Source organism: Kitasatospora sp. NPDC101108 (assembly GCF_055584725.1).
In genome coordinates this window covers 894,327-949,430 of record NZ_JBVJLM010000001.1, presented here as the reverse complement: position 1 = coordinate 949,430, position 55,104 = coordinate 894,327, and the positions used below count along the sequence as shown (strand labels likewise).

The following is a 55,104-nucleotide window of genomic DNA, read 5'->3' as shown; positions in this document are numbered from 1 at the left end:
ATGTGCCGCAACATCAAGACGCTGCGACCGCCCGTGACGCCCGACGCCGACGAGGAGGACTTCCGCGCCGCCGCGTTGCAGTACGTCCGCAAGGTGTCCGGCTTCCGCGCCCCGGCCGCGCACAACCGCGAGGCCTTCGACCGGGCCGTGGACGCGGTCGCCGAGGCCACCGCCCGACTGCTGGACGAGCTGGAGGTCCGCGGCTCGCACGCCCGGGCCGCGGAGGCCACCGTCTGAGCGCCCGGCGCGTACGGGCCGCCCACAGCGAGCAGGAGCCGGTGATGAACCCCGCCAACCGTTACGCCCTCACCTTCCCCGGTACGCCCGGCACCCAGGCCCCGCAGGACGTGGTCGTGGTCACCCGGACCGATGCCAAGGGGCCGGGCGGGCACCCCGTGTACGAGGACGACAGCGGGATCGTCCGGGCCGAGATCAGCGACGCGGGGGAGGTCCGGATGCTCGCCAGCGGCGGACACCAGAACCCGCACGTGCCGGTGCACGCCCATCCGCTGCCGTAGCGGCCGCCCGCTGCCGTAGCGGCCGTCCGCCGTGAAGACCGTCCCGCTGCCGGGCCTGTTCGCCCCGGGCCCGTTCGCCCGGTCCGCCCCGGGCCCGTCCGCCGTAGGGCCGTTCCCGAACTCCCGCCCGCGAGGCGGTCCGTGGGGCGGTCCGTGGGGCACAATCGCCTCATGACCACAGCGATCTGGCAGGGGACCGTCGTCGCCGAGAGCGAGGACACCGTCGTCGTCGAGGGCAACCACTACTTCCCGGTCGACTCCGTCCGGGCCGAGTTCCTGCGGCCCTCCGACACGACCACGGTGTGCGGATGGAAGGGCACCGCCAACTACTACACGCTGGAGGTGGACGGGCGGAGCAACCCGGACGCCGCCTGGTACTACGCCGACCCGAAGCCCGACGCCGAGCACGTCCGGGGCCGGGTGGCCTTCTGGCGCGGGGTGGAGATCACCGAGTAGCGCGCACGGCACCCCTCCCGTACCGTCCCCTGCCCGCCCCCGGCGGTCGGGGGACGGGCATCGGGGGCGGGAGTTCGGGTCGGCCGGGCGTCGCGAGTAGGGTCAGGCGGCCGGGGGCGGGGCGACCGCGCCGCGCCCTTCCTTCACGCCGTTCACCATCGCCTGGTGGACGGCCCGCGCGGTGGTCTCGTCCGGTGCGGCCACCGGACTGCCGGAGACCGTGTACCAGTCGAGCGCGCCGGTGTACTGGACGGTCAGCCGGGCCTCGCCGTCCACCCACGTGGTGTGCACGGTGAGGTCGCCGGAGATCGGCCCGACCTCGGCGGTGGTGACCCCGCCGGGGCCGCTGATGATCGACTGGGTGGTCCAGGTCGCCCACGAGCTGCGCGGGTCCGCGGGCGGCCGGGCCTGTCGGCCGGTTTGATCGTGTTCGGTCATGCGCCTATCCTCCCCCGCCGGTGAGCCGCCGTCCGGGCAGCGACACCTGCGGTCGCAGGGACCGCCCGGTTCCGCCGGGCGGTCGAGTGGGTGTGGCGGACGGTCAGCTGTTGGGGCCGGATTCGTCCAGCATGGAGTCGCCCTCCGCCTGGGAGGTGTCCTGTGCGTGCAGGTTCTGCATCGAGGTGATGCCCTCCTCGGGGTCCACGGCGCGGACGTCCTCCTCGCGGTTCGTGCTCACCTCGGAGCGTTCGCTCATGTCGGTCATCGCGGGCTCCGTCTCCTCGGCCGGTCCCGGCAACGCCCGGGCCGGAGGCGTGGCTGGGCCGGATCGGTCTGTCGCTCCTCCAGCCTGCCCCCGGGCCGGCAGAGAGGCCAGTCGGGTGACCCGCGCTCCCGCCGCCGACACCCGCCGACGCCACCGGAACCCGCCGACGCCGCCCGCCGACGCCGCCGTCCCGACGTGCCAGCGCCGCGGCCGCTCGGGCTCACCAGCTCACGGGCAGTGACCGCATCCCGTAGATGAACGATTCGGTACGGAACTCCCGCTCACCCGGAGTGACGGCCAGCCGCAGTCCGGGCAGTCGCCGGAACAGGGTCTCCAAGGCGATCTGGAGCTCGGCCCGAGCGAGTGGCTGGCCCAGGCACTGGTGCACGCCGAAGCCGAACGCCATGTGCCGGCGGGCGTCGCGCTCCAGGTCCAGCTCGTCCGTGGGCCGCCGGTCGGCACCGCCGAACACCTCCTCGTCCCGGTTGGCGGTGGAGACCATCGCTATCACGCCCTCCCCGGCCCGGACGGTGACGCCGCCCAGTTCCACGTCCTCCAGCGCCACCCGGGGCAGCCCGGTGTGCACGATGGTCAGCAGGCGCAGCAGCTCCTCGACCGCGCCGGGCAGTGCGGCCGGGTCGGCGAGCCTGGGGACCTGCTCGGGCTGCTCCAGCAGCACGGCGGTCGACAGGGAGATCATGTTCGCGGTCGTCTCGTGCCCGGCGATCAGCAACAGCACCCCGGTGCTGGCGACCTCGTCCAGGGACAGGTCGTCCCGTACGGCGAGCCGGCTCAGGATGTCGTCCTCCGGCTGCTCGCGCTTGCGGGCCGCCAGGGCGCGCAGGTACGCCAGGACCTCGTCCTGGGCCGCCTTGAGCTGCTCCGTGGTGCTCTGCCGGCTGAGCAGGGTGCGGCTCAGGCCCTGGAAGCGGTCGCGGTCCTCGTAGGGCACGCCGAGGAGCAGGCAGATCACCAGCGAGGGCACCGGCAGCGCGAACTCGGCGACCAGGTCGGCCTCGGTGCGGCCCTCGGTCATCCGGTCCAGCGCCTCGTCCACGATCCGCTGGATGTCCGGGCGCAGCGCGGCCACCCGCTTGACCAGGAAGTCGCCGGTGACCATGCGGCGCAGCCGGGCGTGCTCGGGGTCGTCGAGCCGCAGAAAGCTCGGGTTGTCGCTGATCAGCGTCTCGCGGCTGCCGGGGACCAGCAGCGGGAACGCCGGGTGGCGCACGTCCGCGCTGAACCGGCGGTCGGACAGGACGGTGCGGACCTCGGCGTAGCCGGTCGCCAGCCAGCAGGAGCTGCCGTTGGGCAGGTCGGCGCGGGTCATCGGGCCGGTGGCGGCGGCCTCGGTGTACGCGGGCGGCGGGGCGAACGGGCAGCCGCTGGAGTGCGGGGCCGGCAGGGGGACGGCCTGGGCGGCGGGTGTGGTGGTCACGGTGGGGGTCTCCTCGCGTCGCGGTGTGCTGGGGTCGCGGTGTCCTCGTGGGGTAGTCGTGGGCCGTGGGGTAGTCGGGGACGTGCGGTAGTCGTGGGCCGTGAGGTTCTCGTGGGCCGTGGGGTCGCCGCCGCTCCGGTCAGGTGCCGGCCCGGTCCGCCCCGTCCTCGGTGACGGTGATCGCGCCGCCCGGGCAGAGCTCGGCGGCCAGTCGGACGTCATCGAACTGGTCCGGCGGCAGCATTGTTTGACGGAGCTTCACCAGACTGTCCCGCTCGTCCTGGTCGAAGACCTCGGGGGCGTTCATGACGCACATCCCGGAGCTGCAGCAACGGTCCCGGTCGACGCGCACCTGCATGTCGGGCACCTCTCGCCAGTGCGCCGCCGGCTGCCCGGCGGCCGCCTCTTGTTGTCATGGCCAACCTAACCGCCGCTCGTCCGTCCACGGAGTGCGCGGTGGTCGGATCACCGAGATTGGCCGATTCGGCACTCGTGCCAACCCTCGTTCGGGGAAGCAGGTTTGAGTTTCCTTTACGCCATCGCGCGGCGAAGGACGCCGGGCCACAGGGCGAGGTTCACAGCCCCTCGGCGGCCGCCAGCTCCCGTACGGTGGCGACGGTGTCCGCCTCGGCGGCGCTCTTGTCCGGCCGGTAGCGCACCACCCGGGCGAACCGCAGTGCCAGCCCGGCGGGGTAGCGGGGGCTGCGCTGGAGGCCGTCGAAGGCGATCTCGACGACCAGTTCCGGCCGGACCCACACCGTCCGGGCGTCCCGCCCGGTCTCCCGGGCGAGCAACTCGGCGGTCTGCCAGGTGAGGGTCGCGTCCGTCAAGCCCTTGAAGGTCTTGCCGAGCATCACCCACGGGCCGAGGCCCGGCTCGGCCGCGGTCGCCCGGGCCCCCAGGTGCAGATTGCTCAGGAACCCCTGGCGGCGGCCGCTGCCCCACTCGGCGGCCAGCACGACCAGGTCCAGGGTGTGCCGGGGCTTCACCTTGATCCAGCCCGCCCCGCGCCGCCCCGCCGCGTACCCGGCCGCCGGGTCCTTCACCAGCACGCCCTCGTGGCCGAGCGCCAGCGCCTCCCGGAAGAACGCCAGGGCCTGTGCCCGGTCCCCGGTCTCCGTCCGGGCCACCCGCAGCGCCTCCGGCACCGCCTCGTCCAGCGCCGCCCAGCGCTCCCGGCCCGAACGGTCCACCAGGTCCTCGCCGTCCCGGTGCAAGAGGTCGAAGAAGTAGACGCTGAGCGGCACTTCGGCCCGCAGCCGGCCCGGATCCTGCCGGGAGGCGGAGCGCGCCGCGGTCTCCTGGAACGGGCGCGGCCGCCCGTCCCGACCGAGCGCGATCGCCTCGCCGTCCAGTACCGCCGTCCGCACCGGCAACGCGAGCGCGGCCTCCACCACCTCGGGCACCCGCGCGGTGATGTCGTCCAGGCTGCGGGTGAACACCGCGATGTCGTCACCGTCCCGGTGCACCTGCACCCGGATCCCGTCCAGCTTCCACTCCACCCCCGCCGGACCGGTGCGCTCCAGCGCCGACGCCACGTCCGGCGCCGAAGCGGCCAGCATCGGCCGCACCGCCCGGCCCACCTCCAGGCCGAACCCGGCCAGCGCCGCTGCGCCGCCCCGCAACGCCGCCTCCGCCACCGCGCGCGCCGACCCCCGGAACATCAACGCCCGGCGCACCGCCGCCACCGGCACCCCGGCCGCCTGCGCGACCGCCTCCCCGACCAGCGCGTCCAGGGCCCCCTGCCGCAGGTCGCCGACCAGCACCGCCCGCAGGAACCCCTGCTCCACCTCCGTCGCCCGCCCGAACAGCCCGACCAGCAACCGCCGCCGCTCCGACTGCGACCCCGGCCCGCTCACCCCCGCGAGCCGCTCCAGCTCCCGCTCCACCTCCCGCACCCCCAACGAGGCCTCCGCCGCCGGCCCCGGCAGGTCCCGCAGGCCCGCCCACCCCACCCCCGTCCGCAGCCGCTGCGCCTCACCCGACAGCAGCACCACCGCCGCGGCCCCCTCCTCCGCGCCCAACTCCCGCAGGCACCCCGCCAACAACGCCACCTTCGCCCGCCGCCCGGGCTCCGCCGCCACCTCCCGCGACACCACTGCCAACCGCCACAACCCCATCCGCCCACACCTCCACCCCCAGCATCGGCGCCCGGGCCCAGCCGTGCACCCGGACACCGGCTTCGCCGCGCGCCGCGGCAGGCCCCGTTCCGGCGATTCGCAGCCCGCCCCGCGCTCCTCCGGCGCATGCGTGCCTCCCGGTGGCAAGCCGGCGCCCGTGCCCACCCCCGCAGAAGGCACCGGCTCCGGCAGCCCACTGTCTGCGCGCTCCGGTGCTCTCGTGCGTAGGCTGGGCCCTTCTCGGGGCGCCGCGCCGGTGAGGGGGTCGCGGCGGTGAGGGGAGTCGCCGTGTCGATCGAGTTCGTTCGCCGGGTGGACGGCCTGGTCCACCGCTACCGCCTGGACGGCGAGTTCAACGGCAGGCCGTCGTTCAGGCGGGTGGACCTCGACGTCCGGTGCCTGTGGCTGCCCGCGCGGGGCTGGTGCACCGTCGGTGCCGACGGGATCCCCAACGGCTGGCCGCTGCACGGGAGATCGGATCAGGCGACGTTTCCGCCGCTGGGCCCGTGGCGCAGTTGGAAGGCCGGCAGGTCGTACCTCTACGACCTGTGCCGCACCCGTCCGGTCAGAGCCGGGTGAGCTCGCCCAGGCCCAGGGTGCGCAGGGTGTGGTTGGCCAGCTGGAGGTGGCCGACGGCGTTGGGGTGGGCGGGGTCGTCGAGCCACGCGATCGCCTCGCCGTCGGGGAAGGTGGCGAGCCAGTGCGCCTCGTGGTCGACGAGCAGCGCGCCGGTCTCGGCTGCGAGTTCACGGACGGCCCGGCAGTACGCGGGCAGTTCGAGGTGGGGCATGTTCCCGGCGTGGCTGACCACGACGGGCGTGTGCAGCACGATCTGTGCACCGGAGCTCCGGCGGATGATCTCGCGCATGGCGTCGCGGAACTCCGCGACCCCGTCGGGCCCGGCGTGCGCGTCGTTGGTGCCGAGCGACAGCGACAGCACGTCCGGCGCGAACCGGCCGATGACGAAGTCGTACGCCCCGAGCACGTCGGTGGCCCGCCAGGCGGACACGCCCGTGTTGATCACGATGTCCGTCAGCCGGTCCAGCTGCCAGCAGATCCGTTCCCGCACGTGCTCGACCCAGCCGCGCGCGCCGTGGGTGTGTTCGACGGCCTGGGTGATGCTGTCCCCGGCCATCACCCAGGTCATCGGATTGTCGGAGAGCTCGATCACGACGTTTCCCCCTCGGATGTCCTCGCAGCCTCCTGCTGCGACGCTCGGGCCGTCGATCCTAGAGCGCACTCGACCGGCAGCCGCTCACCGGGGCAGGGGCATTCCGTCCCGGGCGAGGAACCCGCCGGCCTGCGAACGCCGTACCGCCCACTCAGCGTTACTGCTTGACATGGTGCGTAATACTGTAACGCGCGCGGTCCGGGGCGCCGTCGGAGCCGGCCGCGCCCGCGTACACGCCCTGCAGCTCGGAGCACCACATGCACCCCTTCCTCGACCACCCCGGGCCGCTGGCCTTCGCGCACCGGGGTGGTGAGCTCGGGCACCCCGAGAACTCGCTGGCCGCCTTCGAGGCCGCCGTCGCGCTGGGGTACCGGTACCTGGAGACGGATGTGCACGCCACCGCGGACGGTGTGCTGGTGGCCTTCCACGACTCCCGGCTGGACCGGGTGACCGACCGCGGCGGAGCGGTGGCCGAGCTGCCGTGGGAGGAGGTCCGCCGGGCCCGGATCGGGGGCACCGAGCCGGTCCCGCTGCTGGAGGACCTGCTCGGCGCGTTCCCCGGGGTCCGTTTCAACGTGGACGTGAAGGCGGCGCCGGCCGTCGGGCCGCTGGTCGAGGCGATCCGCCGGACCGGCGCCTGGGACCGGGTCTGCGTCGGCGGCTTCTCCGACAGCCGCCTCGCCGCCGTCCGCGCCGCCGCCGGTCCCCGGCTGGCGACCTCGCTGGGCCCGCGCGAGGTGGCCCGGTTGCGGCTGCGCTCGCTGGCCGGTCCGCTGCTGCCCGGGCGCGCGGCGCCGTTCGCCGGGGTGTGCGCGCAGGTGCCGGAGCGGCACAGGGGGGTGCGGGTGGTCGACCGGGCCTTCGTCCGGGCCGCCCACCGGCTCGGGCTGCAGGTCCACGTGTGGACTGTGGACGATCCCACACGGATCAGGGCTCTCCTCGACCTGGGTGTGGATGGCATCATGGCGGATCGCATCGACGTCCTGCGGGACGTCCTCGGCGAGCGCGGCTGCTGGACGGACGGCAGCACCGGCTCCAGCACGGTGAAATAGGAGCCCCATGAGCACCACGGACCACTTGCCGGACGACGTCTCGTCGCCCCCGGCGTCCGCCGGCGAAGGCCGGGACCTGCGCCGGATGCAGTTCGGCTGGTACGTCAACGACTGGGCCAACGCCGCCTTCTCGGCCACCGTCCTGACGGTGTTCCTCGGGCCGTACCTGACCGAGGTGGCGAAGAACGCCGCCGACGCGTCCGGCGACGTGCACCCGCTGGGCCTGACGATCCGTGCCGGATCGTTCTTCCCGTACACGGTCTCCTTCTCGGTGCTGATCTCGGTCGCGGTGATGCTGCTGACCGGCACGGTCGCCGACCGCACCGGGCGGCACAAGGAACTGATGTGCGGCTTCGCCTACGTCGGCGCGCTCGCCACCATGGGGATGTTCCTCCTGCACGGAGACCGCTACCTGCTCGGCGGCGCGCTGCTGGTGGTCGCCAACATCGCCTACGCGGTGTCCGTGGCGCTCTCCTACGCCTACCTCCCGGGCCTGGCCGCCCCCGACGAGCGCGACGCGGTCTCCTCCAAGGGCTGGGCGTACGGCTACGCGGGCGGCGGACTGCTGCTGATCGCCAACCTGGCGCTGTTCCAGGGCCACGACGCGCTCGGCCTGTCCTCCGGCACCGCGGTGCGGATCTGCCTGGCCTCGGCCGGCCTGTGGTGGGCGCTGTTCACGATCGTCCCGATGCTGCGGCTGCCCTCCCGGGCCGGCGTCGTGCGCGAGCGCGCCGCGGCCGCGCCCGACCGGCCCGCGGCCGGCAGCCTGCGCGAACTCGGCCGCACCCTCAAGGGCATGCGCAAGCACCCGCTGACGCTGCTCTACCTGGCCGCCTTCCTCTGCTACAACGACGGCATCCAGACCGTCGTCTCGCAGGCCTCGCTGTACGGCAGCGAGGAGCTCGGGATGGAGCAGACCTCGCTGGTCATCGCCGTCCTGATGGTCCAGATCGTGGCGATCGGCGGTGCGCTGCTGCTCGGCCGGATCGCCCGCCGCCACGGCGCCAAGAAGACCATCCTCGGCTCGCTGGTCGGCTGGGTGGTCACGCTGGCCCTCGGCTACTCCATGCCCGCCCACCAGCCGGTCTGGTTCTACGCCCTGGCCTGCATGATCGGCCTGGTGCTCGGCGGCAGCCAGGCGCTCTCCCGCTCGCTGTTCTCCCACCTCATCCCGGCGGGCCGGGAGGCCGAGTACTTCAGCGTCTACAAGGTCAGCGACCGCGGCACCAGCTGGATGGGCCCGCTGGTCTTCGGCCTCGCCTACCAGGTGACCGGCAGCTACCGCTCGGCGATCATCTCGCTGCTGGTCTTCTTCGTGATCGGCTTCGCGGTGCTGGTGAAGGTCCCGGTGCGCCGCGCCATCGAGGCCGTCGGCAACCCGGTGCCCGAGCGGCTCTGACCCGGCCTCGGGCGGCCGGGACCGCAGCCCGGCCGCCCCGGTCCCGGACGGCTCAGAGGCCGGTGACCAGCCGCCCGATGCCGTCGAGGAACTCCTCCAGGGTGGCGGCGGCGAGCTCGAAGTCGCCGTCGGAGGAGGCCGTGGTCGACCTCCAGACCCGCCCGCTGTGCCCGGTCGCGAACAGGTGGCCTCCGCCGTCGCTGCCGAAGACCAGCGCCAGCCGCTCGCCCTCGATGGCCGGGGTGCCGTGCTCGCGGATGTGCGCCTCGACCGCCTGCGGCGGGTGGACGAAGTAGCCGTTGTCGACGTCAGGCAGCGACGCCCGGTCCAGCACCGCGTAGAGCGTCGCCAGGTCCGGCGGGACCGGCAGCAGCTCGCCGAGCGCCGCCGCCGCCCGTCGCCCGGCGTCCGTCGCGGAGGTCAGCGCGTTCTCGCCGGGCGGGAAGCCGTACCTCGCGGCGAAGGAGCGGGTGAACCCGGCGAGGGCGGCGCCGGTCTCCGCGCACCAGCTCCGGAGCCACTCCGGGTCGAGCTGCGGACCGGGCAGCGGGGTGGGGTTCCGGAGGTCGATGGTGACGGACCTGCGCCACCCGGCTCCGGGGCGGGCGGTGCCGGGACGGGTCTCCGCCGCTTCCTCCGCCTCCTCCATCCCCTCCAGCTCCTCCGCCCGCTCGGCCCGCAGCTCCTCCACCGCCCGGGCGCCCAGGGCGCGCAGCCGTGCCCGGCCCTGCTCGTCGAGCTCCTTACCGCCCGGGTGGAGGACGATGTGCTGGACCCCGTCCTCGTCCTGCCAGCTGTAGCTCCGGTACTGCGTCGTCGGCTCGTCCACCGCCGGGAACCTCCGCTCCGTGGCCGTCGGGTCGACCCACCGTAGGCGATGAGCCCGTTCCGGGGGAAAGCGCTTCACCCTCCCGGGTAGCGCCCGCCGGGGTGTGCGGGTAGCCGCCGGAGTGGAGTGCGCGGCGGGCGGGGTTGGACGGGGTGGAGATCGGCCGGCGGCCGACGGGGCGTCATGCTGGGCCGGCCCGTCCGAGCGACCGACCGAGGAGAGCGAATTGAGCACCACTCCCGTGAACCGTTGGACCGTCAGTGCGCCGGAGGCCGGCGACTACCCCGCCTGGCGCGAACTCTTCCGCGGCTACTGCGCGTTCTACCGGGTGCCGATGCCGGAGGAGAAGGCCGAGCTGGTGTGGTCCTGGCTCCACGACCCGGCGCACGAGCTGGAGGGCCTGCTGGCCCGGGACGCCGACGGGACGCCGGTCGGGCTGGCGCACTTCCGGCCGTTCGCCCGTCCGCTGCACGGCGCGGTCGGCGGCTTCCTGGACGACCTGTTCGTCGCCCCCGAGGTGCGCGGCGGCGGGGCGGTGGACGGGCTGCTGGCCCGGCTGCGGGAGATCGCCGCCGAGCGCGGGTGGAGCACGGTGCGCTGGATCACGGCGGACGACAACCACCGGGCGCGCGGCAAGTACGACCAGGTCGCCACCCGGACGATGTTCGTCACCTACGACATGGCCCCCGAGGCCCCCGGGGCCGGGTCCCGCTGAGTCAATCGGGGCACGTGACCGGTTCGCACGACCAAGTCGCCGGACACTCGTTCGGACTTTCTGTTATCGGCACTCCGCCGGGGGGTCTCCCAGGTGTCGGCACCCGACCAGCCGACCTGGACAGAAAGCAGTGGCCACGTGAACAGCGACGACAGGACGACCATCAGCCCGGTGACCGGCGGCGGGGACGGCGGTCACGGCCGCCCGGGCGGCCGGGCCGCGCGGCGGGCCGCCCAACGGCACCAGGGCCGCGGCCGCCGGGGGCGCGGGCGTGGCGGGTTCGTGCCGGTGACGGCGGTCGTCGCCGCCGTGGCCGGGACCGGACTGCTCGCCGCGCTGGCCGGGGCGGGGTACGCGGCGTTCGACGGCAAGCAGTCGGACCGGGACCTCGCCGGCCAGGCGGCCGCGGCCGACTCGCTGGTCGCCGCCGAGCTGGGGACCCACGACGGCATACAGGTGCCGGGCGCCGGGGGGACCGACCCCTCGGGCGCCGCGCTGCCCTCCGGCGGCCCGACGGCGACCGGCCCGGCGGCCACCCCGAGCGCGACCGCCACCGCGAGCGCCTCGGCCTCCCCGACGGCCGCGCCCACCGCCACGGCGACCGCGAGCGCCCGGCCCACCGCCACCGCGAAGGCGAGTCCGACGGCCACCCGTACGGGGGCGAACGGTGGCGGCGGGGTCGCGGCCCAGCGGGCCGCCGCCGCTCCGGCCGCCCCGGCGGGCGGCGGCCCGAACGCCTCGTACACGCAGCAGGTCGTGGACCTGGTCAACGGCGAGCGCGCCAAGGCCGGTTGCGGTCCGGTCAGCGCCGAACCCCGGCTGGCGAGCGCGGCCCAGTCGCACAGCGACGACATGGCCGACCGCAACTACTTCGACCACGCCAGCCCCGAGGGCTACCACGCCGACCACCGGATCGAGGCCGCCGGCTACCGCTGGAGCACCTGGGGCGAGAACATCGCCCGCGGCCAGAAGGACCCGGCGGCGGTGATGGACGCCTGGATGAACAGCCCGGGCCACCGGGCCAACATCCTGAACTGCTCGTTCACCCAGCTCGGGGTGGGCGTGCGGACCGGCGCCAACGGTCCGTGGTGGACCCAGGTGTTCGCCGCCCCGGCCTGATCGGGGCCCGGCGAGGGTTCCGGCCGGCTCCCGGCCCCACTCATCAGAAGTAGTCCGATTTTCCGATTCCGCGCACATTGTTGTTATCTGATCACTCCCCACAGGTCTCCGAGGAGGCAGCGGCGGACGGAAACACGGCAAGACGGAGTGCGGACCATGAACGCTGATGTGCAGAACAGGACCGGGACGACCCTGGTACGCGCGGCGCAGGCAGGTGACCGGCAGGCCCAGGAGGCCCTGGTCGCCGCCTGGCTGCCGCTCGTCTACAACGTGGCCGGCCGCGCCCTCGGCGGCCACGCCGACGTGGACGACGTCGCCCAGGAGACCATGATCCGGGCCCTGGACGGCCTGGACGGGCTCCGCGAACCGGAGTCCTTCCGGTCCTGGCTGGTCGCCATCACCATGAACCAGGTCCGTCGCCGCCATGCCGCCGGACAGCAGCAGCCCACCGTCGGCGGCCTCGACGAGACCTGGGAAGTCGCCGACCCCCGGTCCGACTTCACCGACCTGACCATCCTGCGGCTCGGCCTGTCCGGCCAGCGGCGCGAAGTGGCCGAGGCCACCCGCTGGCTGGACCCGGACGACCGCGAGCTGCTCGCCCTGTGGTGGCTGGAAGCGAGCGGCGAACTCTCCCGCGCCGAGCTGGCCGAGGCGCTGGACCTGAGCCCGCAGCACGCCGCCGTCCGGGTCCAGCGGATGAAGAAGCAGCTGGAGGCCGGACGGGTCGTGGTCCGCGCCCTCGGCGCCTACCCGCGCTGCCCCCAACTCGCCGAGGTCACCGCCGGGTTCGACGGCACCCCGAACTCGGTCTGGCGCAAGCGGATAGCCCGGCACATCCGCGGCTGCGCCGACTGCGACGGCCTCGGCCGCGACCTCTTCCCCGCCGAGGGCCTGCTGGCCGGCCTCGCCATGGTCCCGATCCCCTCGGCCTCGCCCACCCTGCTGCACCTCCAGCACACGGCGGCCACCGCGGCGACGGCCGGGCACTCCGCCACCGCCGCGGGCGCGACGGGGACGGCCCCGGGCGCGGTGGGGACGGGCGCGGCGGGCGGGGCCGGCACAGCGGGCACGCCGGGTGCAGCAGGCGCGGGCTCGGGCGCGGGCTGGGGTGCGGGTTCGGGCGCCGGTTCGGGTACGGCCACCGGCGCGGCCACCGGCTCCGGCGCGCACGGCGGTTGGGCCGGCACCGCCGCCCGCAAGGCCGTCCTGGCGAGCGGCGCGGCCGCCGCGGTCGCGGTCACCACGCTGGCCCTGGTCTGGCCGAACCACAGCGAGCCGCCGAGCGCGGCCGCACCCGAACCCAGCACTCCGGCCGCCGCGATGGACACCCCGGCGGCCCTGATCGCGATCCCGGCCGCCACTGCCACGGCCACCCCGACGCCGACGCCCACCGAGACCCCGACGGCGACGCCCACGCCCACGCCGACCGCGACCCGGTCGGCCACCGCCGCGCCGCCGCCCACCCTGGAGCGGCAGTTGGTGGACCTGGTCAACGCCGAACGCGCCAAGGCGGGTTGCGCCCCGCTGCGGATCGACCCCCGGCTGCACAACTCCGCGCAGAAGCACACCGACGACATGGCCGCCCGCGGCTTCTTCGACCACGTCAACCCGGACGGCGTCCGCCCGGACGCCCGGATCACCGCGGCCGGTTACCGCTGGTCCCAGTGGGGTGAGAACCTCGACCGGGGCCCGACCACGCCGGCGGCCGTCTTCGCCCGCTGGATGGACGGCGGCATCCACCAGTCCAACATGCTCGACTGCGGCTTCAAGGACATCGGCGTCGGCATCGCCGCCGGCCCGGCGGGCACCCTGTGGACCCAGGACCTCGGCGCCCCGATGTCCTGACGGGCCGGGTTCTCCGCCCGCCGTCGGGGCCTGCACCGGCCCCGGCCCCGGCCCCGGCGGCGGGCGGCGGCGTGCCGGATTCCGGCCAATCTCTTGATGCGATCATGCCAGCGCTATTGGATCGTTCCAATTACGGTTAGGGTCGCACCAGCTCCACAACCCGGCGCCGCGCGGCCGCTCGTGCGGCGCCGTCCGGACCTGCCGATTGGACTGGTGTGAAGTGAACAGACTGCGTCACCGAACCCGCGGCCGACTCGCCTCCCTGGTCGGGGCGGTCGCCCTGCTGACGGCCATCCTCACCGGTGTCACCGCCGCAACCGCGAACGCCGCACCCGCCGTTGCAACCGTGCAAGCCGCAAGCGCGAACGCCGCAAGCGCACCCGCCGCAAGCGCACCCGCCGCAGCCTCCGCCCCCGCCCGCGCCGCCGTCTCGGCCCAGGCCGCGGCCGGAATCGGGTGGATCTGCAACGGATCGCCCGTCACCCCGGGCTATGTCCTCACCAGCCACACGAACAACGGCTGCAACGGCGCCGGCATGTGGTGGCAGACGCCCGTGCGGGACGGGATCTGGACCTGCGCCACCTCCCCGATCCCGGCCGGGTACGTGCTCTCCGGCCACAACCCCACCGGCTGCGACGGCTACGACTCCTGGTACATGCGGCTGCCCGTCGACGGCCTGTGGACCTGCGGCACCTCGCCGATCCCGCCCGGCTACGTGACCACCCAGCACGCAGGCAGCGGGATGGGCTGCGCCAACATCGACGCCTGGTACATGCAACTGGCCCGGGACGGCCTCTGGGTCTGCGCGGGCTCGCCGATCCCGCCCGGCTACGTGACCACCGGCCACAACACCAACGGCTGCGGCGGCATCGGCTCCTGGTTCGAGGTGGTCGCCAGGCCCGGCCTGCTGGTCTGCCCCAACGTGCCGATCCCGCCGGGATACCGGCTCGGCAACTACAACGGCGCCGGCTGCAACGGCCTGGGCGGCTGGTACCTGCTCCGCAGCTGACCGCGACTCACCCCGACCGCCCCGGACACGCTCCCGGGGAGGGGAACCGCTCGACGGCCGCACCCATCCCCTCCCCGGGCCCCGACCCGGACCCACCGCGGCGGAGCGCCGGGCCGGCTCAGGGACCGCCCGGTTCCGCCCCGGCGCGTTTTCGGCGCTCGACGCGGGTGCCGGAGACCACCGCGGCGGTCAGGCTGGCCGCGATGATCGCCTCGGCCCAGAAGAACGCGATGTAGTCGAAGAGCGAGCCGATCGGCGGCCCGCCCGGTGCCGCGTTGCGCAGGCCGACCAGCGCGAACAGGGTCGCCGCCATCCAGCCGAGGGCGGGCCACACCATGCCCAGGCGGCCCCGGTACAGCACCTCCGCGCCGACCATGACGGCCAGCGCCAGTGCCCACATCGCGCCGATCATGAACCAGGCCAGGATCAGCGTGCTGCGCGCCCGGGTGGCCCGCGCGTCCAGGACCACCGTCCCGGCCACCGGGCCGTCGGCGCGGGGGTGGACGGCGAAGAACGGGTCCGCGTCGGCGAAGACCAGGCCGACGGGTACGGCGCCGGCGCCGTCCGAGGCCGAGAAGGTGACGGTGAACCGGTAGCGGTCGAAGGGGTAGTCGGTCTCGGTGCCGCCGTAGAGGCCGGCCTGGACGAGCTGTGGCGCCGCCACCTCCCCGGGCGTCGTCCGCAGCACCGTCCTGGTGATCCCCCCGACCGTGATCTCCACCTCGCGGGTGAAGGCGGACGGGCCGGGGCCCTGGGCCAGGCCGCCGTGCGGAACGGGCACGACGAACAGCGCCAGTTGCGCCCCGCCGGGGTCGAAGTCCTGGGAGGCGACGTTGAGTTCGACCCAGTCGGGGGTGCTCGGCGTCGCGAGCGCCCGGCTCTGCTGCCGGGTCTCGCGCTCGTCGAGGTAGAGCGTGACACCCGTCCCGCAGGCGAGGACCAGGAGCAGGACGGCGAGGGCGAAGCGGTGGCCGCGCAGCCTGCCGAACACGCTCACCTCACGGCGCGATCTCGAACGCGGGCGGCTTCAGCCCCGCGAGGCAGCCCTTGTCCGGAGCGGTCGGGGTGTTGAAGAACGACCGCGTGATGGACTGCGCGCACGGCGAGTCGGCGAAGACCACGTGGGCGACGTAGGGGATGGTCAGCTCCGTGGACCGGCTCAGCGTGCGGGCGGCGTACGCCCCGTTGCTCGGTGCGGTCTGGGCGTCGAACCCGCCGGACAGCACCAGGGTCGGAATGTCGCTGCGCGTCACGTCCCGGATCGAGGCGTCCGCCGGCGGTACGTGCCAGGCCCGGCAGTCCCCGTGGAGGAAGGCGAGCAGCGGGGCGTTGGCCACCACCGACCGGGGGAAGGTCGGGAATTCCCGCTGCCCGGCCCGGCTCACGTCGGCCCGGCTCTCGAACGGCGTCCACTCGCGGCAGAAGACCCCGTACGCGAGCCCGTGGGACATCCTCCCGATGGCCTGCGGGCTGAGCTTGCCGCCCGCCCACTGCTCGGCGACCCGCTGCGGCTTGCCGTGGGCCAACTCGTCGATGGAGCGGGGCACTCCGGCCGCCACGTGGGTGGCGGAGACCAGCCAGTTCACCAGGGCCCCGCCGTCCAGCACGACCTCGGCCGGCTCCGGGCGGCCCGGAACGGGGACGGTGGTGGTGACCGGATCGTCCTCCAGCCGGCTGACGAGGCGCTCGAAGGTGCCCTTCAGGTCCGGGTAGCGGGCGTTGCAGGCGGGCTGCTCGGCGCAGGCCTTGAACAGGCCGTCGAAGCCCTCGCGCGCGGCCTTCCAGGTCACGGCCCCGCCCGCCAGGGACGGCGGCAGCACGCCGTCGATGCCGACCGACCGGATGCCCTTCGGGTGCAGGCGCATGTAGATCAGGGCCAGATCGGTGCCGTAGGAGATCCCGAACACGTTCCACTGCTCGACGCCCAGCGCCAGGCGCAGGTCCGCGTAGTCGGCGGCGCTCTCGGTGCTGTCGTACGCGGCGAGGTCGGCCCCCCGGGCCGCCAGCTGGTCGCGGCAGGCCCGGGTCGCCCGGACGTGCTGGTGTCCGGTGGACCGTGCGTCGTAGACGAGGCCGACGGCGCGTGCGGTGAACTCGTCGATGTTGGGGCAGGTGAGCGCCGGGTCGGCGGCGTAGGTGCCCCGCTGGGACATGAAGATCACGTCCCGGTCGCGGTTCAGGCCGCCGTTGAGCGCGAGTTGGATCTCGGAGACCGCGTCGTCGCCGGGGCCGCCGGCGAGCCACACGATGGGGTCGTCCGCGGTCCGGTGCGCGGCCGGCACCACCGCGACCCCGAGGGTGATCTTCCGCCCGTCGGGTCGGTTCCGGTCCTCGGGCACGGTGAGCGTTCCGCAGCGGGCCCCCTTCAGTCCGGGGGCCGGGTCGGCGGTCCGCGGGCAGGGGCCCGGCTGGTAGCGGGCGTGGCCCACGGTCCGGGCGACGCTGCCGAGGGGTTCCCCGGCGCCGGCCCCGGCCCGGGCGGGCGCCGCGGCGAGGCCGGTGACGAGGACGCCGGCCGTGGCCCCGGCCAGGGTGGTCAGGAGCCGTCGCGTGGCGGGCCGGTGACGGACTGGGCGGTGGGGGCTCATGAGGACTCCGGAGCGGGGGTGACGGTGAACGGCTTCGGGGCGAGCGCGGCCGCGCAGGAGGTGTCCGGCGCGGCCGGATCCGCCAGGAAGGAGGCCAGGACGCGCTGCGCGCACGGGGATTGGGGGACGACCCAGTGGCCCACCCCGGGGATCCGCACGGTGGTCGGGCGGGACAGCGTCCGAGCCGCGTACGACGCCCAGGCCGCCCCGGACTTCGCGTCGAAGGTCCCGGAGAGGAGCAGCACCGGCACGTCGCCGACCGTGGCCACCCGCTGGACGTCCGTGCGGTCGGGGACGTCCCAGGCGCGGCAGACGCGGTACTCGAAGGGCAGCTGCGGCGCCTGGGCCAGCACCCGGGCCGGCCAGTCGGGGAAGGCCTCGCGGCCCGCCTCCAGCAGGTCGTGGTGCGAGTTGTCCGGCACCCACTCGGCGCACGCCACCGACTGGGTCAGCCCGTGGGCGGTCTCGCCGACGGGTGTCCCGGCGCCCGCGGCCCGGGCCCGGGCGAAGCGCTCCGGATTCCCGCGGGCGAGTTCGTCGAGTGCCGCGGGGACGTCGGCGGCCTTGACGGCGTTGGCGACCAGCAGGTTCACCAGGGCGCCGCCGTCCAGGACGACCTCCACCGGGGCCCCGCCCGACGGCGGCCGTGCCGTCAGCCGCAGCGGGTGCGCCTCCAGCCGTCGGACCTGCCGGCTCAGCGTGCCCGGCAGGTCCGGGTAGCGGCTGCCGCAGGCCGGCTGGGCGGCACAGGCCGCGAGGACCGCCCCGATCCCCTCCCGGGCGCTGTCCCAGGTCCACGGCAGGCTCACGACGTCCGGGGGCACCACCGAGTCGATCGCCACCGAGCGGATCCCCTCGGGGTGGCGCCGCAGGTAGGTCAGAGCCAACTCGGTGCCGTACGAGTACCCGTAGACGTTCCACCGGGCGATGCCCAGCGCCTTGCGCAGATCGGCGAAGTCCGCCGCGTTCTCGGTCGTGTTGTAGGCGGCCAGGTCGGTCCCGTCGGCCGTCAGACGGTCCCGGCACTGCCTCGCCGCGCCCACCAGGCGCCGACCGGTCGCGGGTGCGTCGTAGCGCAGCCCGACGGCCTCGGCGGTGAACCGGTCGATCTCCGGGCAGAGCAGGGCGGGCTGCGAGTGGAGCGCGCCGCGCTGGGCCATGACGATCAGGTTGCGGTCGCGGTTGACGCCGGAGGCGACCAGGAAGGGGATGCTTCCGAAGGCGTCCCCGCCGGGCCCCCCTTCCATGAACACCACCGGGTCCCCGGCGGGCCCGGCCGAGGTGGCCGGGAGGACCGCGACCGCCAGCCGGATGGTCCGCCCGCCGCGGCCGACGCGGTTCTCGGGCACCTCCAGCATCCCGCAGTGCCCGGGGACCGGCTCGGGAGTCTTCGGGCAGGGGCCGGGCACGAACCGCGGCGGGGCTCCCTGCAGGGGGCCGCCCGCGGACGGCGACACCGCGGCCGCCGACGTCGGCGTCGGACCGACCGCCCCCAGGAGGGCCAGCGCGGCCGCGGCCAGGGCCGTCCCGGTCCGTGCGCCCCGGCGGCGCCGCCGCCCGGACCGGGGCCGCGTCCGTATTCGTCCGGGGCCGCTGTTCCCGTGGAGGGACGGCGGGCCGCCCGGGCTGTCGCCCTGTCCCAGCATGAGGTCTCGTCTCTCTCAGGTCCCCGGAGGGGCGGCGCCGCGTGATTCCGGCAGCCGCCGCACAGTTCGCACGGGGATCGCGTAGCCCAGCCTGGGGCTACGGGGAGACGTCCACCACTCGTGGGCTCCACACGGAGGAGCCCTTCGCACCCGGGAGGCGACGACCTACGCGGGAGTGACCGGGACCAGGCCGTTCGCCGTACCGGTCACGAACCCGGTGGGGTGGCCGACCACGCCGCCCGCGTCGCCGACCTGGCCGGGGACCGCGCCCGGCACACCGGTCAGCGGAGCGGGCAGCCCCTCCTGGCCGCCGACGGCACTGGCGTGCGCACTCGGCGCGGTGAGGGAGGCCACGAAACCGACCGCGATCGAGGCGACGGCGAGCATGCTGCGCTTCTTCATGGCCGGTCCAACGACCGTGCGCCGCAAGGGTTACGGCTGGATCCGTGCGCGGTCCGCAGCAGATCCTCGGCCTGGTGCGGATCGCCGGTCGGCAGCCGGGCCGTACGCAGCAGCGCGGGAGCGCGGGCGGCGACGGACTCCGCGAAGTCCGGTGTCGCGTCGACGGGCGGCGCGGTCGGTTGCCCGTCGGGCCGGGGAATTCTCACCCGGCCCCCGCGACAGGGCCTCGGAGGCCGCCGGAGCGTTGGACGGCCCGCGTGCCGGCCGGGGCCAGGCCGGGCGGCAGGCGGGCCGTGGGGACCACCATGGCCTGCCGGACCGGGCACGGCCAGGGGCGCACGGGGGCGTCCGGGGTCGCAGCGCGGCGCGATCGGGCGGGCGAATCGCGGCAGAGCGTCCGAAAGCCGATCAGTTTCCGCGAAGCGCGTCAGATCGTCCGGATTCCCTCCGTCGCGCCGGTTCCCACCGCCCGTGCGCCGGCGGCCGGGGCGTCCGCCACCGGAGCCACCGGCGCGATCGCCCGGTCCGGGTGGACCGGCATCGGCGGGGTGCGCCGCCCCGGCGAACCGAGCAGGGTGCTGTTGGTCCGTCAGGCCTCGCCGCACGGCTTCGACCCGAGCCGTGACGACACGCGGGCATCCCCCGTACGGACCACGTTGCTGGCGGCGCCCCCGGGGCGGGGGATAACGTTCGTAGTGCTTCGTCCCCTGACGGACGGGGCCACGGCCGTCGGAGAACCTGGCCAGGTCCGGCGGCCGTACTTCTGTGCTCCGACGCTTTTCGAGGCGCCCTGACGACTCCGCAGGCACAGCCCGTAGGCTGGCGCCCGAGACGACGCCCGCGATCCGGATGCCAGGAGCCCCCGTGACCAGCCCCGCTGCACCCGTACTGGTGATCGGCGAGTGCGTCGCCGACATCGTCCGCACCGACGGCGCCCCCGACACGGTGCACCCCGGCGGCAGCCCGGCCAACCTCGCGTACGGCCTGGCCCGGCTGGGCCGTCCGGCCGTGCTGCTCACCGAGCTCGGGCCGGACGCCAACGGGCGGCTGATCCGCGCCCACCTGGAGTCGGCCGGGGTCGAGGTCCGGGCCGCCGAGGTGGCGCGGACGCCCTCCGCGGTGGTGCGGCTGGACGGCCAGGGGCGGGCCCGGTACACCTTCGACATCGGCTGGACCCTCCCGCCGACCGAGCTCTCCGAGGCACCCGCCGCGATCCACCTCGGCTCGATCGGCGCGGTCACCGAACCGGGCGCGGCCGCGGTCCTGGCCCTGGTGCGGCGGTGGCGCGGCCGGGCGCAGGTCAGCTACGACCCGAACGTGCGCCCCGCGCTGATGGGCGGGCGCGCGGAGGCCGTCCGCCGGGTCGAGCGCTGCGTGGCGCTCAGCGACCTGGTCAAGGCGAGCGACGAGGACCTCGCCTGGCTCTACCCGGGCGAGCCCGTCGAGGCCGTGGCCGAGCGCTGGCTCGCCCTGGGCCCCGCCGTGGTCGCCGTGACCCTGGGCGCGGAGGGCGCCGTCGCGCTCACCGCAGGGGGCCGCCGGGAGCGGGTGGCGGCCGTCCCGGTGCCGGTCGCGGACACCGTCGGCGCCGGCGACTCCTTCATGGCCGCCTTCCTGCACGCCCGCGCCTGCGGCGCCGACCTCGCCGACTGCCTCACCCGGGCCGTCACCGCCGCCGCCGTGACCGTCTCCCGCCCCGGCGCCAATCCGCCCTCGGCCGCCGAACTGGCCGACGCCCTGGGGCGCCACGCGGACGCCGACGCGGTGTAGCGAGCCGGTCAGGCGGCCGGGGTGAGGTCCTTGCCGTACCAGACCTCGGAGTAGGGGCCGCTGTTGTACGCCGGTATCTCTCGGTAGCCGTTGCGCAGGTACAGGGCGCGGGCCTCGACCAGGTCGAGGCGGGTGTCGAGGACGATCCGCTCGGCGCCCATGCCGCGGGCGGCCTCGTCGACGGCGGCGAGCAGCCGGGCACCGCCGCCGGTGCCGCGCAGGCCGGGGCGGACGAAGACCCGGGTGAGCTCGACGGTGGTGGCGTCGTAGCGCCGCAGGCCGGCGCAGGACTGGGCGGCGCCGTCGTAGCGGCCGATCAGGAAGAGGCCGCCGGGGGCGGCCAGGTCGTCGCTGGGGGAGTCGGCGAGGCCGGCCTCCAGCTGCTCCGGGGTGCCCTCCCGGCCCAGGTGGAGACGGTAGTAGCGGTTGGCCACGTCGTAGTAGTACTCGCGCAGCAGCGCCTCGGCCTCGGGGGAGGTCACGTCGGCCGTGGTGACGGTCCAGAGTTCGGAGCGGCTGCGCGCGGTGTCGGTCATGCGCGCATGATCCACTCCCGGGGGCCGTGGCCGCAAAGGGTTTTCGTGCCGGTTCCGGAGGAGTTCGGCAAAGGAACGGCAAGGCGACCGGCGTGCCGTTGCCCCGGGTGGGTGACGGGGGGATTGGCGGAGGTGTACGGCGGGGGAGCAGTAGCAGCTATGAACGGACCATCAGTTTGTCGCACCGGCGGGGGTTCGAGGACGAGTCGGAAGCGGACCGGCCTGCTCGCCGCCGTCTGCCTCACCGCCGTGGTCGCGGGTTGCGCCGGCCCCGCCGCCCAGCCGAAGCCCGCCCCGGCCGGCGGAGCCTCCGCGGTGTCGGGGGCCGTGCCGCTGAAGCTCCCCGGGCTGGCCCGCCAGGAGGAGGAGACCAGCGGCGAGGCGGCCGCCCGCCAGGCGGACGCGGCCCGCGCCGCCCTGGAGACCGCACAGCACTGGGGCCTCGACCGCCCGCCGCTGAAGGCCCCGCCCCGCCCGGCGGCCAGGACCGTGCTCACCCCGGTGCAGGGCGTCAAGCTGAAGGACGGCCGCCCGCCCGTGGTGTTCCGGGTGCCGATCCAGGAGAAGGTGGTCTTCCTGACCATCGACGACGGCCACGAGAAGGACCCGGAGTTCTCCCGGATGGCCGAGGAACTGGGCATCCCGTTCAGCGCCTTCCTCTCCGACTACCTCGTCCGCGACAACTACGGCTACTTCCGGGACCTGCACAAGCAAGGCGTGGAGATCAACAACCACACCATCAACCACCGCAACCTCAAGGTCCTCGACTACGAGACCCAGCGCCAGGAGATCTGCAACCAGCAGGACCAGCTGGAGCAGCAGATCGGCGTCCGCCCCCGGCTGTTCCGGCCGCCGTACGGCGAGTACAACGACGACACCCTGCGCGCGGCCGCCTCCTGCGGGGTGCAGGCGGTGCCGCTGTGGAACGAGGAGGCCTTCCCGGACCACATGGAGTGGCGCTACGACGACCGCAAGCTCCACCCGGGCGACATCATCCTCACCCACTTCCGCGGCACCTCCGACTGGAAGGCCACCATGCCCGACCTGCTGCGCAAGGTGGTCAACGAGGTCACCGCGGCCGGCTTCTCGCTCGGCCGCCTGGACGACTACCTGTAGCCGACCACCCGCCGCGGCGGCCTCAGCCGAGCGAGAGGGCGTCGAGGTACACCCAGACGCCCTCGTGCCGGACGAACCGGCTGTGCTCGCTGAGCACACCCTGCTCGGCGCCCTCGGTCCAGTGCGCCCGGAAGGCGACGGTGCCCTCGGCGTGGAAGGCGCCGCCCTCGCTGGTGGAGACCACCTCCAGCCGGGTCCAGCGCAGCGCCGGGTCGAAGTCCACCTCGGCGGGCCGGGTGTCCGGGTGCCAGGTGCGCAGCAGGTAGGCCTCGTCCTGGGCGGCGAAGGCGCTGAACCGCGAGCGCATCAGCGACTCGGCGGTGGTGGCCTTCGCCTGGCCGCGGTGCAGCCGGCCGCAGCAGTCGCCGTAGCTGGCGGGCAGGCCGCACGGGCACGGGGAGGAGGGCAGCAGCCGGGGAGCGGCGGGGCGGGGCGCGGAACGACGTCGGGACATGCCGTCCATTGTCCCCCACGGCCGGTGGCCGCACGCCGGGCCCGCCCCTCCCCGGTCGGGAGGGGCGGGCCCGGTGGTGCTACTTCGCCCGCTGGAAGGAGTAGTTGAACTCGGCGCTGCCGAAGTGGCCCATCATCCGCAGCCAGAACGGCATCATCATCTCGGTCGCCCGGGCGCCCGTGATGTCCCCGAGGTCGACGATCCACCCGGCCGGCCAGCCGAACTCGCCCAGCAGCGCGACCGTCTCGGCCTTGGCCCCGGCGTCGTTCCCGGCGATGAACAGGTTGTGCTCACCGGCCAGCTTGGCCGGCTCGACCATCAGCGCGCAGTTCAGCGTGTTGAGCGCCTTCACCACCCTGGCGTCGGGGAACTCGCGCTGGATCCGCTCGCCGACGCTGTCGGTGTTCACCGGGTCGAGGGTGACGCCCCCGTCGGGGCCGAACACCAGCGGGTTGGAGACGTCGATCAGCAGCTTCCCGGCGAGGTGCCCGGCCCCGGCCGCGCGCAGCGCCGCGACGGAGACCGTCCCGCCGGTGGCGTTCAGCACCACCTCGCCGAAGGCCGCCGCCTCGGCGAAGGTCCCGGTGCTCCCACCGGGGCCGGCCTGCTGCGCCCAGGCCGTCCCCTTCTCGTTGTCCTTGCTCCGGGAGCCCAGCATCACCTGGTGGCCGAGGGCGACCAGCTTGGTCCCCAGGGTCTGTCCGACCATGCCGGTGCCGATGATTCCGATGCGCACGTCTTCCCCGTTTCGTCCGGTGCCGGCCGGTCCTCGTGGAGCAGCCGCGACGACCATAGTTGACGGCCCGTCACCAGGGGCGGAACCCGGGGTCGGCGGGCGCTTCCCGCGGTTCGCCGAACCAGCGGCGCAGCGCCCGGTCCAAGCCCTGCGGGTCGGCGGCCCCGGGGGCGCAGGCCCAGGCGACGTAGCCGTCCGGGCGCAGCAGCAGTGCGGCGGCGGGTGGCTGCGGGCGGTCGGCGGTCACCACGTCGACCCGGTCCTTCCAGCCCGCCGCGAGGTCGGCGAGGCCGAGCCCGCCGCCACTCAGGTCGATCAGCAACGGCCGTGCGCTGCGGGCGAGTTCGGCGAGGCGGACGTCTCCGTCGGCGGTGCCGAGGGCGAGCTCCGGGGCGAAGCCCCCGGCGAGCGGGTGCGGGCAGCCGGTGTCGTAGCGGACGTCGCTGCCCGCCATCAGCGCGGCGATCCGGGCGAGGTTGTCGTCGTGGGCGAGCAGTTCGCCGACCAGGGCCCGCAGGGCGGTGACCCCGGGGCCGGGCGACATCAGTGCGATCTGTGCCTGGGAGTGCATGAACACCCGCTCGCCGACCGGGTGGCGTTCGCGCTGGTAGCTGTCCAGCAGGCCGGGCGGGGCCCAGCCGTGGAGGTCGGCGGCCAGCTTCCAGCCGAGGTTCGCGGCGTCCTGCAGGCCGAGGTTGAGGCCGGGGCCGCCGGTGGCGGCGTGGACGTGGGCGGCGTCGCCGACCAGCAGCACCCGGCCGTCGCGGTAGCGCTCGGCGAGCCGGGTGTTGTGGCCGGCGGTGCGCCGCGGGGTGAACGGGCCGGCGGTGCGGGCCGGGGCGAGTTCCAGCTCGGCGCCGGTGACCCGGCGGATGCTGGCGCGCAGCTCGTCCAGGGTGAGCGGGGCCTGCTCGTCCGCCGGCGGGCCGCCCCACTCCAGGGTGGCGATCATGACGGCGTCCGGGTTGAACGGGGCGATGACGAACACCCCGTGGTCGGTGCGGGTGTGGGTGTACGGGCGGAACGGGGTCGGGCAGCCGGGCAGCAGGACGTCACCGTCGTCGGTGATGCTGATCCCCTCGGGCGGCAGCACATGGGCGACGCGGGAGACCGGGTCGGGCGAGGTGACGCCGGGGAAGCCGATCCCGGCGAGCTTGCGGACGGTGCTGCGGCCGCCGTCGGCGCCGACCAGGTAGCGGGCCCGCAACCGCTCCGCGCCGTCGGGGCCGTGGACGTCGACCGTCACCCCGCTCGGGTCCTGGGCGAGGCCGGTGACCTCGCGGCCGCGGCGCACGGTGACACCGAGTTCGAGGGCGCGCTCCTCCAGCACCTCCTCGATCCGGTGCTGGGGCACGGGCACCGCGTGCAGCGGGTTCGCGTCGAGCCGGTGCAGTTCCAGCGGAAAGGCGCCGAACACGAAGCGCGGTACGGGCCGCGGCGCGCCCGGGGCGCCGCTGAGCGGTTCGTGGAGGCCGCGGTGGTCGAGCAGGCGGAGCACCTGGCCGACCAGTCCGTTGGCCTTCTGCTCGCCGGAGCGCGCGGGCAGCCGGTCCAGCACCACCGGCCGCACTCCGGCGAGCGCCAGCTCGCAGGCCAGGAACAGCCCGACCGGTCCCGCGCCGACGATGACGACGTCGTTGGTCATCTCGAATCCCCCTCTGGAACTTCTCGTTCAGGAACGTGACGGTTCGGGCAGTCCGGCGGCCAGCTGCCGCAGCGCCTCGGCGAGCAGCGACTTGAAGGGCACCGCGGGATCGGCGCTCAGGTAGTGCTCGTGGGAGACCTGCAGCGCGGAGAGCGCTGCGGAGGCGACCAGCTTCGGGTAGAGGTCCCGGGCGGCGTCGGTGCCGGTCCGGGCGGCGATCGCCGCGGTGAGCTCGGCCCGGGTCCCGGCGCCGCCGCGGAGCAGCTCGGCCTGGAGCGAGGGCTCGCGCAGCAGTACCCGTACGGCGGCGACCCAGCCCGGGTCGGGCGCCTCCTCCGCCCCGTCGAAGGGCTCGACGAGCGCCTGGGTCAGCGCCTCCCACAGCGGTTCCGCCGCCGGACGGGCCCGTAGGGCCTCGGCGGCCCGCAGGATCCGGTCGCGGTGCCGGAAGACGATCGCCTCGGCCTTGCTGGAGAAGTAGTTGTTGTAGGTGCGCGGGGACACCCCGGCCGCGGCCGCGATGTCCTCGACCCGGACGTTCTCCAGCCCCCGCTCCACCGCCAGGCGCAGTGCCGCCCAGCTCAGTGCCTCCCGCGTCGCGGCCTTCTTCCGTTCCCGCAGACCGGGCTGCCCGTTCGTCATGGCCGTCACTCTGCCGTGAAACCTGCGCGCCGCGCAATAGTGCGGGCCACGCAAGTTTCTCCGGGGTTCCGGGGCCGTGGCGAGCCGCCTGCCACCTGCGCTTCGTCGCTGGTAGTAGTTGCGTGGTTGCGGAGCGGTGCCCCGTGGGGGGTCGTGCCCGCAGGAATTCCGGCGGAACGACTCGACAGGACGTGAGGAGCGGTCATGGGTGGCAGACAGCGTCCGCCGCGAGCGCGGAGCCCGCGCCAGGGCGGGCCGGCCGGCGGCGGCCGGGCGAAGTCCCGGGTGGGGATCGCCCGGATCGAGGGCTACCTGGCCTGGGAGGCCGAGGTCGCGGCGGCCGAACGGGACGCCCGGGCCTTCGCCGCCCGGTTCCCCTGGCTGCCGGACGCCGAGCGGGAGAGCCTCGAACTGGCCTACACCGCCGACCGGTTGCGCTACGCCGAGGAGGTCGTGGACCGCGCCGTCGAGCGCTGCCGCCGACTGGCCGCCCGCTACCGTGCCGAGTGCCGCCGGATCTGCACGCGGTGGGCGGCGCTCTGCCTGTCCGTCACCGTCGCGGCGGCCCTGTTCGCCGTCCTCCCGGCGGCCCTGCGGCTCTGAGCCCTGCCGGAGGCGTGCACGGCATCGACGAGGGCCCGCCGCGCCGGCGACGGCGCAGCGGGCCCTCCTCGCGCCGGGACCCGGGATCAGTGGTGGCCGTGGCCGCTGCTGATCTCCGCGTGCTCCTCGGCGGTCGGCTTGGCGATCTGGCTGCCCTCGCCGTAGAAGCCGCGGGACAGCTTCGCCCGGGTGCGAGTCCACAGGCCGGCCCGGCGGACCACGCCGTTCTCGTCCACCTCGGGCTCCAGCACGATCGGCTCCGGCTGCTCGTGCGCGGTGAGGGTGAACAGCCGGCCCTGCGACAGCGGCGCGTGCACCTCGACGTACTCGCCGTGCTGCAGCCGGTTGATGACCCCGGTCTCCCGGCCGTGCAGGACCTTGTCGCGGTCCCGTCGCTGCAGGCCCAGGCACCACCGCTTGGTGATCACGAACAGGACCACCGGCACGGCGAAGAAGGAGGCCCGCACCGCGTAGGTGATCGCGTTGATCGACAGGTGGAAGTGGGTCGCCAGCAGGTCGTTGCCGCCGCCGGCCAGCAGGATCAGGTAGAGGCCCATCCAGGCCACGCCGAAGGCGGTGCGGACCGGGTGGTTGCGCGGACGGTCGGCGATGTGGTGCTCGCCGCGGTCCCCGGTGACCCAGGCCTCCAGGAACGGCCAGCACCAGATGACCAGCAGCAGGGTCGGGAAGACCATCAGGGGGATGAACACCCCGAGGTTGAGGGTGTGGCCGCCCCAGACGCTGATCTCCCAGCCGGGCATCACCCGGATCAGGCCCTCGGAGAAGCCCATGTACCAGTCCGGCTGGGCGTCCGTGGACACCTGGTCGGGCCGGTACGGGCCGTACGCCCAGATCGGGTTGATCGTGGCGATCGCCGACATGACCGCGACCACGCCGAAGACCAGGAAGAAGAAGCCGCCGGCCTTGGCCATGTAGACCGGCATCAGCGGCATGCCGACCACGTTCTCGTTGGTGCGGCCGGCCCCCGCGAACTGGGTGTGCTTGTGGTAGAAGACCAGGATCAGGTGGGCCGCGAGCAGACCCACCATGATGCCCGGGATCAGCAGGATGTGGACGGTGAACAGCCGCGGGATGATGTCCATCCCCGGGAACTCGCCGCCGAACATGAAGAACTGCAGGTAGGTGCCGACGATCGGGACGGCCAGGACCGCGCCCTCCATGAAGCGGATGCCGGTGCCGGAGAGCAGGTCGTCGGGCAGCGAGTAGCCCATGAAGCCGTCGAACATGCCGAGGATCAGCAGCAGCGCCCCGAAGACCCAGTTGATCTCGCGCGGCTTGCGGAAGGCGCCGGTGAAGAAGACGCGCAGCATGTGGGTCAGCATCGAGGCGATGAAGACGACGGCCGACCAGTGGTGGATCTGGCGCATCAGCAGGCCGCCGCGGACGTCGAAGCTGATGTTGACCGTGGAGGCGTAGGCCTCGGACATCCGGATGCCCTTGAGCGGGACGTACGAGCCGTCGTAGACGACCTCGCCCATGCTCGGGGTGAAGAAGAGGGTCAGCCAGACGCCGGTCAGGATGATGATGACGAAGGTGTAGAGCGCGATCTCACCCAGCATGAAGGACCAGTGGTCGGGAAAGATCTTGCGCAGGTTGGACTTGGCCAGGGAGTAGATGCCGAGCCTGCCGTCGGTCCAGTCGGCGAGGGCCTCGGCCTTGTTGGCCGGCTTGGTGCGCTTGCTGGTCACCGGTCCCGGCTGCGAGTGCAGTTCGGTGCTCACGACGGGCTCCCCGGCGTTCCCGGCGTGCCGTGGCGGAGGCCCGCCGGCGGGAACGCCGGCCGACGAAGTGTTGTGATCATGGGACCTCTCGATACGGGCCCGCCGGGCGGACCGGCGCGCGGACCTGGGCGGTTCACTGGACCCGTTGCTCAGGGTGATGGGGCGCTTACTCTGTCATGCTGTCGGCAGGGGGCCGACTGTGCACGTCCATCGGGCCGTCCGGCCGCGCGTGTCGGGCCGGACGGGGGGCGCTGACGCCCGATCGGCTGGCCCCCGGTCGGCGCAAGCGGGGGCGATGCTGCGCTCGGGTGCAGCTGGAGCGTGTCGGTGCGCGCCGCGTCCGGGCGCCGGGAGGGCGTGGGCCTACGCTGCGCCAATGGCGGATCACCGTGAACTCTTCGAGGACGTCACCGAGGCCCTGGCCCGCGCCGGGTTCGACACCGCGCCGGGTGCCTCGCCCCTGTCGATCGGCCCCCACCCCGAGGGTGTGGTGGTCGGCTGGTCCCCGGGTGAGGAGCCGGACGGGCCGCCGTCCGGCCTGGCGCGGGCGGCGGTGACCGCGGCGGCCGCGCTCGTCCTGCGGGAACGGGGCCTCCTGGTCACCGAGACGGGGGAGGGTGACCTGCTGGTGCGCTGCGCCGAACCGGTGACGGTGCCTCCGGAGGCGGAGGCCGAGGCGGCGCCCGAGCAGTGGTGGGGGTGACGAAGATCTCTTCCAGGGGGCGTCGGCGCGAGGAGTTGGCCGCCGCATGGGTGTTCCCATACCGAACCCTTACCTGAACGCGGGGTGCAGTTGACCTCGGCGGCTCTAAGGTTTGCCTAAGCTAAGCGAAACGCCCTGGACCATCCGTCCGGGGCGTTAGCCGTGCCCGCCCCGCCGGCGCTCCCGGTGGGGCGGTAGAGGACAGGTGACGACCCGGGGCGGCCCGGGGGAGGAGCCCGCTGCATGTGGGATGAGGCGTTTCCCAGCTTTCTGATCGGGCTGCGCGAAGGGCTCGAAGCAGGCCTGATCGTGTCGATCCTGGTCGCCACGCTGGTCCGGGCCGGCCAGAAGGGCCGGCTGCCCCAGGTGTGGACGGGCGTCGCGGCGGCCGTCGCGCTCAGCCTCAGCTTCGGCGCGGTGCTCACCTTCACCGCCGCCAACCTCTCCGGCCACGCCCAGGAGGCGTTCGGCGGGGTGCTGAGCCTGATCGCGGTCGGCTTCGTCACCGCGATGGTCTTCTGGATGCGCCGCTCGGCGCGCACCCTCTCCGCCGACCTGAAGGAGAAGGTCCAGGCCTCGCTGGCGATGGGCGCGGGCGCGCTCGTGCTGACCAGCTTCCTCGCGGTCGCCCGTGAGGGGCTGGAGACCTCGCTGTTCCTGTGGACCAACGCGCGCACCGCCGGGGAGTCCACCGGGCCGCTGCTCGGCGCCGCCGTCGGCCTGCTGCTCTCGGTGGGCCTGTGCTGGGGCCTGTACCGCCGGGCCCTGAAGATGAACCTCACCAGGTTCTTCACCATCACCGGCGCCGGCCTGATCGTCGTCGCCGCGGGCGTGCTCGGCTACGGTCTGCGCGACCTCCAGGAGTCCGGGCTGGTCGGCGGCGGCGGCACGTACGCCTTCGACCTGAGCGGGCACCTGGACGCCACCTCCTGGTACGCCACGCTGGTCCAGGGCACCCTCAACCTGACCGTCACCATGACGGTCCTCCAGGTCGTCGGTTACATCGCCTACCTGAGCATCGTGATGACCCTCTTCATCGAGGGCGTGCGCGGCGGCAAGGCGGCCCCGGCGGCCCCGGCGGCCGCTCCCGCTCCCGCCGAGGCGAGGACGGAGGCCGGGAAGGCCGAGCAGCCGGCGCGCACCGGCCGTCCGCGCTGGGTGCTGCCGACCGCGGCGATCGCCGTCCCGGTGGTGGTGGCCGGTGCCGTGATCGCCGTGAGCGACGGCAAGCAGGACAGCTCCGCGACCGTCGCGGTCTCCGAGAAGGAGTGCGGCAAGGGCTTCGGCAGCCCCCAGCCCGGCCAGCAGGTTTTCCAGATGCACAACACCGGCGACAAGGTCTCCGAGGTCTACCTGGTCAACCCTGGCAGCGGCGCCGTCTACGGTGAGATCGAGGGCCTCGCCCCCGGCACGACCCGCGCGCTCACCGCCACCATCGGCTCCGGCGACTACGCCTGGCGCTGCGTGCCCACCGGCGGAACCGCCGTCACCTCCGCCACCGTGCACGTCACCGGCGGTGCCGAGGTCAAGGCCGTCAAGCCGGTCTCCGAGGACGACCTCAAGGCCCCGCTGGACAGCTACAAGGACTACGTCAACAAGGGCCTCGCGACCCTGATGACGCAGACCCAGAAGGTCCAGGCCGACGTACGGGCCGGCGACCTCGCCACGGCCAAGGCCGACTGGCTCACCGCCCACCTCCAGTACGCCTCGCTCGGCGCCGCCTACGGCACCTTCGCCGACCTCGACAAGAAGATCGACGGCCGCGCCGACGGCTACGCCGACAAGGCCCAGGACCCGGGCTTCACCGGCTTCCTGCGGCTGGAGTACGGCCTCTGGCACGGCCAGTCCGCCGCTGACCTGACGCCCGTCGCCGACGAACTCTCCCAGAACGTCGCCAAGCTGGTGCACGACTTCCCGACCCAGGACTTCGACCCGGGCGACCTGCCGCTGCGCGCCCACGAGATCCTGGAGAACACCCTCCAGTTCGAGCTGACCGGCGACACCGACATGGGCAGCGGCACCAACCTGGCCACCACCCAGGCCAACCTGGCGGGCACCCAGGAGCTGCTGACCCTGCTGCAGCCGCTGCTCGACGAGCGCGATCCGCAGGTGCTGGTCCGGGTCAACGCCGACATGAAGCGGGTCGGGGACCTGGTCGCCGCCGCCCGCACCGCCGACGGCTGGACCCCGCTGGACAAGCTGCCCGCCGACAACCGGCGCCGGCTGAACGGCGCCACCGGCCAGCTGCTCGAAGACCTCTCGCCCATTCCCGCCATGCTCGAAATCCGGAAGGCCGCCTGATGACCGACCACACCGCAGCCGCCGGCTCCTGCCCGTTCCCGCACGCCGCCGCTGCCGCCGTCGGGCAGGCCGGCGAGCCGGGCGTCGAGCAGGTCGTCGAGCAGGGGAGCTGCCCGGCCGGTCCGGCCCGCCGCAGCTTCGTCCGGGCCGCGCTCGGCGCGGGCGCGGGGGCCGCCGTCCTGGCCGGCGGGGCGTTCGGCCTCGGGGCCGAGCCGGCCGCCGCCGGGGACACCCACCAGACCAAGTCCGGGGCCGTCCCGTTCCACGGCGACCACCAGGCCGGCATCACCACCCCGGCCCCCGGCTACGCGGCCTTCGTCTCGTGCCAGGTGATCGCCCAGGACCGCAAGGGCCTGGAGGACCTCCTCCGGACCCTGACCGAGCGGATCCGCTTCCTCACCGCCGGCGGCACCCCGCCCGACCTCGGCGTCGGCGCCCCGCCGTCCGACAGCGGCATCCTCGGCCCCGTGGTGCCCACCGACAACCTGACCGTCACCGTCGGCGTCGGCGCCTCGCTGTTCGACGACCGCTACGGCCTCGCCAAGGCCAAGCCGGTCAAGCTGACGCCGATGAGGACCTTCCCCAACGACAACCTCCAGGCCGACGAACTGCACGGGGACCTCTCGCTGCAGATCTGCGCCGACCGGCAGGACACCGTGCTGCACGCGCTGCGCGACATCACCCGGCACACCCGCGGCGGGATGCAGATCCTCTGGCGGATCGACGGTTTCCAGAACCAGTCCCGCCCGGACGGCGCCCAGCGCAACCTGCTCGGCTTCAAGGACGGCATCGTCAACCCGGACACCACCTCCAGCCGCGAGATGGACCGGCTGGTCTGGGTCACGGACGGCATGGGCGAGCCCGCCTGGGCGACCGGCGGCAGCTACCAGGTGATCCGGATCATCCGGATGCTGATCGAGTTCTGGGACCGGGTCAAGCTCAGCGAGCAGGAGAAGATGTTCGGCCGCCGCCGCGACACCGGCGCGCCGCTGGACGGCCACCAGGAGAACGACGCGCCGGACTACGGCAAGGACCCGGACGGCAAGTCGATCCCGCTCAACGCGCACATCCGCCTGGCCAACCCGCGCACCGCCGACACCGACACCTCGCGCATCCTGCGCCGCGGCTTCAACTACGACCGGGGCGTCGACAAGGCGGGCAACCTGGACATGGGCCTGGTGTTCTGCTGCTACCAGCAGGACGTGGTGCGGCAGTTCGAGGCCACCCAGACCCGGCTGATCGACGAGCCGCTGGTGGACTACATCTCGCCGACCGGGGGCGGGTACTTCTTCGTCCTGCCGGGCGTGAAGGACAACGCCGACTGGCTCGGACGGGGGCTGCTGGCCGCCGTCTGAGGGTGAGGTCGTCGACGGGCCCGGTGCCGGTGCGCACCGGGCCCGTTCGTCGTGTGCGGCCGTCCGGGAGCGAGCTGTTCGCCCCGGTGGTTCCTACGGTTCGGTGCGGGCCGGGTCGGTCCCGTCCCCGACGCCGAGCCGCCAGGACGCGACGTCGCGGTAGCGGATCGGTCCGGGGCCGCGGCCGATGTTGCTGCCCACGAGGTGCAGGCGTTCGGCCGGCCACGGCCGGCCCACGAAGCCGCTGAGCCCGGCCGCGGCCAGGGGAACGCTGAGCGGGTCGTCACGGCGGGCCCGGGCCAGCGTCAGGTGGGGGCGCAGCGGCCGGTCCCTGAACCCGATCCCGCAGGACGTGACCACCTCCCGGACGGCGGCGGCCAGTTGGTGCAGCCCCTCCAGGTCGCCGTCGATCCCGGTCCAGAGCAGCCGCTCGTCGAACTGGCCGCCGCCCCGCAGGCTCAGCCGCAGGGCGGGCAGCGACGCGACGGGCCCGGCCAGCGCCGCCCGCAGCGACGGCACCACCGTGGACGGCTGCTCGCCGAGGAAGGCCAGGGTGATGTGCCAGTCCTCGATCCGGTTCCACCGCAGGCGCGGGTACCCGGTGTAGGCGGGCTGGAGGGCCCGGGCCAGTTCGTCCTTGGCGTCGTCGGGCGGGGCCAGGGCCACGAAGACGCGCCGCGTCGGGGGTTCCGGGTGATCGTGCACCAGGGATTTCTAGCACCCCGGCACCGGTCACCGACCGGCGCCGCCCCCGGTCCGGGTCCGGGCCGTCCCCGGTCCGCCCGCGAGCAGGCTGCCGCCAGCTGGGGGTCACCGACCCCGGCGTGCCCGACGCCCGGGGCCTGACCCATCGCACCGTCCGGTGGTGGCAGCGGGTGGGTGCAGCGCACCCACGACCCGGCCCGTGGGGCGGGTCTAGCGTGGCCGGCATGGAAAGCAACAACGAGCTCGGCGAGTACCTGCGTGCCCGCCGCGCGGTGATCACCCCGCGGGACGTCGGGCTGCCCGACGGCGGGGACCGGCGGGTGCCCGGACTGCGGCGGGACGAGGTGGCGCTGCTGGCCGGGGTGAGCACGGACTACTACATCCGTCTGGAGCAGGGTCGTGAGCGGAACCCCTCCGAGCAGGTGCTCCGGGCGATCGCCGCGGCACTGCGGCTGGACGGTGCCGCGGCGGGGCACCTGTTCCGGCTCGGCCTGCCCGTCTTCGCCGCGGCGGCCGCGGCACCCGCCGTGGCCCCGGAGCTGGTGCGGCTGATGGACGGCATGCGCGACGTGCCGGCCTTCGTGGTCGGCGCGGCACAGGACGTGCTGGCCGCCAACGCGATGGCGCGCGAGCTGTACCGTGGGTTCGCCCGGTACGACAACCTGCTGCGAATGATCTTCCTGGATCCGTTCGCGCGGGAGTTCTACGTCGACTGGGACAAGGCGGCGCACACCGCGGTGGGCAACCTGCGGGCGTCCTCCTCGCAGTTCCCCGAGGACGGGCGGATCGAGCGGATCGTCGGCGAACTCGGCGTGCGCAGCCCCGCCTTCACCGGCCGGTGGGCCCGTTACGAGGTCCGTCCCCGCACGCAGGAGGACAAGCACTTCCGGCACCCCCGCGTGGGTGAGGTGCGGCTGCACTTCGAGGCGCTGGCCGTCACCAGCGCCGCGGGCCAGCACCTCTCCGTCTACAGCGCGGAACCCGGCAGCGCCGGCGCCGATGCCCTGGTCCTGCTCCGCCGACTGGCCGAGCAGCGCACGGCCACCACCGTTCCGGACACCCCCGCAGAGGACGAGGACGTCCGAGCATGACCGCCGCCCGTCACGCCGGCCGGCCCTCCCTGACCCACGCACCCGCACCGAAGAAGGCACCTCACTCCATGCTGCTCCCCTCCACCGAGGCGGGCCGGGGACGGACCGTCGTCCTGCTGCACGCCCGGCCCACCGACCGCACCATGTGGGACGCCCACCTCCCGCTGCTCGCCGAGGCGGGCGTGCGGGCCATCGCCCTGGACCTGCCCGGACACGGCGACGCGACCGTGCCCGACCGCCGCGAGGTGGCCCCCTGGTCGGACGTGCTCGACACGCTCGACCACCTCGGGGCCGACCGCTTCGTGCTCGCCGGGAACTCGCTGGGCGCCCTGGTGGCACTTCAGACCGCCGTCACGGCACCCGAGCGGGTGGAGGGCCTGGTGGCCGTCGGGTACCGGCCCCACGACCAGCCCGCCTCCCCACGTCTGGAGGCCGCCTGGGAGGCCGAACGGACGGCGCTGGCCGCCGGCGACCTGGACGCCGCGGTGAAGGCCGGCGTCGAGGCGTGGACCGCGGCCGGGGCCACCGAGGAGGTACGCACCCGGGCCGCCCGCATGCTCCACCGCCGGCTGGCCGACCAGCTCACCCACGGCGAACCGCCGCAAGCGGTGGATCCCCTCGGCACGGGCCCGGCGGCGCTGCGCACGCTCAGGGGCGTGCCCGCCCTGGTCGGCGTCGGCGAGCACGACATGCCCGACTTCCACGAGGGCGGCGATGGCCTGGCCCGCGACCTCGACGCGGGTGGGATCACCGTCATTCCCGGCGCCGGACACCTCGCCCCGCTGGAACGGCCCGCGGTGTTCTGCGCTCTGCTGCTGGACTTCGTCCGCCGCCTCCCGGAGCAGTCGTCGCCCGCGCACAGGTAGGGCGCGTCCGACAACTCGCGCCGGGCGCGCGAGAGTTGTCGGACACGCCCCAGGATCCGGCGCCGGCCGTCGACGTCAACCGGCTAGCCGCCGAGGGTGAAGCCGATGACGGCGCCGCCGCCCTCGCGGTTGGCGGCGAAGGCGGTGCCGCCGTGGGAGCGGGCGACCTCGGCGACGATGGCCAGGCCCAGGCCGGAGCCGGGGAGGCTGCGGGCGGCGGTGGCGCGGTAGAAGCGGTCGAAGACCCGGTCGAGGTCGTCCTCGTCGATGCCCGGGCCGCGGTCGCGGACCTCGACCCGCGGGCCGCGCGCCACCAGCTCGATCGCGGACGTCCCGGCCGGGTCGAACTTGGCCGCGTTCTCCAGCAGGTTGTTCACCGCGCGGGCCAGCGCGTCCGGGCGAGCGACGACGACGGTGCCGTCCGCGTCCACGGTGATCTCCCGGTCGCTGCGCCGACGGGCCTGGGCGGCGGCCTCGTGCACCACGTCGGCGAGCAGTACCTCGACCGGGTCCTCGTCCGCCTTGCGGTCGGCCGCGAGTGCCACCAGCTCCTCCACCAGCTGGGTCAACTCCCTGGCCTCCTCGGAGAGATCGGCGAGCAGCGCGGCGCGTTCGGCGGGTGGCAGCCGGTCGATGCTGGGCAGCACCGCGAGGTTGGTGCGCAGGCTGGTCAACGGGGTGCGCAGCTCGTGCCCGGCGTCCTGGACGAGCCGGCGCTGGTTCTCCTTGGCGGTGGCGAGGCGGACCAGCATCCGGTCGAAGGCGCGGCCGAGCCGGCCCACCTCGTCCGTCCCGGCGGCGGGCACCGGTACGTCCAACCGGCCGCTGGAGGCGACCAGTTCGGCGGCGTCGGTGAGCCTGACCAGGCGGCCGGTGATCCGTCCGGCGACCAGCCAGCCGGCTCCGCCCGCCACCAGCACGACGGCGGCCACCACGGCCGCCATCTGGGTGCGCAGCCGCGCCAGCAGCTCCTCGACGTCGTCGAGCCGCTGCACGATCTGGACGGCCCCTCGGCCGCCGCCGAGCGAGACCACCCCCACCCGCCAGGTGGCGCCGGGGAGGTCGCGCTCGCCGGTCACCGTCCGGGCGGGGGCGTCGGCGCGGGCGAGCGCGCGGTCGTCGGGAGAGGTCGGCAGGACGATGTGGGAGGTGCCCGGGAGGACGGCCCCGGTGGGGTCGAGGGCCTGCGCGGTGACCCGGATCGGGTGCAGCAGCTGCTCGCTCAGGCCGCTCGGGCCGTTGAAGTCCCCGGGGAACAGCTTCTCGCGGTTGACCTGGCCGCTCACCGCGTGGACGGCGGAGTTGAAGTCGTCCGTCTCGTCGTCCCGGATCAGGGCGGCGGCGGCGCGGTAGCCGAGCGTGCCGATCAGGACGGCGACCAGCGCCGCCATCGCCGCGAAGGCGAGCGAGAGGGTGGTGCGCAGGCCCGGGAGGGGCAGGCGGGGGCGGCGGCCCGCGGGGCCGGTCACGGCTCGCGCAGCGTGTAGCCGACGCCGCGGACGGTGTGGATCAGCGGGGCGAGGCCGGGGCGGTCGAGCTTGCGCCGCAGGTAGCCGATGAACACCGCGAGGTTCTTCGAGCCGGGGCCGAAGTCGTAGCCCCAGATCCGCTCGTACAGGGTGGTCTGGTCGAGGACGGCGCCGGCGTTGCGGGTGAGCAGCTCCAGCAGGTCGAACTCGGTGCGGGACAGCTCCAGTTCCAGCCCGCCGCGCCAGGCACGGCGGGCGGGCGGCTCGACCCGCAGGTCGGCGACGGTCAGCACGTCCTCCGGGGTCTCGGCGGGCGGGTTGCGGCGCAGCAGGGCGCGCAGCCGGGCGAACAGCTCGTCCACGTCGAAGGGCTTGACCAGGTAGTCGTCGGCCCCGGCGTCGAGTCCGGCGATCCGGTCCGGGACCTCGACCCGGGCGGTGAGCATCAGCACCGGGGTGCGGTCCCCGGCGGCGCGCAGCCGGCGGCAGACCTCCAGGCCGTCCGGGGCCGGCATCATCACGTCGAGCACCAGGACGTCCGGGCGTTGCTCGGCGAGGACGGCGAGGGTCTGGGTGCCGTCGGCGGCTATCCGCACCCGGTAGCCCTCCAGCGTCAGGGCGCGGGTGAGCGAGTCGCGGATGGCGCGGTCGTCCTCGGCGATCAGCACGGTGTGGGTCATGGAGAAGATTCTCCCTGGCGTGCTCACGGCAGTGGAGGGCGGGGCGCGGGATTCCCGCCCGCCGTGGGTTTCGCGCGCCGCTTCGTGGGCGTACGGTGGCCACACGGTGGCGTGCCGCCGGGTGGGCCGCCGGTCCGTGTTGGTACGCCCCGCCGGAGGCCGCGATGGCAGAGCGGATGGCTTTCCTCACCACCCCGCGCGCGGAGCGGGAGCGGCGGGACGCGCGGGAGCGGCTGGGGGACTGGCGGGAGGTCTACCGGCCGGGGGCCCTGCTGCCGCTGGTGAGCGGGCAGGCGGAGCGGTGCATGGACTGCGGACTGCCGTTCTGCCACGCGGCGTGCCCGCTGGGGAACCTGGTGCCGGAGTGGAACCGGCTGGCGGCGGACGGGGACTGGCGGGGCGCGGCCGCCCGGCTGCTGGCGACGAACAACTTCCCGGAGTTCACCGGTCGGCTCTGCCCGGCGCCGTGCGAGAGCGCCTGTGTGCTGGCGATCGACGGCGCCGCGGTGGCGATCAAGAACATCGAGCTGGCGATCGCCGACCGGGCCTGGGAGGAGGGCTGGGACGGGCCGCTGCCGCCGGAACGGCGGGGCGCGGTCCGGCGGGTGGCGGTGATCGGCTCGGGGCCGGCCGGGCTGGCCGCCGCCCAGCAGCTGACCCGCGCCGGGCACGCGACCACGGTCTACGAGCGGGCCGACCGCCCGGGCGGTCTGCTTCGCTACGGGATACCGCCGTTCCGGCTGGAGAAGCACCGGCTGGACCGGCGGATCGACCAACTGAGGGCCGAGGGGACCGAGTTCCGCACCGGGGTGTGGGCGGGGCGGGACGTCACGGGGGAGTGGCTGCGGGCCGAGTACGACGCGGTGGTGGTCGCGGTGGGTGCCACCGCCCACCGGGAACCGGCCGTGCCCGGGTGCCGGCTGCCCGGGGTGCATCCGGCGATGGAGTACCTGACCTGGGCGAACCGGGTGGACGAGGGGGACGTGGCGAGTTCGCCGCTGTCCGCCGAGGGCAGGTGGGTGGTGATCGTCGGCGGCGGGGACACCGCGGCCGACTGCCTGGGGACGGCGCTGCGCCAGGGCGCGGCGACGGTCACCCAGTTCGACATCAATCCGCGTCCGCCGGGGCACCGGGCGCCGGGGCAGCCGTGGCCGGTCCACCCCAAGGTGTACCGGGAGACCACCTCGCACGAGGAGTCGGGGGCAGTGGCAGGAGGGCCGGAACCGTCGGCGGCGGGAGGGCCGGGACCGTCGGCGGCGGGCGGCCGGGTGTTCGAGGCGGTGACGGTCGGGTTCGAGCCGGGGACGGACGGGCGGCTGGCGGCCGTCCGCTTCGCGTCCTGCACGGCGGGCGGGCGTGAACCCCGGGCGGGCACCGAGCAGGTGCTGCCCGCGCAGCTGGCCCTGCTCGCCCTGGGGTTCAGCGGGCCCGAGCCGGACCAGCCGCTGTTCGCCCAACTCGGCCTGGCCGTCGGGCCGGAGGGCACGCTGGAGCGGGACGACGGCTTCGGCACCGCCGCCGACGGGGTGTTCGTCGCGGGGGACGCCGGGCGGGGCCAGTCGCTGATCGTCTGGGCGATCGCCGAGGGCCGCTCGGCGGCCGCGGCGGTGGACCGCTACCTGCGCGGGCGGACCGAACTCCCGGCGCCGGTACGGGCGTCGGCGCGGGCGCTCACGCCGTGAGGGCGGGGGCGCCCGCGCCGGTGGGCCCGGCGGCGGGGCAGCGGCGGACGGGGCCTAGGGTCAGCTGAGGCCGAGGACCGAGAGGGCGGTGGTCCAGTCGGTGGCGATGGCCTGCTGGGCGGGCACCAGGTCCACCTGGTGGTTGCAGACCGCGCGGTAGAGCTTGTACTCCACGGTGTCCTTGTCGGTGGAGGACATGCCGCTCGTGCCGGTGGTGTAACGCGGCTCGGGCCAGAGGTTGTTCGGGTCGGTGGGGTTGCCGCCGAGCGACAGCGGGATGAAGTGGTCCTCCTCGTAGTCCGCCGTGTTCGTGTCCGCGTAGCCGTACTGGGCGATCTGCTGGACCTTCAGGCGGTTGGTGTACGTGCTGGAGGGGCGGATCGAGGTGCTGTAGCCGCCGACGCAGATGGTGGAGTCGATGGTGTCCTGGCTGACGTCCGGGTTGGTGGCGCCGGGGGTGCAGGACGGGTCGGGCAGCGGCAGGTAGGCCTGGGAGCAGGTCGCGGCGAGGGCGGCGCGGGTGTGGGGGGCGCCGGCGGGGGCGGCGTGCGCGCTCCCGGCGGTCGCGAGGGCGGCCGCGGTGAGCACCACGGTGGCGACGGCGGGGGCGAGGCGGTGGACGCGAAGCATGTGGGGAGCTCCCTGTCACGGGCCCGGCGCGGGGTGCCGGGCGCTGTGTGTCCATGTCACCACCAGCGGGTCTATGCGAGTAGATGGGATGTGGTGAATATCTGACCAAGAATCAGTCAACGAAGGTAGGGCGAGATTTCGCTTGACGTGACCCGGCGGGTGGACGGGCGTGCGCATGGTGAGGAGGGCGTGCGGCGGGGCTGCCCGCCGGTACCCGCCCCCACGCGACGCGTGGCTGCCCCGCACGCCGTCTCCCGCGTCGCGTGTCCGTAGTGACCAGGGGTAGGGGCCGGGCAGCAGACGACGGAGGGGGACCGCCATGACCGACCGACTTCCCGGGGCGCCCGCACAGCCACCGGCGCAGGTGTCCGCGACGCAGCCCGCGCAGGTGCCGACGCAGCCACCGGCGCCGTCCACGGACTCGTCAGCGGTCTCGTCAGCGGTCTCCTCCGCGGACTCGTCCACGGTCCCGTCCACGGTCTCCTCCACGGTCTCGTCCGCGGTCTCGCCTCCCGGGCCGGTGCCGCCGGCCGTGGCGGGCCTGCCCGTGCCGCTGGTGCCGCCGGTGCCGCCGTGGTCCGGGGGTGGGCAGTCGCCGACGGTGCTGGGGCACGCGGCCCGCAGCATCCCGAAGGCCACCCTCGTCCCGCTGAAGGTGGACGGCCCGCCGCACAGCCCCGGCTTCGTGAAGCACGCCTACCTGCGCCGGCTCGACCTCCGGGCGGAGGAAGTGGCCGCGCTGCGCGGGCGGTTGACGGCCGAGCTGCCCTGGGACCTGCTCGCCGCCTCCGCCGCCGACCCCGGCGACCGCCTGCTGCGGGCCGCCGTACTGGCCGACGTGCACGGCCCCGCGCTGCGCGAACTCGGCGGCGCGCTGGAGGCGTTGCGCGGGACGGACGCCACGGTGGAGGGGCGGGCCCGGGCCGGCCGGGCCGCCGCCGCGAACGCCGCGTACGACCACAACGCGGCCGTCGAGCCGATCGGCATGCTGAACCTGGAGCGCCTGGAGATGGCCCCGGCCGGGATCGAGCGCGGCGAACTGGTCGCCACCGTCCCGCTGGCGCCGCTGGAGGAGACGGCCGTCACCCAGAAGGAGTGGTCCGTCACCTCCAAGGAGTTCAGCTCGATCGTCACCGACTCGCTGGAGAACGTCAGCGAGACCGGCGTCACCGACAACACCGAACTCGCCCAGTCCACCTCCAACCAGCTCCAGCACAGCAACCAGTTCAACGTCACCGGCACCGTCTCCGGCGGCATCTCGCTGATCTCCGGCTCCGCCAGCTCGGGCATGACCAGCCAGAGCGCCGACTCGCAGTCCGCCACCGACAGCCGCAAGCACGCCACCACGATCACCCAGAAGGCCTCCGCGCGCACCAAGCAGGAGCACAAGGTCACCATCACCACCACCACCGTGACCGGCTCCTCGGAGACCACCACCCGCACCCTCAGGAACGCCAGCGCCACCGACCCCGTCCGGATCGACTACTTCAGCATGATGCGCAAGTGGCGGGTGCGGCTCTACCGCTCCGGGCTGCGGCTGACGTACGACCTGGCGATCCCCGAGCCGGCCGGTGCGCTGCGCCAGTCGTACGCCGAACTCGCCGCGCTGGAGGCGCGGTTGGGGCCGTTCCGGTTCGACGTACCGCATTCCGACATCACCGAGGAGGTCCGTGCCGGGGAGAGCCAGGCGCACTACCTGGTGCTCGCCGAGCGGTACGGCGCCGCGGTGCCGCTCGCCCCCGCCCCGCACCCGGACATCCACGTCAACGTCACCGCGCCGAACACCGACGGCGCCGTCATCTTCGACGCCCCGCCGCTCAACGTCCCGGACCGGTACTGGATCAAGGAGCTGCTGTTCCAGTTCACCTCCGAGAGCCGCAGCGGCAACTACAACTACAACCTCAAGGTGCTGGGCAGCGGCATCCCCGAGTGGAACGAGCCGTTCGGCACCCACGGCCCGGTCGACCTCGCCGACCCGGTCAACGGCGGGCTGCTGGCGCACGCGAGCGGCCAGTGCACGGTGAGCTTCCACCTGGTCAACAACCGGCAGACCTGGCTGAGCCTGACCGCCGTCGTCGAACCCACCGACGAGGCCCGGCGGCAGTGGCAGAACGAGGTCTGGGCGGCGCTGTTCAACGCCGCCCAGACCAAGTACTACGCCGAGCAGCAGGACCTCGCCGCCCGTGCCGCCGCGCTGCGCGAACGCCTCAACGGCGTGGACACCCTCACGCTCCGGCGCGAGGAGAGCGACGAGATCATGAAGGGCGTGCTGCGCTTCATGCTCGGCGTCGACTACCACCTGATGCCGTCCGAGGTGGTGGACGCCTTCAGGGCCTCGGTCGGCAACGACCCCGACCGGCTCGGCCACGGCGCGGGCTTCCCCGGCGACGACACCGGCGCGCTCGGAACGAGCGCCGCGGCCTGGGCGGCGGTACTCGGGCACGAGTCGGAGGTGGCCTTCGTCAACCAGGCCATCGAGTGGGAGAACGTGGTCACCTTCCTCTACTCCTACTTCTGGGACGCGCCCGCCGCCTGGCCGTTCGTCAGCCGGATCAGCCACCCCGACGCCAACCGGCAGGCCTTCCTGCGGGCGGGCAGTGCCCGGGTGGTGCTCACCGTGCGCAAGGGCTGGGAGGAGGCCTGGGTGCGGTTCGCCGAGGGCGGCTTCCGCGGCGCCCCGCTGCCCGCCGACCACCCGTACCTGACGATCGCCCGGGAGATCGCCGCCTACGACGACCGCAACTATCCGGGCATCCCGCCGGCCAACCCGGGCAGCAGCTCGCTGCTGCTGGAGGACGAGGTGGTGACCACCTGTGCGGCCGTCGTCCAGCCGGCCGCCGGGGGAGCGCCGGTGCTGGTGCCGGTCGCCTCCAGCGCGGGCTTCGACCCGGGCACCGTGGTGGTCGTGGACGAGTACGACGACCGGCGGATCCAGGAGACCGCCTCGGTGGTGCGGGTGCCGGACGACGGTCACCTGCTGCTGTCCGGGCTGACCCACCGGCACGACGGCAGCCTGACACCGTTCCCGGTCCGCCGCCCCGGCCACCGGGGCGCGCTGATCGCGGAGTGGAACGAGTACACGCCGACCTCGGGGACCGACATCGCGGTGAGCAGCCCGTTGAAGGACATCGCGTGAGTTTCCTCAAGGACCAGGACACCTGCCTGCTGCTGGGCAAGGCGCGCGAGGAGCCGCCGACCGTCTTCGAGTACCTGGCCGCCGAGTTGTGGGTGCGGCACCACTTCGGGGTGGACTGGGACGCCCGCCCCGGCGCGACCTGGGTGACCTTCCAGCTCGACCGGATCTCCGAGTGGTGGGGCACGCCCGGCCGGGACCGGCCCGGCCGCGAGGAGGCGCTGCCGTACGGGCGGCTCACCGCCCAGCCACAGGACCCGGTGCTGCGGATGGTGCTCCAGGTGCTGTCGGAGGACCTGCGCAACGCCTTCCCGACGGCCAAGGTCGACGCGATCAAGCGGCTGCTGAAGGACCGCAGCACCCCGGCGGTCAAGCTGATCAGGGCCGTCCGCGAACTCACGCCGGGCGGTTCGCTCAAGCCGGACCTGCTGGGTCTGCAGAACCACGTCCCCGAACTGCGGATGGAGGCCCTGGAGGTCGGGACGGAGAGCGGCGCCCTCGACACCTACCGCGAACTCCAGGGAAAAATCGCCGTGTTGCGCGACCCGTGCGGCCGGGTGATCGAGAACCGGCTGGTCGCCATGCAGCGCACCGCCCTCCAGCAGCTGCCGTACTCGGTGGTCGCCACCGGCACCGACTGGCGGCTCGGGGCCGGGCTGAAGATCCTGCCGATGCCGGTCAACGTCACCGAGCAGGACGGGGAGACGTACGTCGACTGGATCTGCTACTGGCCCACCGACCGGGCCGAGTTCCGCGAGTACCCGAGGCCGGCCAACGGGCGTCCGGGGTACGACGGGCTGGTGCTCTACCACATCCACCGGGTGCCGCTGCGGGCGGTGCAACTGCCCGACAGGATCCGGGAGGCGATGCTCAACCTGGTGCGGGCGCGGCTGCGGCCGGCCCCGCTCGGTCCCACGCTGGTACCGGAGTTGGCGGCGTCGATCGAGCGCGACCGGCGGCTGTTCACCCGTGAGGGCGAGCTGTTCCTGGCGGGACTGGGCGCGGTCGGGCTGCTGGCCCTCGGGGTGTGGGCGGCGCTGGGCACGGGCGTGGTGGCCGGGTTGGGGGTGGTGGCCAAGGGCGGGCTCGTCGCCGCGGCGAACGCGCCCGAGCTGTTCGTCGGGGCGGTCGCCGCGGCGGCCCGGCTGGCGGACCAACTGTGGTCGGTGGTCTCGCAGTTGGGGTACCTGCTGCCGTCCTTCGGGTAGGGGGCCGGCCTCGGGGTTCCGGGGTTGGGGGTTCCGGGTTTGGGGGTTCCGGGTTTGGGTTCGGGGGTTGGGGTTCGGTTCGGGGGTTGGGGTTCGGGGATTTCGGGCGCCGAGGTCAGCGGGGCAGTCGGCGGGCGAAGACGTCCGGGGCCCGGTTGGTGTCGCCCGGGACGAGGCTGCCGTCCTCCGAGGTGAACACCACCGTGGTGCCGTGGGCGTCGACGTACGGGTCGTACGAGGCGCCGGCGCTCTGGGAGCCGTCGGCCGCCAGGCTGACCCGCTCGGTGCGGCCGGTCCGCAGGTCGCGCCGGAAGACGTCGCCGGCGCCGTTGGTGTCGCCGGGCACCAGGTTGGCGGCCGTCGAGTCGAAGTACACCCAGCGGCCGTCGGCGGTCATCCGGCCGTTGACGGAGTCGCCGGTGGTCGTGGTCCCGGGCAGGCCTGCGCTGACCAGGGTCTCGGTGCCCTCCGCCAAGTCCCGGACGTACACCTCGAAGTGGTGGTCCGGCCAGTTGTCGCCGTGCTGCACCCAGGCGGAGTAGACGGCGTAGCGGCCGTCCGCGCTGAGCGAGGGGTAGTCCGCTCCGCGCCAGCCGCTCTTGCCGTCCGGGCTGGCCAGGGTGGTCTCCTCGTCGCGCAGGTCGCGGACGTACAGCGGGTAGAGGTGGGGCTTGAGCAGCTGCGGGTGGTCGGCGGTGCCGGGCGATGCGGCGGTGTGGGGCGATGCGGCCGTGCGGGGCGATTCGGCGGTGCGGGCTTCAACGGAACGGGGTGCCCCGGGGGTCTGGAGGGTGTCGCGGACGAACTGCTCGTCGGACTCCCGGTCGGACTCGGCCCCGAGCCGGGTGGCGGCGTCCGGCGAGAGCGCACCTGGCTGGTCGGGGGCGATGATGTTGGTCGCCTTGGAGATGAAGGCGACGGTTCCGCCGTCGGCGCTGATCACCGGGGAGGCGGAGGAGCCGTTCGCCTCCTTGCCGTCCGCGCCGGTGGTGACCAGGCGGTTCTCCCCGGTCCTGAGGTCGTGGACGTAGATGTTGGCGCCCTGCCAGGTGACCGTGCCGGGGGCCAGGTCGGAGCGGTTGGACTGGAAGGCGATGTAGCGGCCGTCCCGGCTGATCGAGGGGTGGCCGGAGGACCTGTCCTTCTGCGGCCGGCCGGGCTCCTCGCCGACGGAGACCAGGGTGGTCTCGCCGGTCCGGCGGTCGTGGACGTAGACGTCCTGGTACCCGAGGTCGGCACCGGGCGCGAGGTTGGTGGCGGAGGAACTGAAGGCGACGTAGCGGCCGTCGGCGCTGATGGCGGCCTCGAAGGAGGCGTCGTCGGCCTGGGCGCCGTCCGGGCCGGTGTCGACCCGCTCGGTGCGGCCGGTCCGCAGATCGCGGACGAAGACATCGCTCTTGCCGTTGGTGTCGCCGGGGACGAGGTTGGTGGCGGCCGAGGTGAAGACGGCGTAGCGGCCGTCGGCGCTCAGGCCGGCGGCACGCGAGGCGCCGTCGGGCTGCGCCGGGCCGAGGCCGACGGACACCCGCTCGGTGCCCGGTGTGCGGTGGGGGCCGGGGTCGGCCTGGGCGGCCTGGGTGCCGGTCAGCGCGAGGGTGGCGGCCGCGCCGAGTGTGCAGACGGCACGCAGCAGATGACGGGCCCTGCGGTGGGGTGGTGCGGTGCGGGTCGGTGTGATGTGTGCGCGAGTCGGCGCGGTCGGTGCGTGGGTCATCGGATCCCCTCCCCTGGGAACGGCCGGGCCGCTTCGACGACGGCGCCTGGTGGCGCCTGGTGGCGTCGAGTGACCGGTGAGGACCGGTGACGTCGAACACCCCCGCCGGCCGGCTCGTGGGTGAGCCAACCGGCGGGTGGGGTGGGCGGTCAACGGCGGTCCGTACGGAACGACGTATTCACGTCAAGGAGAGCGGGACCGGCGTGATGACCCTGCTGCCCAGGCGCGGCACGGACGAGCCCGAGCGGCCCGGCGAGGTGATCGCCCGGCACTCCTCGGCGCTTCCGCGAAGAGCTTCGTAGGGGGCCTTCGTAGGGGGCCTTCGCAGGGGGCTTCGTAGGGCTTTCGTACGGTTGAGCCGCTGAGCCGGCCGTCACGGGACCAGCTCCGGTCGGTGTACCCGCTGGTCGTAGCGCCAGAGCGCGGGGAGGGCGGCGGCCAGGACGGCGCTGCCACCCAGGCAGAGCAGACCACCGGTGCGCAGCGCGGCCCGGATGCCCTGGCGGGCGGCCAGGCCGCCCGCCCGCAGGTCGCCGAGGGCGGGTCCGGCGGAGCCGATCATCAGTTCCAGACCGGCCGCGCGGCCACGGAGTTCGTCCGGAATGGACTGGTTCCAGATGGCGCTGCGGAAGGTGTCGCCGATCCAGTGCCCGCCGCCGGTGACGGCCAGGCAGAGCAGTACGGCCCACAGACCGGGGGCGAGGGCGGCAGCGGCGGTGGCCGCGCCGACCAGGGCGGCGGAGAGCAGGACCAGCCGTCCGTGCCGGTGCGCCCGCTCGGCCCAGCCGCCGGTGGCGGCCGCGACCAGGCTGCCGGCGGCGGACGCGGAGTAGAGCAGGCCGAGCGCCCAGGTCGCGTCCAACTCCTCGGCCAGGAACGGGAACAGCGCGGTGGGCAGGGCGAAGACGGTGGCCGCGAGGTCGGCCAGGTAGGTGCCCAGGAGGTCGGGCCGGCGCGCCACGTACCGGGCGCCCTCGGCGAATTCGCGCAGCGGCGGCGCCTCGGCGTCCCGCTCCGAGGGGACGGGGCGGACGCGGGCGAGCAGGACGATCGACAGCAGGAAGGTCCCGAGGTCGACCAGATAGGCGGAGGGAACGCCGGCGGTCGCGATCAGCAGCCCGGCGGCCGCGGGTGCGGCCACCCCGCCGATGCTCCAGCGCAGCGAGAGCAGCGCTCCGGCCGCCACCAGCTGGTCCGGCGGCACCAGTCGCGGGATCATCGCCTCCAGCGAGGGTTGTTGGAGGCCCTGGACCGCGGCGGCCAGGCCGGCGGCGAGGTAGAGCGGCCAGACGGCGGGCGTGCCGAGCAGGGCGTTGGCCAGCAGCAGGGCGCTGAGCACGGCGAGCGCGACCTCGGTGGCGAGGGCGACGGTACGGCGGTCGGCGCGGTCGGCGAGCACCCCGCCGTAGAGGCCGAACAGGACGGTCGGGACGAGTTCGACCGCACCGACGGCGCCCACCGCGAGCGGCGAGCCGGTGAGGTCGGCGATCTGCAGCGGGATCGCGGTCATGGTGAAGACCGAGCCGAGCAGGGTGACGGTGCCGGAGGTCCAGGTGAGCCGGAAGTCCCGGGAGGAGCGCCAGGGCGTGGTGTCGGGCAGCAGCCGGGAGCGGGGGCGGGGGCGGGGGCGTTCCGGGCGGGGTGGGGAGGGGGGTCGGGACCGGGGGTGGTCCGCTCCTGAGGTCATGAGGAGTCCTTGATCGCCGTTTCCTTATCACTGATAAAGACCGGGTCGGAACTTATCGGCGATAAGGTGGGCTCCGCAAGCGGAATACCGGGAGGGCGAACGGATGGCGCTGCAACGCGACGAGGTGGTGCGCACCGCGCTGCGCGTGCTCAACGAGGAGGGCATCGACGGGCTCACCACCCGGCGGCTCGCCCGGGAGCTCGGCGTGCAGTCACCGGCGCTCTACTGGCACTTCAGGAACAAGCGGGAACTGCTCGACCTGATGGCCGAGGCGATGCTCGCCGAGGCCCTCCCACCCGACCGCCAACCCGACCCGGAACGCTGGCCCGAGTGGATCGCCGCCGACGCCCGTGCCAAGCGCGCCGCCCTGCTCGCCTACCGTGACGGCGCCCGGGTGCACGCGGGCACCCTGCCCACCGAGGACGAACTCCCGGCTGTCGAAGCCCAGTTGAGTGCACTCTGTCGGGCCGGGCTGCGCCCGCGGACCGCCCTGCGGCTGCTGCTGACCGTCGACCGGTACATCATGGGCTGGGTCACCGAGGAACAGGCCTGGCGGCAGGACGCCGCGGAGCGCGCCCGGCCGCCGTTCCCGGACGAGGCCCTGCGCGACTTCCCGCTGCTCGGCGAGGCCGCCGACGTGCTGCGGATGACCGACCACGACGCCGACTTCGACTACGGGCTGCGGGTGCTGATCGAGGGATTCCGGGCGGAGATCGTGCGGGAGGCGGCGGAGGGCTCGGGGTGACGGGGCATGGACTAGCGTGAGCGCCATGACCATCCCTGATCCCCGTGCGCCCCTTGCTCCCCTCGATCCCCGAACGACGGCCCTGGTCCTGATCGACCTGATGGACCGGATCGTCTCCTACGAGCTCGCGCCGCACAGTGGTCCGGAGGTCGTGACGGCCTCGCTGAAGCTCGCCGAGGACTTCCGGGCCGCCGGCGCGCCCGTCGTCGCGGTCCGGGTCGAGCGGCCGGGCGTCGCCGAGCAGCCGCCCGGCAGCGAACTGCTGGCCGAGGTCGAGGCGGTGGCCGACGAGGTCATGGTGAAGCGCACCATCGGCGCCTTCCAGGACACCGGGCTGCACCAACTGCTCCAGGGCCGGGGCGTGGAGACCCTGGTGTTCGCCGGGATCGCCACCAACCTCGGCGTGGAGTCGAGCGCCCGCGCGGCCGCCGACCGCGGCTACCGGCTGGTCTTCGTCGAGGATGCGATGACCGGGCTGACCGAGGCGGAGCACCGGGCCTCGGTGGACCTCGACTTCCCGCGGCTGGGCGAGGTCGTGGCGGCGGCGGACCTGCGGCTGCGATAGCGGGCGGCCACGGGCCGCTCAGGCCGTCCGGTGCAGTGCGAGGACGTTGTCGGTGGCGGTCGCGCTCCGCCCCTCGGGGCCGGTGGCGGTGCGCCGGGGCGCGTGGCAGCGCTCGGTGCGTCAGCCGTCGCCGAGCCGCAGCGCGGCCTCGTGGGCGCGCCTCGCAGCGGTGACCCGCGTATCCACCTGTCCGGCTGTCGACCTCGGTCTTCACCCCGAGTCCGTAGTCCGGTCAAGTCAGGCGCGTCGTCCGTGGTCCGTACGTCGCCGAGTCCCTCGGCAGTTCCAGGGCATCGCGGAGGCGGCCGTCGGCGGCGGCGAGGAGTCGGGCGGCGGTGGGTGCGTCCACGTCGGCGAGCAGGACCAGGACGGCGTCCTTCGTGCGGCCGTCGGTGGCGGTGAGGGCGCGGCGGACGGCGTCCTCGTCGGCGCCGGTGGCTTCGGCGACGATCCGTCGGGCGCGGTCGCGGAGTTTGGCGTTGGTGGCGCGCAGATCGACCATCAGGTTTCCGTAGGTCCGGCCGAGGCGGACCATCACGGCCGTGGACAGCAGGTTGAGCACCAGCTTCTGCGCGGTGCCCGCCTTCAGGCGGGTGGAGCCGGCCAGCACCTCCGGTCCGACCTCCACCTCGATCCCCAGCTCCGCCGCCGCCACCAGTGCCGAGCCCCTGTTGCAGGCCAGCCCGACGGTCAGCGCACCGGCCGCCCGCGCCGCGCGGACGGCGGCCAGCGGGTAGGGGGTGCGGCCGGAGGCGGAGACGCCCACCAGGGTGTCGGCCGGAGTGAGGCCGAGCGCCGCGACGTCGGCCTCGGCGAGGTCGGTGCGGTCCTCGGCGCCCTCGACGGCCTCCGTCACGGCCGTCCGGCCGCCCGCGATCAGGCCGACCACCAGGGACGGTTCGGTGCCGAAGGTCGGCGGGCACTCGGCGGCGTCCAGTACCCCGAGCCGTCCGGCCGTGCCCGCCCCGGCGTAGACCAGTCGGCCGCCGCGCGCCATCCGGGCGGCCGCGGCGTCCACCACGGCGGCGATCGCCGCCAGCTCCCCGGCGACGGCGGCCGGGACGGTGCGGTCCTCGGCGTTCATCAGGCGGAGCAGGTCGAGCGTGGGCAGCCGGTCGATCCCGGCCCAGTCTGCGCGGACCGTCTCGGTGGTGGGTACGGCGTCCTGGGTCATCGCGGCCTCGGGGTGTCCAGGGGTGGCCATGGGGATGGCTGGTCCCTGCGATCCTACGGGCGCTGCCGGTCCCGCGGGGCCGCCGCTGGTGCCGAGGGGCCGCCGCTGGTGCCGAGGGCTGCCGGTCCTGAGGGGGACCGGTTCGTTTGTCAGGCCATCCAGAAGAAGACCGCCGTCATCCGGCGGTCCGCCAGGTCGGTGCCGTAGTAGGTGGTGGCGCTGTGGATCAGGTTGGCGTGGTAGAGCAGCAGTTGGTTGTAGCGGTTGGGGACGCGGACGTCCTCGGTGAAGTGGTCGGCGGGGACGTGGCGGGTGCCGAGGGCCTCGACCAGGTTGTTGTGCGGGGCGTTGACCAGGTTGCCGCCGAGCCTGCCGCCGGGGAACTGCTGCCGGTAGAAGCTGGTGCCGGCGTCCTTGGGGGCGCCCGGGCTCAGGTAGAGCACGGCGGCGTAGCGGCAGAGCGCGCGGGAGTCGGTGTGGGGGCGGGACTCCGACTCGCCGGCGCCGACGACCTGGACACAGTTGTGGTTGAGCGTGCCGCCGCCCGGGGTGCTCTGCACCCAGAGGCGGGAGGCGCCGGTGGCCTTGCGGACCTGGGCCTCGACCCGCGCCAGCTCGCCCGGCTCCAGCCCGGGCATGGTGCGCAGGCCGGGCCAGGTCTCGGGGCGGTGCGGGTAGCCCTCGGTCCAGTCGCCGCGCGCCAGGACGCGTTCGCGGACCGCGTCCGGGTCGGGCAGGACGTTGTCCAGGACCCAGTAGTCCCGGCCGCGGGTGGGCTTGCGGTAGGGCAGGACCGGCAGTGCGGTGGACCTGATGGGCTGTGAGGGCATGGGCCGACCATAGGGGCGTCCCGCGTCAACGATCTGCCGTGAACAGGTCAACCTTTCGTCAAGGGATGGCAGGTGGGAGCGGGTCCCGACGGTCTTTCAGCGGCGGGTCCGGAGGAGGACCGCCGTCAGGACGGGGCGGTGGGCGTCCGCCAGGGAGACCTGGTGCGCTGCCCGCCGGTCGGTCTGGTCGGTCTGGTCGTGCAGTCGGTCCGGTCCGTCAGCTCTCCCGGACTGCGTAGGAGCCGAGTGCGCCCTCCAGTCGGTCGAAGGCCTGGGCGGCGGACGGGCGGACAGCGGCGGCGATGGCGGCCTGCTCCTCGCCGGCCAGGGTGCGGCGGAAGACCTCGGAGAGCACCGCCCGGTCGACGGCGGCGAGCAGGGCGGCGGCGACCCGGCTCTCGAAGTCGACGCCCCGGGGCTCCTCGGGAGCCGGGTGGACGGCCTCGGCCAGCGCCTCGGCGAGTGCGGCCTCGCTCTGCTCGTTCAACTCGCGCAGCCGGGCGCCGAGGGCGGGGCTCTCCGCGATGGTGCGGGCGAAGTCGGGGCCGGAGAAGCCGAGTCTCGGATCGTGCCGGTCCAGGCCGGCCAGGCAGTCGCGGCGCAGTGCGGCGAGCGCGGACTCGCCGGGGGCGCGCGCGGTGACGGCGTGGGGGAGCCGGTCGACGATCTCCTCGTGCAGGTCGAAGAAGAGGTCCTCCTTGCGCGGGAAGTGGTTGGTGACGGTCATCTTGGCGACCCCGGCGGCGGCCGCCACCTCGGCGATGGTCGTGCGGTCGAAGCCGCGCTCGATGAAGAGCCTGGTCGCGGCGTGCGAGATCGCCTCGCGGGTGCGGCGCTTGTTGAGCTCACGCAGGTTCGGGGTGGTGGTGCCGGTGTCGGTCATGGTCCGAGCCTAACGCAGCTCGCTGGGTCGAGCACAGTAATTAGGCTTGACCTAATCAGTGGGTCCGTCCTAAGTTCTTTCCGGGCGGTCGGAGCGGCCGCCGGAGGAACGACCCGGGGGAGGGCGCATGACCAGGTCGGTCACCACGAGGGGCAGGTCCGGCGAGGCGCGATCGGCGCGGGCGGGGCGGTGGGAGCCGTTGCCACCGGGCCTGTGGAAGATGGGTGTGGTGCTCGCGCTGGGCCCGATCCTGGCCCTGCTGGACACCACGATCGTCAACGTCGGCATCGACTCGGTCGCCCGCGATCTGCACGGCTCGATGGCGACCGTGCAGTGGATCGCCACGGGGTACCTGCTGGCGATATCGCTCACCATGCCGCTCTCGGGCTGGGCCGCCGGTCGGTTCGGGGCCAGGCGGGCCTGGCTCGGCTCGGTCGTGCTGTTCGTGCTCGGGTCCGCGCTGTGCGGCCTGGCCTGGTCGACGGGCAGCCTGATCGTTTTCCGGGTGCTCCAGGGCATCGGCGGCGGGATGATCCAGCCGCTCGGGCAAGCGATCATGGTGCAAGCGGCCGGGCCCTCCCGGATCGGGCGGGTGATGGGCACCCTGCTGTTCCCGATCAGCCTGGCCCCGGTCCTGGGGCCGATCCTCGGTGGGCTGGTGGTGGAGCACCTGGACTGGCGCTGGATGTTCCTGCTGAACGTGCCGGTGGGGCTGCTGACGGTGCTGCTGGCGGCACGCTGGCTCCCGGCCGAGGCCCGGTCCGGGCTCCCACGGCCCCGGCTGGACGTGACCGGCCTGGCGCTGCTGTCGCCCGGACTGACCGCCCTGCTCTACGGACTGTCCACGGTCGGTGGGGGAGGCACGGCCGGCCCGGTGGCGGTCGTCGCGGGCGCGGTGCTGCTGGCGGCCTACGGGCGGCACACGCTGCGGGTCGGTCGCCGCGGCGAGCGGGCTCCGCTGATCGACCTGCGGCTGTTCGCACGGCGGGGCTTCGCCGTGGCGACGGCGAACAGCTTCCTGCAGGGAGCCGTGCTGTACAGCTCGATGTTCCTGGTACCGCTCTACTACCAGCAGGTGGAGCACACCGGAGCGGTGGCAGCCGGGCTCCTGCTGGCACCCCAGGCGCTCGGTACGGCGATCACCTCGTTGCTCTCCGGCCGAATAGCCGACCGCTTCGCGCCGCGCCCGCTGATCCTGATCGGCATCGGCTGCTCACTGCTCGGCATCCTTGCCTTCACCCAACTCGGTGACGGCGCCGGCCCTGCCGACTGGCTGGTCGTCGGTTCCCTGGCTCTGCGTGGGGTGGGCATGGGGATCGCCGTGATCCCCGGGATGGCGGCGGTGTACGGGAGCGTCGAGAAGGCGAAGGTGCCCGCGGCCGCAGGTGCGGTCAACGTGCTCAACCGGCTGGGCGGGGCGCTCGGTACGGCGGTGCTGACTCTGGTCCTCCAGCAGACCCAGGCGGGACATTCCGGGCACCCCGGGGCGGCCTTCGGTACGACCTTCTGGTGGGTGCTGGGCCTGTCGGCGCTCGCGATCGCACCGGCCCTGCTCTACCCGGGCTCCACGCGTACGACAGACTGACCGGCCTCCGCTCCTTGGCCAACCATCCCCTCCGCCCGACCCTTTCGACCCTGTTCGCACTTGGAGGTACTCGTGCTCACCAAGCACCCCGGTGGCCTGCGACTGCTCACCGTGCACGCCCACCCCGACGATGAATCCAGCAAGGGCGCGGCCACCCTCGCCCGGTACGCGGCCGAGGGCGTGGACGTCCTGGTCGCGACCTGCACCGGTGGCGAGCGCGGTTCGGTGCTCAACCCGGCGCTGGACCGGCCCGAGGTGCGGGCCGACCTCACCCGGATCCGCCGTGAGGAGATGGACGCCGCACGTGAAATCCTCGGCGTGCGCCAGCAGTTCCTCGGCTTCGTCGACTCCGGGATGCCGGGCCCGGACGAGCCGCTGCCGGAGGGCTGTTTCGCCGCCCAGCCGTTGGAGGTCGCGGCGGCGCCGCTGGTCGCGCTGATCCGGGAGTTCCGTCCGCACGTCGTGATCACCTACGACGAGACGGGCGGGTACCCGCACCCGGACCACGTGATGACCCACAAGATCACCGTCGAGGCCTTCGAGGCGGCTGCCGATCCGAAGCGCTACCCCGAGGCGGGCGAGCCGTGGCAGGTGGCGAAGCTCTACTACCACCTGGCGCTCTCCCGGGCCTGGTTCCAGACGCTGCACGACGCCATGACGGAGCGCGGAGTCGCTTCGGGGATGGCCGAACTGCTCGCCGGCTGGCCGGACACGCCACCCACCCTCGCGACCACCACCCGGATCGAGTGCGCCGATCGGTTCGCCGTACGGGACGCGGCGATGCTGGCCCACGCCACCCAGGTCCAGCCCGGCGTCGCGTTCATGGCGCATCCACGGGACATCGAGCGCGAAGTCTGGCCGACCGAGGACTACCACCTGGCACGGAGCTTCGTGCCCGGGTCCGGCATCGCGGGCGGGGCAAGAGGGTCGGTTGGGTCGGTCGGGTCGGCCGACGCGGTCGAGAACGATCTGTTCGCGGGGGTGAGGGCGGCGGACAGGGCTTGAGCAAGGAGTTCGAACAGGGCAGGTTGATCTCATGACGAATCCTCAGCCTGCCGCCGATCAGCACAAGCTTCCGGCCGGTCAGGAGCCGCGGACCCGAACCCACAGTTGGACGGAAGGTCCGCCGATCTCCGAGTTCTCGCACCTCACCGGTGCGGAGATCCTGCTGGAGTGGATCGCCGGGCGCATCCCGGAGCCCTCGATCTGCAGCACCATGGGCTTCCACCTCACCGAGGTGAAGCCCGGCACGGCGGTGTTCGAGGCGGAGGTCGGGGACCATCTCTTCAACCCGATGAACACCGTGCACGGCGGGTACCTGGCGACCCTGCTCGACTCGGCGCTCGGCTGCGCCGTGCTGAGCAAGCTGCCGGCCGGGGTCGGGTACACCACCACCCAGCTGAACGTCCACATGCTCCGCCCGCTTTTCGCCGACTCGGAGCCGCTGCGCTGCGAGGGCGTGGTGCTGCACCAGGGCCGGACGATGGCGACCGCGGAGGCGAGGGTGGTGGGCGCGGAGAGCGGCAAGCTCTACGCGCACGCCACAACCACCTGCGCGATCCTGGCCCCCCGCCCGGGGGTCTGACTCACTGTCGCGAGGCCGGCAGCCGCTGCGGCGACCGCCCGGGGCATGGACGAGGGCCCTGGCTGTCGCGACAGCCAGGGCCCCACCTAACACCGAACGCCGAACACCGAACACCGAACACCGAACACCGAGGGGACCAGGGGGCCGGGGGGGTGGGGGGGGGGGGGGGGGGCCCCCCCCCCCCCCCCGGGGGGGGGGGGGGGGGCGTTGGTGAATGTTAAAAAAAATTTGGGGGGGGTGTAAACCCGCGAAAAAG

General features: G+C 74.1%; 52 protein-coding genes. 26 read left to right on the top strand and 26 right to left on the bottom strand.

Annotated features, from left to right (window positions below; all coding sequences use genetic code 11):
• From ACZ6Z8_RS04235 to ACZ6Z8_RS04225, 3 genes are all read left to right on the top strand, one after another.
• Positions 1–237, top strand: coding sequence for a DUF2277 domain-containing protein (locus ACZ6Z8_RS04235; protein ID WP_402818058.1), 237 nt, complete (start codon positions 1–3; stop codon positions 235–237).
• 44 nt (positions 238–281) lie between these two features.
• Positions 282–518, top strand: coding sequence for a DUF6296 family protein (locus tag ACZ6Z8_RS04230; RefSeq protein WP_465606138.1), 237 nt, complete (start codon positions 282–284; stop codon positions 516–518).
• A gap of 171 nt (positions 519–689) precedes the next feature.
• Positions 690–974 (top strand): DUF427 domain-containing protein, encoded by a 285-nt coding sequence (locus ACZ6Z8_RS04225; protein WP_465606136.1) that lies wholly within the window; start codon positions 690–692, stop codon positions 972–974.
• 102 nt (positions 975–1,076) lie between these two features.
• Here ACZ6Z8_RS04225 and ACZ6Z8_RS04220 read toward each other — a convergent pair whose 3' ends face one another.
• The 5 genes from ACZ6Z8_RS04220 to ACZ6Z8_RS04200 form a co-directional block, all read right to left on the bottom strand.
• Positions 1,077–1,412 (bottom strand): hypothetical protein, encoded by a 336-nt coding sequence (locus tag ACZ6Z8_RS04220; RefSeq protein ID WP_465606134.1) that lies wholly within the window; start codon positions 1,410–1,412, stop codon positions 1,077–1,079.
• A 103-nt stretch (positions 1,413–1,515) separates the two neighbouring features.
• Positions 1,516–1,680, bottom strand: a complete 165-nt coding sequence (locus ACZ6Z8_RS04215; RefSeq protein WP_465606132.1) for a hypothetical protein — start codon at positions 1,678–1,680, stop codon at positions 1,516–1,518.
• Between the two features lie 220 nt (positions 1,681–1,900).
• Positions 1,901–3,118 (bottom strand): cytochrome P450, encoded by a 1,218-nt coding sequence (locus tag ACZ6Z8_RS04210; RefSeq protein WP_465606130.1) that lies wholly within the window; start codon positions 3,116–3,118, stop codon positions 1,901–1,903.
• A 139-nt stretch (positions 3,119–3,257) separates the two neighbouring features.
• Complete coding sequence (locus ACZ6Z8_RS04205; RefSeq protein ID WP_465606128.1) at positions 3,258–3,476, bottom strand: ferredoxin; 219 nt, start codon at positions 3,474–3,476, stop codon at positions 3,258–3,260.
• A gap of 217 nt (positions 3,477–3,693) precedes the next feature.
• Positions 3,694–5,238: an ATP-dependent DNA ligase gene (locus ACZ6Z8_RS04200; RefSeq protein ID WP_465606127.1), complete on the bottom strand. Its 1,545-nt coding sequence runs from the start codon at positions 5,236–5,238 to the stop codon at positions 3,694–3,696.
• Positions 5,239–5,526: 288 nt separating this feature from the next.
• Between ACZ6Z8_RS04200 and ACZ6Z8_RS04195 the strand changes: the two genes are divergently transcribed.
• On the top strand, positions 5,527–5,817 hold the full coding sequence (locus ACZ6Z8_RS04195; protein ID WP_465606125.1) for a hypothetical protein: 291 nt from the start codon (positions 5,527–5,529) through the stop codon (positions 5,815–5,817).
• Here the strand turns inward: ACZ6Z8_RS04195 and ACZ6Z8_RS04190 are convergent.
• Complete coding sequence (locus ACZ6Z8_RS04190) at positions 5,804–6,409, bottom strand: SGNH/GDSL hydrolase family protein (protein ID WP_465606123.1); 606 nt, start codon at positions 6,407–6,409, stop codon at positions 5,804–5,806. The two genes, ACZ6Z8_RS04195 and ACZ6Z8_RS04190, sit on opposite strands and share 14 nt — an antisense overlap.
• A gap of 257 nt (positions 6,410–6,666) precedes the next feature.
• Here ACZ6Z8_RS04190 and ACZ6Z8_RS04185 point away from each other — a divergent pair, with 257 nt between their 5' ends.
• Entirely contained in the window at positions 6,667–7,461 is a 795-nt protein-coding gene (locus tag ACZ6Z8_RS04185; RefSeq protein ID WP_465606121.1) for a glycerophosphodiester phosphodiesterase, read from the top strand.
• Between the two features lie 7 nt (positions 7,462–7,468).
• Positions 7,469–8,860: an MFS transporter gene (locus tag ACZ6Z8_RS04180; RefSeq protein WP_465606120.1), complete on the top strand. Its 1,392-nt coding sequence runs from the start codon at positions 7,469–7,471 to the stop codon at positions 8,858–8,860.
• A gap of 52 nt (positions 8,861–8,912) precedes the next feature.
• Here the strand turns inward: ACZ6Z8_RS04180 and ACZ6Z8_RS04175 are convergent, their stop codons facing one another.
• Positions 8,913–9,689, bottom strand: a complete 777-nt coding sequence (locus ACZ6Z8_RS04175) for a hypothetical protein (RefSeq protein WP_465606118.1) — start codon at positions 9,687–9,689, stop codon at positions 8,913–8,915.
• Positions 9,690–9,915: 226 nt separating this feature from the next.
• On the opposite strand from ACZ6Z8_RS04175, the gene ACZ6Z8_RS04170 reads away from it, so the two are divergent.
• From ACZ6Z8_RS04170 to ACZ6Z8_RS04155, 4 genes are all read left to right on the top strand, one after another.
• Positions 9,916–10,404 (top strand): GNAT family N-acetyltransferase, encoded by a 489-nt coding sequence (locus ACZ6Z8_RS04170; RefSeq protein WP_465606116.1) that lies wholly within the window; start codon positions 9,916–9,918, stop codon positions 10,402–10,404.
• Between the two features lie 138 nt (positions 10,405–10,542).
• A complete protein-coding gene (locus tag ACZ6Z8_RS04165; protein ID WP_465606115.1) occupies positions 10,543–11,523 on the top strand; it encodes a CAP domain-containing protein in 981 nt (326 codons plus the stop codon).
• A gap of 156 nt (positions 11,524–11,679) precedes the next feature.
• On the top strand, positions 11,680–13,368 hold the full coding sequence (locus tag ACZ6Z8_RS04160; RefSeq protein ID WP_465606113.1) for a sigma-70 family RNA polymerase sigma factor: 1,689 nt from the start codon (positions 11,680–11,682) through the stop codon (positions 13,366–13,368).
• Positions 13,369–13,588: 220 nt separating this feature from the next.
• Positions 13,589–14,377: a hypothetical protein gene (locus ACZ6Z8_RS04155; protein WP_465606112.1), complete on the top strand. Its 789-nt coding sequence runs from the start codon at positions 13,589–13,591 to the stop codon at positions 14,375–14,377.
• 118 nt (positions 14,378–14,495) lie between these two features.
• Here the strand turns inward: ACZ6Z8_RS04155 and ACZ6Z8_RS04150 are convergent, their stop codons facing one another.
• The 4 genes from ACZ6Z8_RS04150 to ACZ6Z8_RS04135 form a co-directional block, all read right to left on the bottom strand.
• The gene (locus ACZ6Z8_RS04150) at positions 14,496–15,374 is read right to left on the bottom strand and encodes a DUF4436 family protein (protein ID WP_465606110.1); all 879 of its coding nucleotides are present in this window, start codon (positions 15,372–15,374) and stop codon (positions 14,496–14,498) included.
• 1 nt (position 15,375) lies between these two features.
• On the bottom strand, positions 15,376–16,965 hold the full coding sequence (locus ACZ6Z8_RS04145; protein WP_465606108.1) for an alpha/beta fold hydrolase: 1,590 nt from the start codon (positions 16,963–16,965) through the stop codon (positions 15,376–15,378).
• Positions 16,962–18,323 (bottom strand): alpha/beta fold hydrolase, encoded by a 1,362-nt coding sequence (locus tag ACZ6Z8_RS04140; RefSeq protein ID WP_465606340.1) that lies wholly within the window; start codon positions 18,321–18,323, stop codon positions 16,962–16,964. Before ACZ6Z8_RS04140 ends, ACZ6Z8_RS04145 begins: the two co-directional genes overlap by 4 nt.
• A 453-nt stretch (positions 18,324–18,776) precedes the next feature.
• Complete coding sequence (locus tag ACZ6Z8_RS04135; RefSeq protein WP_465606106.1) at positions 18,777–19,013, bottom strand: hypothetical protein; 237 nt, start codon at positions 19,011–19,013, stop codon at positions 18,777–18,779.
• Positions 19,014–19,877: 864 nt separating this feature from the next.
• On the opposite strand from ACZ6Z8_RS04135, the gene ACZ6Z8_RS04130 reads away from it, so the two are divergent.
• Positions 19,878–20,783 (top strand): carbohydrate kinase family protein, encoded by a 906-nt coding sequence (locus ACZ6Z8_RS04130; RefSeq protein WP_465606104.1) that lies wholly within the window; start codon positions 19,878–19,880, stop codon positions 20,781–20,783.
• 8 nt (positions 20,784–20,791) lie between these two features.
• Here ACZ6Z8_RS04130 and ACZ6Z8_RS04125 read toward each other — a convergent pair whose 3' ends face one another.
• Entirely contained in the window at positions 20,792–21,319 is a 528-nt protein-coding gene (locus ACZ6Z8_RS04125) for a GNAT family N-acetyltransferase (RefSeq protein ID WP_465606102.1), read from the bottom strand.
• A 327-nt stretch (positions 21,320–21,646) separates the two neighbouring features.
• Between ACZ6Z8_RS04125 and ACZ6Z8_RS04120 the strand changes: the two genes are divergently transcribed.
• Positions 21,647–22,435: a polysaccharide deacetylase family protein gene (locus ACZ6Z8_RS04120; RefSeq protein ID WP_465606100.1), complete on the top strand. Its 789-nt coding sequence runs from the start codon at positions 21,647–21,649 to the stop codon at positions 22,433–22,435.
• A 22-nt stretch (positions 22,436–22,457) separates the two neighbouring features.
• Here the strand turns inward: ACZ6Z8_RS04120 and ACZ6Z8_RS04115 are convergent, their stop codons facing one another.
• The 4 genes from ACZ6Z8_RS04115 to ACZ6Z8_RS04100 form a co-directional block, all read right to left on the bottom strand.
• A complete protein-coding gene (locus tag ACZ6Z8_RS04115; RefSeq protein ID WP_465606098.1) occupies positions 22,458–22,889 on the bottom strand; it encodes a YchJ family protein in 432 nt (143 codons plus the stop codon).
• A 79-nt stretch (positions 22,890–22,968) separates the two neighbouring features.
• Positions 22,969–23,625 carry an NADPH-dependent F420 reductase gene (locus ACZ6Z8_RS04110; protein ID WP_465606097.1) on the bottom strand — a complete coding sequence of 219 codons (657 nt, stop codon included), beginning with the start codon at positions 23,623–23,625 and terminating at the stop codon, positions 22,969–22,971.
• 70 nt (positions 23,626–23,695) lie between these two features.
• Positions 23,696–25,270, bottom strand: coding sequence for an FAD-dependent monooxygenase (locus ACZ6Z8_RS04105; RefSeq protein WP_465606096.1), 1,575 nt, complete (start codon positions 25,268–25,270; stop codon positions 23,696–23,698).
• A gap of 27 nt (positions 25,271–25,297) precedes the next feature.
• Positions 25,298–25,912 carry an acyl-CoA-like ligand-binding transcription factor gene (locus ACZ6Z8_RS04100; RefSeq protein WP_465606094.1) on the bottom strand — a complete coding sequence of 205 codons (615 nt, stop codon included), beginning with the start codon at positions 25,910–25,912 and terminating at the stop codon, positions 25,298–25,300.
• Positions 25,913–26,116: 204 nt separating this feature from the next.
• On the opposite strand from ACZ6Z8_RS04100, the gene ACZ6Z8_RS04095 reads away from it, so the two are divergent.
• Complete coding sequence (locus ACZ6Z8_RS04095; protein ID WP_465606092.1) at positions 26,117–26,515, top strand: hypothetical protein; 399 nt, start codon at positions 26,117–26,119, stop codon at positions 26,513–26,515.
• Positions 26,516–26,601: 86 nt separating this feature from the next.
• On the opposite strand, the gene qcrB is transcribed toward ACZ6Z8_RS04095, so the two are convergent.
• Complete coding sequence (qcrB, locus tag ACZ6Z8_RS04090; RefSeq protein ID WP_465606338.1) at positions 26,602–28,224, bottom strand: cytochrome bc1 complex cytochrome b subunit; 1,623 nt, start codon at positions 28,222–28,224, stop codon at positions 26,602–26,604.
• Positions 28,225–28,633: 409 nt separating this feature from the next.
• Here qcrB and ACZ6Z8_RS04085 point away from each other — a divergent pair, with 409 nt between their 5' ends.
• The 3 genes from ACZ6Z8_RS04085 to efeB all read left to right on the top strand — a co-directional run bounded on the left by ACZ6Z8_RS04085 (position 28,634) and on the right by efeB (position 32,616).
• On the top strand, positions 28,634–28,960 hold the full coding sequence (locus ACZ6Z8_RS04085) for a hypothetical protein (protein ID WP_465606090.1): 327 nt from the start codon (positions 28,634–28,636) through the stop codon (positions 28,958–28,960).
• 243 nt (positions 28,961–29,203) lie between these two features.
• Positions 29,204–31,261, top strand: a complete 2,058-nt coding sequence (efeU, locus tag ACZ6Z8_RS04080) for an iron uptake transporter permease EfeU (RefSeq protein WP_465606088.1) — start codon at positions 29,204–29,206, stop codon at positions 31,259–31,261.
• The gene (gene efeB, locus ACZ6Z8_RS04075; protein WP_465606087.1) at positions 31,261–32,616 is read left to right on the top strand and encodes an iron uptake transporter deferrochelatase/peroxidase subunit; all 1,356 of its coding nucleotides are present in this window, start codon (positions 31,261–31,263) and stop codon (positions 32,614–32,616) included. Before efeU ends, efeB begins: the two co-directional genes overlap by 1 nt.
• A 93-nt stretch (positions 32,617–32,709) precedes the next feature.
• On the opposite strand, the gene thpR is transcribed toward efeB, so the two are convergent.
• Entirely contained in the window at positions 32,710–33,321 is a 612-nt protein-coding gene (gene thpR / locus ACZ6Z8_RS04070) for an RNA 2',3'-cyclic phosphodiesterase (protein ID WP_465606085.1), read from the bottom strand.
• A 224-nt stretch (positions 33,322–33,545) separates the two neighbouring features.
• Between thpR and ACZ6Z8_RS04065 the strand changes: the two genes are divergently transcribed.
• The gene (locus tag ACZ6Z8_RS04065; protein ID WP_465606084.1) at positions 33,546–34,412 is read left to right on the top strand and encodes a helix-turn-helix domain-containing protein; all 867 of its coding nucleotides are present in this window, start codon (positions 33,546–33,548) and stop codon (positions 34,410–34,412) included.
• Positions 34,409–35,278, top strand: a complete 870-nt coding sequence (locus ACZ6Z8_RS04060) for an alpha/beta fold hydrolase (protein WP_465606082.1) — start codon at positions 34,409–34,411, stop codon at positions 35,276–35,278. The genes ACZ6Z8_RS04065 and ACZ6Z8_RS04060 overlap by 4 nt, the downstream gene beginning before the upstream one ends.
• An 83-nt stretch (positions 35,279–35,361) precedes the next feature.
• Here ACZ6Z8_RS04060 and ACZ6Z8_RS04055 read toward each other — a convergent pair whose 3' ends face one another.
• Positions 35,362–36,747 (bottom strand): HAMP domain-containing sensor histidine kinase, encoded by a 1,386-nt coding sequence (locus ACZ6Z8_RS04055; protein WP_465606080.1) that lies wholly within the window; start codon positions 36,745–36,747, stop codon positions 35,362–35,364.
• Positions 36,744–37,427 carry a response regulator transcription factor gene (locus ACZ6Z8_RS04050; protein ID WP_402818176.1) on the bottom strand — a complete coding sequence of 228 codons (684 nt, stop codon included), beginning with the start codon at positions 37,425–37,427 and terminating at the stop codon, positions 36,744–36,746. Before ACZ6Z8_RS04050 ends, ACZ6Z8_RS04055 begins: the two co-directional genes overlap by 4 nt.
• A gap of 164 nt (positions 37,428–37,591) precedes the next feature.
• Between ACZ6Z8_RS04050 and ACZ6Z8_RS04045 the strand changes: the two genes are divergently transcribed.
• On the top strand, positions 37,592–39,109 hold the full coding sequence (locus ACZ6Z8_RS04045; RefSeq protein WP_465606078.1) for a glutamate synthase subunit beta: 1,518 nt from the start codon (positions 37,592–37,594) through the stop codon (positions 39,107–39,109).
• A gap of 60 nt (positions 39,110–39,169) precedes the next feature.
• On the opposite strand, the gene ACZ6Z8_RS04040 is transcribed toward ACZ6Z8_RS04045, so the two are convergent.
• Complete coding sequence (locus tag ACZ6Z8_RS04040; protein ID WP_465606076.1) at positions 39,170–39,739, bottom strand: hypothetical protein; 570 nt, start codon at positions 39,737–39,739, stop codon at positions 39,170–39,172.
• A 532-nt stretch (positions 39,740–40,271) separates the two neighbouring features.
• Between ACZ6Z8_RS04040 and ACZ6Z8_RS04035 the strand changes: the two genes are divergently transcribed.
• Together ACZ6Z8_RS04035 and ACZ6Z8_RS04030 are read left to right on the top strand one after the other, a co-directional pair.
• Positions 40,272–42,875: a hypothetical protein gene (locus ACZ6Z8_RS04035; protein ID WP_465606074.1), complete on the top strand. Its 2,604-nt coding sequence runs from the start codon at positions 40,272–40,274 to the stop codon at positions 42,873–42,875.
• Complete coding sequence (locus tag ACZ6Z8_RS04030; RefSeq protein WP_465606072.1) at positions 42,872–44,080, top strand: hypothetical protein; 1,209 nt, start codon at positions 42,872–42,874, stop codon at positions 44,078–44,080. Before ACZ6Z8_RS04035 ends, ACZ6Z8_RS04030 begins: the two co-directional genes overlap by 4 nt.
• A gap of 115 nt (positions 44,081–44,195) precedes the next feature.
• Here ACZ6Z8_RS04030 and ACZ6Z8_RS04025 read toward each other — a convergent pair whose 3' ends face one another.
• Together ACZ6Z8_RS04025 and ACZ6Z8_RS04020 are read right to left on the bottom strand one after the other, a co-directional pair.
• Positions 44,196–45,794: a TolB family protein gene (locus ACZ6Z8_RS04025; RefSeq protein ID WP_465606071.1), complete on the bottom strand. Its 1,599-nt coding sequence runs from the start codon at positions 45,792–45,794 to the stop codon at positions 44,196–44,198.
• 373 nt (positions 45,795–46,167) lie between these two features.
• On the bottom strand, positions 46,168–47,481 hold the full coding sequence (locus ACZ6Z8_RS04020; RefSeq protein ID WP_465606069.1) for an MFS transporter: 1,314 nt from the start codon (positions 47,479–47,481) through the stop codon (positions 46,168–46,170).
• 103 nt (positions 47,482–47,584) lie between these two features.
• On the opposite strand from ACZ6Z8_RS04020, the gene ACZ6Z8_RS04015 reads away from it, so the two are divergent.
• Together ACZ6Z8_RS04015 and ACZ6Z8_RS04010 are read left to right on the top strand one after the other, a co-directional pair.
• Entirely contained in the window at positions 47,585–48,226 is a 642-nt protein-coding gene (locus tag ACZ6Z8_RS04015) for a TetR/AcrR family transcriptional regulator C-terminal domain-containing protein (RefSeq protein WP_465606067.1), read from the top strand.
• A gap of 25 nt (positions 48,227–48,251) precedes the next feature.
• Positions 48,252–48,791, top strand: coding sequence for an isochorismatase family protein (locus ACZ6Z8_RS04010; RefSeq protein ID WP_465606066.1), 540 nt, complete (start codon positions 48,252–48,254; stop codon positions 48,789–48,791).
• A gap of 232 nt (positions 48,792–49,023) precedes the next feature.
• On the opposite strand, the gene murQ is transcribed toward ACZ6Z8_RS04010, so the two are convergent.
• The 3 genes from murQ to ACZ6Z8_RS03995 all read right to left on the bottom strand — a co-directional run bounded on the left by murQ (position 49,024) and on the right by ACZ6Z8_RS03995 (position 51,678).
• Entirely contained in the window at positions 49,024–49,995 is a 972-nt protein-coding gene (gene murQ, locus ACZ6Z8_RS04005) for an N-acetylmuramic acid 6-phosphate etherase (protein ID WP_465606064.1), read from the bottom strand.
• Positions 49,996–50,114: 119 nt separating this feature from the next.
• Positions 50,115–50,795, bottom strand: coding sequence for a DUF6445 family protein (locus tag ACZ6Z8_RS04000; RefSeq protein WP_465606062.1), 681 nt, complete (start codon positions 50,793–50,795; stop codon positions 50,115–50,117).
• Positions 50,796–51,012: 217 nt separating this feature from the next.
• A complete protein-coding gene (locus tag ACZ6Z8_RS03995; protein ID WP_465606060.1) occupies positions 51,013–51,678 on the bottom strand; it encodes a TetR/AcrR family transcriptional regulator in 666 nt (221 codons plus the stop codon).
• A gap of 127 nt (positions 51,679–51,805) precedes the next feature.
• Here ACZ6Z8_RS03995 and ACZ6Z8_RS03990 point away from each other — a divergent pair, with 127 nt between their 5' ends.
• From ACZ6Z8_RS03990 to ACZ6Z8_RS03980, 3 genes are read left to right on the top strand one after another with little or no spacing between them, the layout of a single operon-like run.
• Positions 51,806–53,263, top strand: coding sequence for a DHA2 family efflux MFS transporter permease subunit (locus ACZ6Z8_RS03990; RefSeq protein ID WP_465606058.1), 1,458 nt, complete (start codon positions 51,806–51,808; stop codon positions 53,261–53,263).
• 60 nt (positions 53,264–53,323) lie between these two features.
• Positions 53,324–54,268, top strand: coding sequence for a mycothiol conjugate amidase Mca (gene mca, locus ACZ6Z8_RS03985; protein ID WP_465606057.1), 945 nt, complete (start codon positions 53,324–53,326; stop codon positions 54,266–54,268).
• Positions 54,269–54,299: 31 nt separating this feature from the next.
• Positions 54,300–54,848 (top strand): PaaI family thioesterase, encoded by a 549-nt coding sequence (locus ACZ6Z8_RS03980; RefSeq protein WP_465606055.1) that lies wholly within the window; start codon positions 54,300–54,302, stop codon positions 54,846–54,848.
• The last annotated feature ends 256 nt before the right edge of the window (positions 54,849–55,104 follow it).

Bases quoted from the DNA above. Each gene is read 5' to 3' on its own strand.
- ACZ6Z8_RS04215 (WP_465606132.1), bottom strand. From the start codon at position 1,680: ATGACCGACATGAGCGAACGCTCCGAGGTGAGCACGAACCGCGAGGAG.
- ACZ6Z8_RS04180 (WP_465606120.1), top strand. From the start codon at position 7,469: ATGAGCACCACGGACCACTTGCCGGACGACGTCTCGTCGCCCCCGGCG.
- ACZ6Z8_RS04185 (WP_465606121.1), top strand. From the start codon at position 6,667: ATGCACCCCTTCCTCGACCACCCCGGGCCGCTGGCCTTCGCGCACCGG.
- efeB (WP_465606087.1), top strand. From the start codon at position 31,261: ATGACCGACCACACCGCAGCCGCCGGCTCCTGCCCGTTCCCGCACGCC.
- ACZ6Z8_RS04045 (WP_465606078.1), top strand. From the start codon at position 37,592: ATGGCAGAGCGGATGGCTTTCCTCACCACCCCGCGCGCGGAGCGGGAG.
- ACZ6Z8_RS04230 (WP_465606138.1), top strand. From the start codon at position 282: ATGAACCCCGCCAACCGTTACGCCCTCACCTTCCCCGGTACGCCCGGC.
- ACZ6Z8_RS04065 (WP_465606084.1), top strand. From the start codon at position 33,546: ATGGAAAGCAACAACGAGCTCGGCGAGTACCTGCGTGCCCGCCGCGCG.
- ACZ6Z8_RS04000 (WP_465606062.1), bottom strand. From the start codon at position 50,795: ATGCCCTCACAGCCCATCAGGTCCACCGCACTGCCGGTCCTGCCCTAC.
- ACZ6Z8_RS03980 (WP_465606055.1), top strand. From the start codon at position 54,300: ATGACGAATCCTCAGCCTGCCGCCGATCAGCACAAGCTTCCGGCCGGT.
- ACZ6Z8_RS04225 (WP_465606136.1), top strand. From the start codon at position 690: ATGACCACAGCGATCTGGCAGGGGACCGTCGTCGCCGAGAGCGAGGAC.
- ACZ6Z8_RS04100 (WP_465606094.1), bottom strand. From the start codon at position 25,912: ATGACGAACGGGCAGCCCGGTCTGCGGGAACGGAAGAAGGCCGCGACG.
- ACZ6Z8_RS04025 (WP_465606071.1), bottom strand. From the start codon at position 45,794: ATGACCCACGCACCGACCGCGCCGACTCGCGCACACATCACACCGACC.
- ACZ6Z8_RS04040 (WP_465606076.1), bottom strand. From the start codon at position 39,739: ATGCTTCGCGTCCACCGCCTCGCCCCCGCCGTCGCCACCGTGGTGCTC.
- efeU (WP_465606088.1), top strand. From the start codon at position 29,204: ATGTGGGATGAGGCGTTTCCCAGCTTTCTGATCGGGCTGCGCGAAGGG.
- ACZ6Z8_RS04145 (WP_465606108.1), bottom strand. From the start codon at position 16,965: ATGAGCCCCCACCGCCCAGTCCGTCACCGGCCCGCCACGCGACGGCTC.
- murQ (WP_465606064.1), bottom strand. From the start codon at position 49,995: ATGGCCACCCCTGGACACCCCGAGGCCGCGATGACCCAGGACGCCGTA.
- ACZ6Z8_RS04205 (WP_465606128.1), bottom strand. From the start codon at position 3,476: ATGCAGGTGCGCGTCGACCGGGACCGTTGCTGCAGCTCCGGGATGTGC.
- ACZ6Z8_RS04010 (WP_465606066.1), top strand. From the start codon at position 48,252: ATGACCATCCCTGATCCCCGTGCGCCCCTTGCTCCCCTCGATCCCCGA.
- ACZ6Z8_RS04125 (WP_465606102.1), bottom strand. From the start codon at position 21,319: ATGACCGACACCGCGCGCAGCCGCTCCGAACTCTGGACCGTCACCACG.
- ACZ6Z8_RS03990 (WP_465606058.1), top strand. From the start codon at position 51,806: ATGACCAGGTCGGTCACCACGAGGGGCAGGTCCGGCGAGGCGCGATCG.
- ACZ6Z8_RS04115 (WP_465606098.1), bottom strand. From the start codon at position 22,889: ATGTCCCGACGTCGTTCCGCGCCCCGCCCCGCCGCTCCCCGGCTGCTG.
- ACZ6Z8_RS04085 (WP_465606090.1), top strand. From the start codon at position 28,634: ATGGCGGATCACCGTGAACTCTTCGAGGACGTCACCGAGGCCCTGGCC.
- ACZ6Z8_RS04095 (WP_465606092.1), top strand. From the start codon at position 26,117: ATGGGTGGCAGACAGCGTCCGCCGCGAGCGCGGAGCCCGCGCCAGGGC.
- ACZ6Z8_RS04160 (WP_465606113.1), top strand. From the start codon at position 11,680: ATGAACGCTGATGTGCAGAACAGGACCGGGACGACCCTGGTACGCGCG.
- ACZ6Z8_RS04050 (WP_402818176.1), bottom strand. From the start codon at position 37,427: ATGACCCACACCGTGCTGATCGCCGAGGACGACCGCGCCATCCGCGAC.
- ACZ6Z8_RS04220 (WP_465606134.1), bottom strand. From the start codon at position 1,412: ATGACCGAACACGATCAAACCGGCCGACAGGCCCGGCCGCCCGCGGAC.
- ACZ6Z8_RS04020 (WP_465606069.1), bottom strand. From the start codon at position 47,481: ATGACCTCAGGAGCGGACCACCCCCGGTCCCGACCCCCCTCCCCACCC.
- ACZ6Z8_RS04140 (WP_465606340.1), bottom strand. From the start codon at position 18,323: ATGCTGGAGGTGCCCGAGAACCGCGTCGGCCGCGGCGGGCGGACCATC.
- ACZ6Z8_RS04015 (WP_465606067.1), top strand. From the start codon at position 47,585: ATGGCGCTGCAACGCGACGAGGTGGTGCGCACCGCGCTGCGCGTGCTC.
- ACZ6Z8_RS04105 (WP_465606096.1), bottom strand. From the start codon at position 25,270: ATGACCAACGACGTCGTCATCGTCGGCGCGGGACCGGTCGGGCTGTTC.
- ACZ6Z8_RS04060 (WP_465606082.1), top strand. From the start codon at position 34,409: ATGACCGCCGCCCGTCACGCCGGCCGGCCCTCCCTGACCCACGCACCC.
- ACZ6Z8_RS03995 (WP_465606060.1), bottom strand. From the start codon at position 51,678: ATGACCGACACCGGCACCACCACCCCGAACCTGCGTGAGCTCAACAAG.
- ACZ6Z8_RS04200 (WP_465606127.1), bottom strand. From the start codon at position 5,238: ATGGGGTTGTGGCGGTTGGCAGTGGTGTCGCGGGAGGTGGCGGCGGAG.
- ACZ6Z8_RS04235 (WP_402818058.1), top strand. From the start codon at position 1: ATGTGCCGCAACATCAAGACGCTGCGACCGCCCGTGACGCCCGACGCC.
- ACZ6Z8_RS04135 (WP_465606106.1), bottom strand. From the start codon at position 19,013: ATGAAGAAGCGCAGCATGCTCGCCGTCGCCTCGATCGCGGTCGGTTTC.